Origin of the sequence: Mixta mediterraneensis (assembly GCF_014946725.1) — a bacterium.
Taxonomy (GTDB): Bacteria; Pseudomonadota; Gammaproteobacteria; order Enterobacterales; family Enterobacteriaceae; genus Pantoea; species Pantoea mediterraneensis.
Window position 1 is genome coordinate 55,839 of the sequence record NZ_JACFXY010000004.1, and the last position, 57,671, is coordinate 113,509.

Genomic DNA, 57,671 nt, shown 5'->3' on the forward strand with positions numbered 1-57,671 from the left:
TTTTGCCGTTACGGCACGTCTATGAACAAGGAGTTACGTTGATGTCATTTTCCGCCGCTGAATCTCAGGTTCAGTCGACCTTTCCTTTGGCCTGTACATCGCTGGCCGTATTTCTCACTTATCTCACCGCAGGATTAGCGCTTCCGGTCATCCCGCTCTACGTGCATCAGGAGTTAGGGATGAATAACGTGATGGTCGGCGTCGCGGTCGGCATCCAGTTTTTTGCCACGCTATTAACGCGTAGTTTTGCCGGGCGTCGCGCCGATCAGCACGGCGCAAAGCGCACCACGCAACATGGCATGATGGCCATTGCCCTGGTGGGCCTGGCGTATCTGATTGCTGCATTGCTGCCGGTGCCGGTATGGGCAAAGTTTGGTTTGCTGGCGCTGGGGCGTTTGCTGCTGGGCTTCGGCGAAAGTTTACTGCTGACCGGCAACCTGACGTGGGGCATGGGGCTGGTGGGTCCGAAGCGCTCCGGTCTGGTAATGTCATGGAACGGTATGGCGATTTATGGATCGCTGGCAGCAGGTGCGCCGCTCGGCTTGCTGCTGCATCAGCATGGCGGTTTTGCCTTGCTGGGTGCGGTCGCGATTTTGTTACCGCTGATTGCGCTGGCACTGAATAGCGGGATCAAAGCGGTGCCGGTAGTGGGCGGTGAACGGCCGTCACTGTTTAGCGTCGTACGTACCATTTTTCAGCCAGGCCTGGCGCTGGCGCTGCAAGGCACAGGGTTTGCGGTGATTGGAACGTTTACCTCGCTCTACTTCGCCGCGCAGCACTGGGGCAACGCCGGTTTTACGTTGTCTGCTTTTGGTCTGGCATTTGTGCTGGTGCGGGTGTTCTTTGGCGGATTGCCGGATCGCCTGGGTGGCGTAAAAGTGGCGATGTTTTCGCTGCTGATTGAAGCCTGCGGTTTGCTGCTGCTGGCACTGGCCACGCAAAGCTGGATGGGGCTGGTTGGCGCGGCCTTAACTGGCTGCGGCTGCTCACTGATCTTCCCGGCGCTTGGTGTGGAAGTGATCAAACGCGTATCGCCGCAGGTGCGCGGCACCGCGCTAGGCGGTTTCTCTGCCTTCCAGGACGTGGCTTATGGAGCCAGCGGACCTGTTACCGGCCTGCTGGCGACCGCATTGGGTTATGGTTCTGTCTATCTGGCGGGGGCCTGCTGTGCGGCGCTCGGCATTCTGGTTACCTGGCGTTTCGCGCGTCAGCCGCAAACGGCTTAAAACATAACAGGAGCATCATAATGTCATCGGTATTGCGCTTTCCCCCTGCTTCACCACAGCAAAGTCTGACATATTTACAGGCCAAACTGGCTTACTACACCGATGCCTGGGATCTTGCTGAAGATTTGGCGCAACATATTACCGACATCGTGGTCATTGATGCGCGCTCGACGGAGGCTTATCGGGGCGGACATATTTGCGGTGCCATCTGTTTCCCGCATCGCACCATGAATGAGACATCAACTGCGCATTGGGATCGCAGTAAAGTATACGTGACCTATTGCGATGGCATTGGTTGCAACGGCTCGACCAAAGCGGCGTATAAGCTGGCGGCATTAGGCTTTCAGGTAAAAGAACTGATCGGTGGATTAGATTTCTGGAAGCGCGATGGACATCCGATGGCATGGGGCGATGCGCCGGGCGAATGGCCGGACGCGGCGGCTGCCGCGTCGTGCGGTTGTTAATTTAGAGAAACAGCCACAACAGAAAAATCACGACCAACAACGCCACGAATGCACCGAGCAGCGGGCGTTGCGCTAGCGGTTTCAGCACAGGTGGCAACGACGCCGGGAAGGGCGCCCAGATGGGTTGCGGCTTGATTTCGCTGGCGGCTAAAGGTTGCTCCTGCATCTTTTCAGCACGACGCGAAAACAGGAAGTTCAGTAAATCCTGGGTTTGCGTCGCCGTCAGCACGGTCTGCGGCGTCGCCTGAAACCGCTGTTGACTGTACTCTTCCAGCATCCGCTGTTCAGCCTGTGCCAGTGGCTGCTTCAGCGATGCTTCCAGTAGCTGTAAAGTTGGCGCGCTGTGCTGGCTTAGCGTTTGGCGTGCCTGTAAATATTGCGTCAGCAGCGGAAAATGGCGGGATGGAATAGGATCACCGCTGGTGAGCTGCACCAGCTTCAGCGCTGCCGCCCAGAGTTTGCCACTGGATTCGCCCGTCGCGGCGGCCAGCCGGATGATTTGCTGATTCAGGGTATGGTGTTCGGCGGGCAGTAAAGAGCGATCGCTGGCGCGGGTCTGCTGCGGTTGCGGAATCGCCATTTGGCCGTTTTGCAACATGGTCAGCACTTGATGAAGTTGATCCTGACTCAGCGAGCTCAACACGGTTTGACCAAATCGCTGGCGGATGAAATCGCTTACCGCCTGACGATTATTGCCCTGCGGTAGCAGATCGGTTAGCTGCGTCATCAACTGGCGCGTAGCGTGGCCGGTTTGTGCCTGGGTTAAACGCGTCGTGAGATATTGTTCAGCCGCCGGAAAATGGCGTGACTGTAAGTCTGCATCGCTTCTCACATTAACTTCACGGCGAATACCTGCCCACAACTCTGGCGCTTTCAAATTGCTGAGAGACAAAATGCGCACAATCAGGCGTTCCAGCGTAGTACGTTGCGCAGGGGAGAGCGGCTGTTCGCCGGGAGCGGAACCCGGACGAGGCGCGCCCGTTTGCGGATTTACAGATGAACGATCGCCGACCGGCACGCCAGGGCCGCTAACAGGTTGCATGACGGATTCCTTGGAGAAAACAGAACAGCGTGGGATGCGCCGGAATGAGAATGCGCCATGATAGCAAAAGCCCCCGGGAAATCCCACGGGGGCGCGGTTGTTTCAGCGTGATTTACTCAGCAGCCAGTTTCATGCGTTTACGACGCCAGCGTTTCCACACAAATGGAACAACCAATACCGCTATCGCTAACAGCAGCAACACTTTGCAGATCATACTTTCCCACAGAATGGGCAGGTTGCCGTTACTGATCGATAATGCGCGACGCAGATTCTGCTCCAGCATTTCACCTAATACAAAGCCTAAAATCAGCGGGGACATGGGAAAATCCATCTTACGCAGGATATAGCCGAAGACACCCAGCCCAACCATCAGCAGCAGATCAAACGTGGTGCTGTGTACGGCATACACGCCAACGGCAGAAATGGCGGCAATGGTTGGCACCAGGAACCAGAGCGGGATAGTCAGCATGCGGGCAAACACGTTGATCATGGGGATATTCATGACCAACAACATTACGTTACCAATCAGCAGTGCGGCGATCAGGCCCCAGACAATATCGGGCTGCTCGGTAAACATTGCCGGCCCTGGCGTAATATTATACAGCGTCAACGCGCCGACCATCACCGCAGTTGTGCCAGAACCGGGAATGCCAAGCGTTAACATCGGAATAAACGATCCACAGGCTGAGGCGTTATTTGCCGCTTCTGGCGCGGCTACGCCACGAATGTCACCTTTACCAAACTGATCGCTACCGCTGATTTTTTTCTCCGTCATGTAAGCAATGGCGCTGGCGATGGTGGCTCCCGCCTCCGGTAAAACGCCGACAAAGAAACCGATAAATGACGAACGAAGCGTAGCGCCGGTCGCCATCGTCGCTTCCTTCATGTTGAACATCATGCGGCCACTGGCGCGTACCGCTTTCTGCCCCGTTCTGGTCGACTCCAGCATTAACAGAATTTCGCTCACTGAGAATAAGCCAATCACCACAACGACGAACTGAATGCCGTCGGAAAGGTGCACGCTGTTAAAGGTAAAGCGATAAACGCCAGTGTTAGCGTCAACGCCGACGGTGGCCATGCTTAAGCCAATTAAAGCCGCAAGGAAGGACTTCAGCGGATTCTGGCTCATCATGCTGCCGAGACAGGCGATGGCAAAGACCATCAGCGCGAAGTATTCAGCCGGACCAAATGCCAGCGACCAGCTTGCCAGCAGCGGGGCGAACAAAATGATGCCGACGATGGCGATGGTTGAACCGATAAACGAACTGACGGCAGAAATTGACAGCGCGACGCCTGCTTTTCCCTGTTGCGCCATCGGATAACCATCCAGCGCGGTCATGATCGCACCGGCATCACCCGGTACATTCAGCAAAATTGACGAGATGCGACCGCCATATTCACAGCCGATGTACACGGTTGCCAGCAAAATCAGCGCAGACTCCGCCGGTAAGTGCAGGGCAAACGCCAGCGGCATTAAAATCGCCACGCCGTTGATGGGCCCAAGGCCCGGTAGCAGTCCTACAATCGTACCGATAAAGCAGCCGAACAGGGCGATCATCAGGTTTTCGGGCGTCATGGCGACGGCGAAACCCTGCATCAAAAAAGACCAGGTATCCATGCTTCTCTCCTTAACTCAGCCAGCTACCGACAGGCAGGGTAACTTCCAGCAGATGATCAAAGGCGTAAAACAGCGCCAGCCCCATCACCACGCCGGCAATTGCGGCGGCCCACCAGCGTGCACCAAACAGCATGCCGATACCGAACGTCAGCAAGGTGGTGCACAGCGCAAAGCCGAGCGTTTCAAATAGCCAGCCATACAGCAACATCATCAGTATCAGCGCAATCAAACGCTTTAATGTGCCGCTGGCGGGCCACTGAATATTGTCAGGTTTGCGAAACAGCATTAGCAGAGCGCAGATTGCCATCAGGCCCAGAATCCCCATGGGAAACGGGCGTGGTCCCACGGGTTCGTAGCTGTATTCGCTGTGGAGCTGCCAGGCAATCACCATGCCGCCAAAGCACAGCGCCAGCCAGATAACCGCAAAAATACGATCGCTCATCATGTGCTCCGGTTATTTTGCCAGACCGAAAGACTTCGCTTTTTCGCGATAACCCGTTACCTGCTTTTTCACGTAGCTGTCGAGTTCTGCGCCAAACAGGTTGAATTCAAACAGGCCACGCATATCGCGCTGTTTCTGGAATTCCGGCGTGGTGACCATTTTTTTAAAGGCATCTTCCCACCATTTGTATTCGGCATCGGTCACTTTCGGGCCGAGGTAGAAACCGCGAATGATGGGCCAGACAACGTCAAAACCTTGTTCTTTCGCTGTCGGCACGTTTGCCAGCTGGCCCGACAGGCGCTTGTCTGACATCACCGCCAGCACGCGCAGTTTGCCGGCCTGCAGATGCGGCACCATTTCGCTCATGTCGCCCGACACCACCTGAATATGATTCCCCAGCAGCGCCGTCACCGGTTCGCCACCGCCTTCAAATGCCACATAACGCATTTTGCGTGGATCAATGCCCGCTTCCCGCGCCAGTAACGCTGTTTTCATCCAGTCCTGACTGCCAATGGAGGCACCTGCACCCACCACAACTTTGGTGGGATCTTTTTTCATGGCTTCCATCAGCTCACCCAGGTTTTTCCATGGCGCATCGGCGCGCACTGCGATCATGCCGTAGTCAGTACCGACCGCCGCCAGCCACTTCACATCATCTTCTGAGTAGCCACCAAACTTTCCTTGCGACAGGTTGAGTAGCGATCCACCGGAGAAAGCGACAACCGTGCCCGCTTCGGCGGGGCGTTGCGCAATGATGGCGTTATAAGCGACCGCACCGACGCCGCCAGGCATGTAAGTCACGCGCATTGGCGAATCAATCTGTTTAGTTTCCTGCAATGAAACTTGCAGCAGCTTGCAGGTCAGGTCAAAGCCGCCGCCGGGTTTAGCCGGTGCGATGCATTCGGTACGTTCGGGCGCATCGGCGGCAAACGTAGTTGGAACCAACAGAGCCAGCAGGGTTGAGGCCAGCGTGGTGCGGATTATTTTTTTCATCTTTCGCTCCCTTCTTTCTTCCAGAGTGTGATTACTACCGAATATTCGGCGTTGCTGGATTGTTAAAACAGTTACCTTTCATTTACCTTTCACTGCCCGGAAATAATGACAGGATGTGATATGCGTCTCTTACTGGTGGAAGATACGGTTGAGCTGGCGTGCTGGTTACAAAAAGCGCTAACGCAAAAAGGATTTGCGGTGGATTGGGTTGCAGAGGGCGTGGCGGCAGACCTTATGCTGCAAAGCGAAGAGTATGCGCTGGTGGTGCTGGACGTCTCGCTGCCGCGCATGGATGGTTTTGAGGTGCTGTCGCGGCTGCGGCGGCGCGGTCAAAACGTGCCGGTATTGCTGTTGACTGCACGCAGCGCGCTTGATGATCGGGTACGCGGTCTCAATCAGGGGGCCGATGATTACCTCACCAAACCCTTCGAACTTGATGAACTGGAAGCGCGCCTGCGGGCATTATGGCGACGGAGTCAGGGTCAGCCGCCACAAAGTCAGGTACTGGGCCAGTTGATGCTCGACAACGAAGGGTATTTTTTGCTGGCAGAAAAGCCACTGGCGCTGACGCCGCGCGAATCCAGCATTCTTACTACGCTGATGCAGCGACGCGGGCGGCCGGTTTCACGTCAGCATCTGTATGAACAAACCTTCACCCTGAATGATGAAGTCAGCCCGGAAAGTATCGAGCTTTACGTACACCGGGTGCGCAAAAAACTGGCTGGCAGTGACGTGGCAATCGTAACGCTGCGCGGGCTGGGTTACAGCCTAGAAATGCTGTCGTGCGAATAATTCCCTCTCTACGCGGCGAATTACTGGTCTGGCTGGGTTTGCCGCTTGCGCTGCTGTGGGGATTGTCAGTTTATACCCATTATCAGAGTGCGGTGCATGCGGCGAATCAGGCTTACGATCGCTCCTTGCTGGCGTCAGCCCGCACCGTTGCCGAACGTTTAGTGGTGCGCCATCGCCACCTTGAAGTCGATGTGCCCTGGGTTGTGCTCGACAGTTTCGAGCGCAACATGAATGACCAACTGTTTTATCAGGTCATTTCACCTGAAGGGAAAACGCTCTCTGGTTATGACGATCTGCCGACTATCCCGCCCACCAGCCAGCTTTCCGAGATTTATCCCGCGTTAGTGTATTTCTATGACGCGCGTTATCACCAACAGCGTATCCGCATTGCCGCGCTCTGGCAGCCGGTCAATGAGGCAGGTGTTAACGGCATGGCGCTGGTGCTGGTGGCAGAAACACTGAATTCACGTCAGGCCTTCGCCGAAGGTTTGCTGCGCACGGCTTTGCTCAGCCAGAATTGTTTAGTGCTTGTCACCCTTTTGCTGGCCGGTTTAATGCTGCGACGCGTACTGCGCCCGCTGCGACGTTTGTCGCGTATTGTGTTGCACCGTGATGGCAGTGAATTAACGCCATTGCCGTCGCTACCCTGGTCTGAATTGCAGCCGTTGATTATCGCTTTTAACCGCTACCTGGAACGGCTGCGCAGTTTGCTGGCACGACAGGATCGCTTTAGCGCCGACGCCGCGCATCAGTTGCGCACGCCGCTGGCGATCCTTAAAACGCAGGTTGGCGTGGCGTTAAACAGCGAGCGTCCCGAACAGTGGCGGGAAAGTTTACAGGGTATGCGGCATACCCTGGATGACACCATTTTGCTCACCGATCGTTTATTGCAACTGGCACGAATGAAAGCGCGACATGGCGAAGAAAAACCGTTAACAAACGTAGATTTGGCTGACATCCTGCGCGATGCCTGTTTCAGCAGTTACACTGCAGCCAGAAACAAGCGCATCGATTTAGGCTATGAAGGCCAGCAAAATGATGAGGTGAAAGGAAATAGCTTGCTGCTCGGCGAGCTATGCGCCAACCTGCTGGACAACGCCATTAAATATACGCCGATAGGCGGCATTGTTACCGCCAGATTGTACGCCGGAAAACTGGAGATTGAAGATAGCGGGCCGGGCATCGACAGTGCGGAGCAGGAGAAAGCGTTACAACCTTTTTCGCGGTTTGATCATGGAAGCCTACAGCCTGGCGCGGGCATCGGTCTGGCGTTAGTAAAGGATATTTGTGCCTGGCACGGCGCGTTGATCAGTTTGGATCGCAGCCCGCTATTGGGCGGACTGCGCGTGACGATTCAATTTAAACCCGATCAACGCTAGCCGGTTTCTGGCCTGCCAGGGGTGTTTTCAGTCGCTGTGCGAGGATCACGCCAAACAGCGTCAGCCCGCCACCAATCCAGTGATAGCTGTGTAGTTGCTCATGCAGGAACAGCACGGCAATCACCGCGGTAAATACCGGCGTCAGGTTCATAAAAATGCTGGTGGTGCTGGCACCTAAGCGCTGCACGCAGTGGATCCACAGGAAAGGCGCAATAATCGAGGCAAACAGGCCGGCGAAGGCGACCAGCGGAACGTTATGCAGATTAAGCGACACGTCTGGCGCACGTAGAAAGCCGGGCAACAGCAGCAGCACGCCAAATAAAATCTGGACATATAAACTTTGCCAAATCGGCAGCGGAATCGCCCAGCGCCTGGTGAGCACGCCATACAGGGCATAGGAAACCGAGGCCGCTAACATCATTAGCTCGCCTTTACCCAGCCCGTGACTCAGTAATAGCGGCAGATTGCCCTCGCTGACCAGCCACACCAAACCCGCAAACGAAATCAGACTACCAAACAGGATGCCAACGGTTGGCGCAATGCGCAGGAGCACCACGCTCAACAACACGGTAAGCAGAGGGATTAACGCACCGATAATGCCCATGAACAGCGCGCTAACGCTGTGCGCCGCGTAATAGGCCAGACTTTGATACAGCACCATGCCCAGCAGGCCAAGAATCAGCAATCGACCCAGGTGCGGCGTGATCTGTTGTCGCTGTCGTCTGATGCCGGGCAGAATAAAGGGGGTTAATACCAGCAGCGCCAGCAGCCAGCGATAAAAGGAGATCGCCGCCGGATCGATGGCACCTGCCGATAACTTGCTAACAATCGAATTGACTGACCAGATGAATACCGTAATCAGCGGGAATAAAAAATTCATTTTGTTTCTCCAGACGCGAAGTGAGCGCAGTGTACGCTTGTCTGCTTTTATTCAGATAGTTAATATCGGACAAAAATCATTAATGACCGGACATAATGACCCTACAAATTACCTACCAACCGCCTGTTGATGCCGGGCATTTACGCTACTTTTTTCGCTTCGAGCAGGCCAATGCCAAAACCGAATATCTGCCGCATGCGCACGACTGGGGTCAGGTCATTTTTGTTAAAAGCCACGTACTGGAGATGCAGGTGGAAGGTGAACGTTTATTAACGCCAGCTGGTATTCCCATCTGGATCCCGCCGGGGCATCGGCACAGCAGCTACAATCATCGCCAGGCGCAGTTTCGCACCTTTAATCTGGCCGCGACGCTGTGCGCAGGTTTGCCTGCCAGAGCCTGTCTGCTAATTGTCGATCCGATTGTGCAGGCGATCATGGACGAATTTGCCCACAACGAAATTGAACAGCCGACCAGCGATGCGCAGTGGCGACTGTGTGACGTGTTGTGCGATCGCTTACGCCTGGCGCCAGTAGAGGAAAGTTATTTACCCCTGTCGAATGATAAATTTCTTGCGCCGATTCTGCAGGCGCTGGAGGCCGATCCAGGCGATAACACGACGCTTTCGGTGTGGGCTTCCCGTGTTTTTACGACGGAACGCACTCTGGCACGGCGCTGCCAGCAGCAGCTTAATATGTCGTTCAGCGAGTGGCGACAGCGGCTGCGTTTTTTACGCGCCATTGCGCTACTGGAGCAGGGCCGTAGCGTGCAAGCCATTGCGCATGAACTGGGTTACAGCTCCGCTTCTGCGCTGATTGTAATGTTTCAGCAGCAGGCAGGCACTACGCCAGATCGCTACCGCATGCGGTTAGGCTAACGCGCGGCTTTGTGCCAAAATAGCGCCCTTAAACGCAACAGACAGGAAAGCCGTGGTGAAGATTCTCGTCGATGAAAATATGCCTTATGCCCGTGAACTGTTCAGCCGCACCGGAAACGTGCTGGCGGTGCCGGGACGTCCCTTACCAGAAGCTGGGTTGGCAGATGCTGACGGCCTGATGGTGCGCTCAGTTACCAACGTCAATGAAGCATTGCTGGCGGGTAAGCCAGTGAAATTTGTCGGTACTGCAACAGCGGGTACCGATCATATTGACGAGGCGTGGCTGCAACAGGCGGGGATTGCGTTCTCTGCGGCTCCCGGTTGTAACGCCATTGCGGTGGTGGAATATGTTTTTTCTTCGCTGCTGTTATTAGCAGAGCGTGACGGCTTCCAGCTGCGCGACCGCACGGTGGGTATTATCGGCGTGGGCAATGTCGGCGGGCGTTTGCAAAAACGGCTTGACGCCTGGGGCGTGAAAACGCTGTTGTGCGATCCGCCGCGCGCTGAACGCGGCGATGAAGGTGATTTCCTGTCGCTGGATGACGTCGTTAACCAGGCTGATATTCTGACTTTCCATACCCCGCTATTTAAAGACGGGCCGTATAAAAGCTGGCATCTGGCTGACTTAGCGCTGCTGATGGCGCTCCGGCCCAATACCATTTTAATCAACGCCTGTCGCGGCCCGGTGGTGGATAATGCTGCGTTACTGGAGGTGTTGAAAATGCGTTCGGATCTCAGCGTTGTGTTGGATGTATGGGAGCCGGAACCGGAGCTGTCGCTTGATCTGCTTGATAAAGTCGATATTGCCACCGCGCATATCGCCGGTTATACGCTGGAAGGCAAAGCGCGTGGTACTACGCAAGTCTTTGAAGCCTGGAGCGCGTTTATTGGTCAGCCGCAGCAGGTGCCGCTCAGTGAGCTGCTGCCAATACCCGAATTCAGCCATATTACGCTGCATGGCGCGCTTGATCAGCCAACGCTGAAACGGCTGGTGCATCTGGTGTATGATGTGCGCCGCGACGATGCCCCGTTACGTAAAGTGGCCGCACAACCCGGTGAATTTGATCGCCTGCGTAAGCAATACGAAGAGCGCCGCGAATGGTCCTCATTGCAGGTGATTTGCGACGAAAGTGAAACCGTCGAAATGCTGATGAAACTGGGTTTTGATGCCCGTCTGCAGCAGGCTGTTGATCTGGCGTAGCAGGTGCAGTTTATTGGGTAAAAATCCGAATCCCTGGGCGGTGAAATTCACCGCCTTCTGTTTTTATGTCATTGTCTGGAGTAAACCACCATGTCTGACGGCTGGAATATTGCGCTATTAGGCGCAACAGGCGCAGTAGGGAACGCTGTACTGGAACTGCTGGCGGAACGCCAGTTCCCGGTTGGTGAATTGTATTTGCTGGCGAGTGAAAACGGCGCGGGTGAAACCAAACGTTATGAAGGACGTGCCGTTCAGGTACAGAATGCGGCGGAATTTGACTGGTCGCAGGCGCAGCTGGCCTTTTTCGTTGCTGGCCGTAACGCATCAACGCGTTATGCAGAAGAAGCGGCCAACGCCGGATGCCTGGTGATTGACAGCAGCGACCTGTTTGCCCTGTCACCGGATGTTCCGCTGGTAGTACCGGATGTGAATGCTCACGTATTGGCCGACTACCGCAATCGTAACATTATTAGCGTTGCCGACAGCCTGGTAAGCCAATTGCTTACCGCGTTGAAGCCGCTGACTGATGCCGGAGGCCTGGGGCGTTTACAGGTGACGAACCTGCTTTCGGTTTCTAATCACGGTAAAGCGGCGGTAGATGCGTTAGCGGGCGAAAGTGCGCGTTTGCTGAATGGCGTGCCAGCGGATGAACATTATTATGGCCGTCAGCTGGCGTTTAACCTGTTGCCTCAGCAGGTTGATGCCGAGGGCAGCGTAGAAAGTGAGCGCCGACTGATTGATCAGGTGCGTAAAGTGCTGCAAGACGAAGGTTTACCCGTTGCAGTGACCAGCATTCAGGCGCCGGTATTTTACGGCAACGCGCAAATCGTCTACGTTGAGAACCTGCGTCCTCTGTCTGCGGAAGAAGCGCGCGCAGAACTGGCATTGACCGCTGACATTATTCTGAGCGAAGAAGATCAGGTGCCAACGCCGGTAACAGAGGCATCGGGCAACGTTGAACTGAGCATTGGCGGGGTACGTAACGATTACGGCATTCCTGAACTGCTGCAATTCTGGTCGGTGGCCGATAACGTTCGCTTTGGCGGTGCGTTGATGGCCGTGAAAACCGCAGAGAAGCTGGTGCAGGAGTATATGTACTAATGTCCGATGGTCAGACGCAAAAACTGGCGCTCGGCATAGAGTATGACGGCAGCCGTTATTACGGCTGGCAGCGACAGCAGGAAGTACGCAGCGTGCAGGAGAAGTTAGAACGTGCGCTGTCAAAAGTGGCTAATCATCCGGTGGTCGTGTTTTGCGCTGGGCGCACCGACGCTGGCGTGCATGGCACCGGCCAGGTGGTACATTTTGAAACCACTTCGCGCCGTGCCGAGGGGGCCTGGACATTAGGTGTTAATGCCAGTTTGCCTGATGACATCGCGGTGCGCTGGGTAAAAGCGGTGCCGGACGAATTTCACGCACGCTTTAGTGCGACCGCCCGGCGCTATCGTTACCTGATTTATAATCAGCGCCTGCGCCCGGCTATTTTAGGCAGCGGCGTTACGCATTTTTATCATCCGCTGGATGCAGAAAAGATGCAGCGCGCCGGTCAGTGTTTGCTGGGTGAGAACGATTTTACCTCGTTCCGTGCGGTACAGTGCCAGTCGCGCACGCCGTGGCGCAACGTGATTCACCTTAACGTGACGCGCCAGGGGCCTTACGTCATTGTGGACATCAAAGCTAATGCCTTTGTGCATCACATGGTGCGTAACATCGTTGGCAGCCTGATGGAAATTGGCTGTGGCAATCAGCCAGAATCGTGGATGGCCACTTTACTGGCTGCGAAAGACCGCACGCTGGCGGCGGCGACAGCCAAAGCAGCCGGGCTTTATCTGGTGGCGGTGGATTATCCATCCCACTTTGCGTTACCACAACCGGCGCTGGGACCTTTGTTCCTCGCGGATTAATCAAAAAATTCAGGACAGGAAGGGAACGTTATGGAGTTTATCCATTTTGTGGTCGATTTTATTCTGCACATTGATGTGCATTTGGCCGAACTGGTGGCGCAATACGGCATCTGGATTTACGCTATTCTGTTCCTGATTTTATTTTGCGAAACGGGTCTGGTTGTCACGCCGTTTTTGCCAGGCGATTCACTGCTGTTTGTCGCGGGTGCGCTGGCGGCGCTGCCAGGCAACGATCTCAACGTTCATTTGCTGGTGGCGTTATTGGTCGTTGCCGCTGTGCTTGGCGATGCAGCTAACTACACCATTGGCCGTTTGTTTGGTGAACGTTTGTTTAGTAACCCGAACTCCAAAATTTTTCGTCGTCGCTATCTTGATAAAACTCACGCGTTTTATGCACGACATGGCGGAAAAACCATTATCCTGGCGCGCTTTGTGCCGATAGTCCGTACTTTCGCACCGTTTGTCGCCGGGATGGGCCACATGTCTTATCGCCATTTTGCGCTGTTCAACGTTACTGGCGCACTGGCGTGGGTTTTGCTGTTCTCCTATGCAGGCTACCTGTTTGGCGACTTGCCGGTGGTACAGGAAAATCTCAAGCTGCTAATTGTCGGGATTATCGTCGTATCCATTTTGCCCGGCGTAATTGAAATCTGGCGTCACCGCCATCAGGCGAAGCAGCACTAATAGCCGTAAGCGGCAGCGTCGCTCAGGGGTAAGACCAGATTTTTATCCACAGTCTGAACGGGTTGTGGTTTAATGAGCGACATTTCCCGTCTGCTGAAGTTACTTCAGCAGCATTAAGACGACTGGACCAGGTCAGTTTCAACAGAAAGGTCATCAATGAGCTGGATTGAACGCATTCTTAACAAAAGCAATATTACGCCTGCTAGCCGCGCCAGTATCCCGGAAGGGGTCTGGACTAAATGCGACAGCTGTGGTCAGGTACTTTATCGTGCCGAGCTGGAGCGTAACCTTGAGGTCTGCCCAAAGTGCGACCATCACATGCGCATGCATGCCCGCGAGCGTCTCGCAAGCCTACTTGATCAGGGTACACTGGTAGAGTTGGGAAGCGAGCTGGAACCAAAAGATTTACTGAAGTTCCGGGACTCGAAGAAGTACAAAGATCGTCTGGTCGCGGCCCAAAAAGCCACCGACGAGAAAGACGCATTGATCGTTATGAAAGGTCAGTTACACAGTATGCCAGTCGTGGCCGCAGCCCTTGAGTTTGCCTTCATGGGCGGTTCGATGGGATCTGTGGTTGGCGCGCGCTTTGTGCGTGCGGTTGAGCAGGCGCTGGAAGATAACTGTCCACTGATCTGCTTCTCTGCCAGCGGTGGTGCGCGTATGCAGGAGGCGCTGATGTCGCTGATGCAGATGGCTAAAACCAGCGCAGCGCTGGCAAAAATGCAGGAGCGCGGCTTGCCGTACATTTCCGTGCTGACCGACCCAACTATGGGCGGCGTTTCTGCCAGTTTTGCCATGTTAGGCGATCTCAACGTGGCAGAACCGAAAGCGCTGATTGGCTTCGCTGGTCCGCGTGTGATTGAGCAAACCGTACGCGAAAAATTGCCACCGGGCTTCCAGCGCAGCGAGTTTCTGATCGAGAAGGGCGCGATTGATATGATTATTCGCCGCCCGGAAATGCGTTATAAACTGGCAAGCCTGCTGGCAAAAATGATGAACCTGCCGGCACCGCTGCATGATGGTGAACAGTCTACATCGACGATTGAACCGGAAAGCAACGAGGCCTGACAGGAGATAGAATGGCGCGCTGGTCGCGCCTTTCACCAATGCACCGTATACCTTTAGCGCTGAATCAGCCGGGTATAAATTTGCAAAACGGGACATATGGATAATCTTCACCTTCCTCAAGCCACGTCGCCTTTGGCCACGTGGCTTTACTATCTTGAGCACCTTCATACTCAGGCTATTGAACTGGGGCTGGATCGTATTCGCCAGGTGGCGCAGCGTCTGGACCTGTTGAAACCTGCTCCTTTCGTTTTTACTGTTGCTGGCACGAATGGTAAAGGCACCACATGCCGTACGCTCGAAACGCTGCTTATAGCTGCCGGTTATCGTGTGGGCGTTTACAGCTCACCGCATCTGGTGCGTTACACCGAGCGCGTGCGCGTACAGGGCCAGGAATTGAGTGAAGCGCTCCACACCGCCAGTTTTGCTGAAATCGAAGCGGGACGCGGCGCGATCTCCCTCACTTACTTTGAATATGGCACGTTGTCAGCGCTGAAACTGTTCCAGCAGGCCCAGCTTGACGTTGTGATCCTGGAAGTTGGTCTCGGGGGACGTCTGGATGCCACCAATATTGTTGATGCGGATGTCGCAGTCGTGACCAGCATCGCACTGGATCATACCGACTGGCTGGGATCGGACCGCGAAAGTATCGGACGCGAAAAAGCTGGCGTGTTTCGTGCTGGTAAACCGGCGGTGGTGGGTGAACCTGATATGCTGCTCAGTATTGCTGCTGTAGCAGACGAAAAGGGCGCAAAACTGATGCAGCGCGATCGTGACTGGTCATATTGTCAGCAGGCGGAAAGCTGGTCTTTGCGCGATAGCCGGGGCGAGCTAAACGATCTGCCCTTGCCGCAGGTGCCCTTGCCGAACGCCGCCAGCGCGCTGGTAGCGCTGCGCGCTTCCGGTTTGAATGTCAGCGAAGCACATATTCGTGCTTACCTGCCGCTGGCTGTTTTGCCGGGGCGTTTTCAGACGGTAAGTGAATCGCCGCGAGTCATTCTGGATGTGGCGCACAATCCGCATGCCGCAACGTATCTGGCGTCGCGCCTGGCTGACGTGCCGCGAAAAGGTGCGGTGCATGCAGTGGTCGGCATGCTGCATGATAAAGATATTGCCGGCACTCTGGCAGTTTTAGCGCCACAGGTTGATCGCTGGTATTGCGCTCCGCTTGAGGGGCCGCGTGGCGCCACGGCAGAACAGCTTATAATGCATTTGCCGCCGCAGTCACAGGCTTTTAACGATGTGGAAAGCGCATGGCAGGCCGCTCGCCAGCAGGCTCAGCCGCAGGACATCGTACTGGTGTGTGGATCGTTTCATACCGTTGCGCAGGTCATGGAATCGATGGAAACGGAGAAAGGGTGTGGCAAGTAAGTTTCAAAACCGTTTAGTCGGTACTGTTATTTTGGTCGCGGTTGGCGTCATTGTGCTGCCGGGGCTATTGGATGGTAAAAAGAAGCACTATAAAGAGGAATTTGCCGCGATCCCGCTGGTACCAAAACCTGACGATCAACAGGACAGCGAAATGGTGCCGCCGGTTACCCAGTCGCTGCCTGCACAACCTCCGTCAGGAGCTAACGCTGCTGGTAACGACAGCAAAACCAATAGTGACGCTGAACACGGTAGCACCAGGCCAGGCGATAACAGTCAGCCGAGCGTGGTGACACCTCCGCCGGTTCATCAGCCCGCGCCATCACAGCCGGTTAGCCAGCCTAAGCCAAAGCCAGTGGAGCAACCACCGAAGCCAAAGCCGGTGGAACAGCCAAAACCGAAACCTGCTGAGCAACCGAAACCGGTTGAACAAAATACGCCAGCCGGACAGGCATATGTTGTGCAACTCGGCGCATTGAAGAACGCCAGCAAAGTTAATGAGATCGTCGCAAAACTGCGTTTGTCGGGCTACCGTGCCTTTACCGTGCCATCAGCGCCGGTGCAAGGGCAGATTACGCGTATTTATGTCGGTCCTGATGCGTCAAAAGCGAAGATGCAGGGTGCGATTTCAGAGCTAAAAGGTCTCTCCGGTTTAAGCGGCGTGGTAAAACCTTACAGCATACGCTGAGCGGTGTAACTGAGGCCATCCGTAACAAAAACGGGCGGCGTCTTTTCAATACCGCACTGAGGGTTAAAAGCAGAGAAACAGGGAAAAATAAATTATTTTCAAACGGTTAATCGCTTTAAAAAGTAGCAGGCGAGGGAGTGTTTTTTCATCGCCTTTTTTATTGAAACAGATTGGGAAAACCCCTACGCAAACGTTTTCTTTTTCTGTTAGAATGCGCCCCGAACTGGATGCAGGGGCGCGCTGGCGCTGGGAAAGTTCATGATCTGGATTGATTACGTCATTATTGCGGTAGTTGGTTTTTCGGCTCTGGTCAGCCTGGTTCGCGGGTTTATCCGGGAAGCCTTATCTCTCGTTACCTGGGGATGCGCGTTTTTTGTCGCCAGTCATTACTATCCCTTCCTTGCAGTCTGGTTTACAGGTTTTGACGACGAACTGGTTCGTAACGGTATCGCCATCGCGGTGCTGTTTGTGGCTACCCTGATTGTGGGAGCGATTGTGAACTATGTGATCGGCACGCTGGTGGAGAAAACTGGCTTGTCGGGAACCGACCGGGTGTTGGGAGTCTGTTTCGGGGCGTTGCGTGGTGTGCTAATCGTGGCCGCTATTCTCTTCTTCCTTGATACATTCACGGGATTTTCGAAAAGTCCCGACTGGCAACAGTCTCAACTCATTCCCCAGTTCAGTTATATAATCAGGTGGTTCTTTGATTACCTGAAAAGCACGTCGAGTTTTTTACCCCGGTGACACCACCGGGAGTGCGGCTTAATGAGGAAATGACAACATGTGCGGTATTGTCGGTATCACCGGTTTCATGCCGGTAAACCAGTCGATCTATGACGCGTTAACAGTGCTCCAGCACCGTGGGCAGGATGCCGCAGGCATCTGTACCATTGATGCGCTGAATTGCTTTCGCCTGCGTAAAGCCAACGGCCTTGTCAGCGAGGTTTTCGAAGCACGCCACATGCAGCGTTTGCAGGGTAATATGGGCATCGGCCACGCACGTTACCCAACGGCGGGCAGCTCCAGTGCCTCTGAGGCGCAGCCATTCTATGTAAACTCGCCGTACGGCATTACTCTGGCGCACAACGGTAATCTGACCAACGCCCATGAACTGCGGAAAAAGCTGTTCGATAAAGGCCGCCGTCACGTCAATACCACTTCAGATTCTGAGATCCTGCTGAATATTTTTGCTCAGGAGCTGGACCGTTTTCAGCATTACCCGCTGGAAGCTGAGAATATTTTTGCTGCCGTTGCGGCTGTGCACCAGCAGGTGCGGGGCGCGTATGCTGTGGTTTCGATGATTATCGGCCATGGAATGGTCGCTTTCCGCGATCCAAACGGTATTCGTCCGCTGGTGCTGGGCAAGCGGGTTATTGCCGATGGCCGCACCGAATATATGGTGGCCTCAGAAAGCGTCGCTCTGGACACGCTGGGTTTTGAATTTATCCGTGATGTTGCGCCAGGTGAAGCGGTGTACATTACCGAGCAAGGACAGCTTTCTACCCGTCAATGCGCTGAGAATCCCAAAAGTAACCCCTGTCTGTTCGAGTATGTTTACTTTGCCCGCCCGGATTCTTTCCTCGACAAAATTTCCGTCTACAGCGCGCGTGTTCGTATGGGTACCAAGCTGGGCGAAAAGATTGCGCGTGAATGGGAAGAGCTGGATATTGACGTAGTTATTCCTATCCCAGAGACGTCAACCGATATTGCCCTGGAAATCGCCCGTATTTTGGATAAGCCGTATCGCCAGGGGTTCGTAAAAAACCGTTACGTTGGCCGTACTTTTATCATGCCAGGCCAGCAGTTACGCCGCAGCGCGGTTCGCCGCAAGCTGAATGCTAACCGCGCTGAATTCCGTGACAAGAACGTACTGCTGGTTGATGACTCTATCGTGCGTGGCACCACTTCCGAGCAGATCATCGAGATGGCGCGTGAAGCTGGCGCAAAACGCGTTTACCTGGCATCAGCCGCACCGGAAATCCGTTTTCCAAACGTGTATGGCATTGATATGCCGAGCGCAACCGAGCTGATCGCCCATGGCCGTGAAGTCGATGAAATTTGTCAGCTGATTAAAGCGGATGCACTGATTTTTCAGGATCTGAACGATTTGATTGAAGCCGTGCGGGAAGAAAACCCGGATATTACGCAATTTGAGTGTTCGGTCTTTAATGGTATCTACGTTACGAAAGATGTTGATCAGCAATATCTGGAGTACCTCCAGTCGCTGCGTAATGATGATGCCAAAGCCCTGGCGCGTCAAAATGAAGTAGAAAATCTGGAGCTGCATAACGAAGGCTAACGGCTCACGTTAAGCAGAAAGAGGAGGCGGGAGAAATCTCGCCTTTTTTATTTATCCATCAAGTCCGTTATGATGGCGCATACCAAAACGGCAAGGCTGAACTATGAAAAGACTCATCATTGGCATTTCAGGTGCCAGCGGCGTGATTTATGGCGTTCGCATGTTGCAGGTTTTGCAGCCGGTGGACGGGGTGGAAACGCATCTGGTGATGAGTAATGCGGCCCGGCAAACCCTGGGGCTGGAAACCGATTACACTCTGCGTGAGGTGCAGGCACTGGCTGATGTGGTACATGATGTGCGCGATATTGCAGCCAGCATCTCTTCCGGATCGTTTAAAACGTTGGGCATGGTTATTCTGCCGTGCTCAATGAAAACGTTATCAGGCATTGTCCATAGTTATAGCGATTCATTGCTGACGCGAGCTGCTGATGTCGTACTGAAAGAGCAGCGTAAGCTGGTATTGTGCGTGCGTGAAACCCCGCTGCACATGGGACATTTGCGTATGATGACCACCGCCGCTGAGCTAGGCGCGATTATCATGCCACCGGTTCCGGCGTTTTATCATCGCCCCAGTCTCATTGGACAATTGGTTGATCAAACAGTTAATCGCGTTATTGATCAATTTGATATTGAGCTTCCTGAAGATCTGTTTACGCGCTGGCAAGATGCAGATCGCTAATTAACCGCACTATTTTGGTGCGATAGCGCGTCTGAGATCACTGTTCGTGCATTTGATGCACCAAAAGTTAACAACATCGCTTTTTCTCTATTACATCGCTGATATATTCCTCTCACAAACTTGCCGGGTTCGCCTGTGCAGCGTCACGCTAAACATGCGGATAACTTGCAGAACTGGCATGAAACATGCAAATTATTTTGCGCAAACACATCACGTAGTACATAACAAAAAGCACTTCACTTGAGGGTAAACTATGAAAAAGCGTGTTCTGGCTCTTTCTCTGATGCTGGGTCTGTCCAGCGCTGCCAGCGTATTCGCCGCGGTACCAGGTGCCATTCGTATTGGAACCGATCCAACTTACCCGCCGTTTGAATCGAAAAATGCGCAAGGACAGTTAGTGGGCTTCGACATCGATCTCGCTAACGAAATCTGTAAACGTATTCACACCAGGTGCACCTATGTTGAAAGCGATTTTGATGCGCTGATCCCTTCGCTAAAAGCGAAGAAAATTGATGCCATCATCTCTTCACTTTCCATCACAGCAAAACGCCAGGAAGAAATTGCTTTCTCGGAAAAACTCTACGCTGCGAATGCGCGTTTAGTCGCTCCGAAAGGCTCGAAAATTCAGCCAACCATTGAATCGCTGAAAGGCAAAAACATCGGGCTGCTGCAGGGCACCACCCAGGAAACTTATGCGAATGAATACTGGCGTTCAAAAGGCATAACCGTAACGCCGTATGCAAACCAGGATCTGGTTTATCAGGATCTGAATGCGGGACGTATTGATGCCGCGTTCCAGGATGAAGTACAGGCGAGCGAAGGTTTCCTGAAGCAGGCGGTTGGTAAAAACTACGCTTTTGCTGGACCGGCTGTTAAAGATGACAAAATTTTTGGCATCGGCACCGGTATGGGCCTGCGTAAAGATGATGCTGAGCTGAAAAAGGCCATCGACAATGCTTTTAATGAGATGCGCAAGGACGGCACGTACGATAAAATTGCTAAGAAGTATTTTGATTTCAATGTATACGGTGACTGAGTAAAACCTGTCGTCTTTACCCATCGTTCTTTACGCCACAGGGGCGTTGGCGGCGCTCTGCATTGTTGATCGCTTATCCGTTAAGGGATTGAGATGTGAGCCCGCCGCTTTTCTGGTGGCGCGAATGATCAGGGTAAAGCTGCCCGCGATACATCTGCGGACAGCGTTCGTTTTCACCCCCACGACAGGATCATTTTCATGCTGTATGGCTATTCTGACGTAATTCTTAGTGGCACGCTGGTCACGCTGGAGCTGGCGCTGAGTTCCGTGGTGTTCGCGGTAATTCTTGGCTTGCTTGGCGCAGGCGCTAAATTGTCGCGCAATCGACCCTTATCGATAATCGCTGAAGGCTACACCACACTGATTCGTGGCGTACCTGATCTCGTTCTTATGCTGTTGATCTTCTACGGTTTACAGATCGCCCTTAACCAACTTACCGATGCGCTTGGCCTGGATCAGTTTAATATCGATCCGATGGTGGCCGGTATCATCACTCTTGGTTTTATCTATGGCGCTTACTTTACCGAAATTTTTCGTGGTGCTTTTTTGGCCGTGCCAAAAGGGCAGATTGAAGCGGCCACCGCATTCGGTTTTACCGGTTCGCAGGTGTTTCGCCGCATTTTGTTCCCGGCGATGATGCGCTACGCGCTACCTGGCATTGGCAATAACTGGCAGGTAATTTTGAAAGCGACGGCCCTGGTATCGTTGCTCGGTCTGGAGGATGTGGTAAAAGCCACGCAGCTGGCGGGCAAAAGCACCTGGCAGCCTTTCTATTTTGCGATTGTCGCGGGAGTCATTTATTTAGTTTTTACCACCTTGTCGAACGGTGTGTTGTGGTGGCTGAATCGCCGCTACACGGTAGGGGTTAAAAGGGCGGAGTTATGATTGATATTATTCAGGAATACTGGAAAGCGCTGCTCTGGACCGATGGGTATCGCTTTACCGGGGTGGCCATTACGCTGTGGCTGCTGATCCTTTCCGTCGTGATCGGCGGTTGCCTGGCAATACTGCTTGCCATTGCGCGCGTCTCTCCTAACCGCTGGATAAGTACGCCGGTTTGGTTATTCACGTATGTTTTTCGGGGTACACCGCTTTATGTGCAGCTACTGGTATTTTATTCCGGTATGTACACGCTGGAGATTGTGAAAGGAACAGAATTGCTGAACGCGTTTTTCCGCAGCGGACTGAACTGTACGCTGCTGGCCTTCACCCTGAATACCTGTGCTTATACCACCGAAATCTTCGCCGGAGCGATTCGTTCGGTGCCGCACGGAGAAATAGAAGCCGCGCGGGCTTACGGCTTCTCTACCTTTAAACTTTATCGCTGCATTATTTTGCCTTCGGCGCTGCGCACGGCATTACCGGCATACAGTAACGAAGTAATCCTGATGCTGCACTCTACGGCGCTGGCATTTACTGCTACGGTCCCGGACCTGTTAAAGATCGCGCGTGACATTAATTCGGCGACCTACCAGCCGTTTACCGCGTTTGGCATTGCCGCTGTGCTCTATTTAATTATCTCTTATGTGTTGATCAGTCTGTTCCGTCTGGCAGAGCGACGCTGGCTGGCGCACGTGAAACCCTCTTCATCGCATTGAGTAAGACTATGGCTGAAAATAAATTAAGCGTCACCGAATTGCACAAACGTTACGGTGAACATGAAGTGCTGAAAGGGGTCTCGTTGCAAGCTGATGCTGGCGATGTGATCAGCATTATTGGCTCGTCCGGTTCAGGGAAAAGTACTTTCTTACGCTGTATTAATTTCCTCGAAAAACCGAGTGAAGGCGTCATTGTGGTTAACAATGAGCTGATTGCGCTGGTACGCGATACCGATGGCCAGCTGAAAGTCGCAAACAAGGAGCAACTGCGTTCGTTACGTACCCGCCTGACTATGGTGTTTCAGCACTTCAATTTGTGGAGTCACATGACGGTGCTGGAAAACGTCATGGAAGCGCCGATCCAGGTGCTTGGGTTGAGCAAAGTAGAAGCGCGTGAACGTGCCATCAAATATCTCGACAAAGTGGGAATTGATGAGCGTGCACGCGCCAAATATCCGGTGCATCTTTCTGGCGGACAGCAACAGCGTGTATCGATTGCGCGTGCGCTGGCAATGGAGCCGGAAGTTTTGTTATTTGACGAACCCACTTCCGCACTCGATCCAGAATTAGTCGGTGAAGTGCTGCGCATCATGCAAAAGCTGGCGGAAGAGGGAAAAACCATGGTGGTGGTGACGCACGAGATGGAGTTTGCACGCCACGTTTCCAGCCATGTTATCTTCCTGCATCAGGGCAAGATTGAAGAGCAGGGGCCGCCCGCTGAGCTGTTTGGCAATCCGAAAAGCCCGCGCCTGCAACAGTTCCTGAAAGGCTCACTGAAGTAAAGCGTTCCCGCGTCATAGGGCGCGGGACTATTGCTCTTTTAGCAACCGCATCGCGGTGGCTTCATCGGTGACTAACCCCGATACCCAACCTCCGCGCAGCGCGCCATGAATGGCTGAATATTTTCGTTCGCCACCCGCAAAACCAATGATATTACGCAAGGTCTGACTTTCCAGCGTCACACTGGTCAGCAGCTCATCAGTTTCGCCGTAAACCCGCTCGCCTTGCTGATTAAAAAAGTGTCCAAGCATTTCACCGACCACGCCGCGTGCATTCAGCGCCTTAACCTGTTGATCGGTAATAAACCCTTCGGCATTTAACGGGCAGCCGGCGCGAACTTCGCCAATGCCCACAAAGGCGACATCAGCATCTAAGGCACGCTGCGTGACGCGCTGATAAACCTGATGCTGGCACCACATCGCTTTATCTTCAGGGCTGTCGGCATACAGTGGGGCAGGAATGAAGAAATATTTACCCTGCATTTTTTCCGACATCTTTAGCGGGACATCGTAGCGTGTACCCGAATCATCACGCGCAATGGCCCCTATCATCGACACGCAATGATGTTGTGGGCGTTCAACCCACGGTAACGCATCAATCATCGAACGCAGCGTTTTACCTGAACCGATACCAAACACCTGCGGCGCGGTTTCGTTGATAAACTGTGACATTACCTCTGCACCTTCCACCGCCAGCATTTGCTGTATAGCTTCATCGTTCAGATTGGCAGACGGCACTACGCGGCACAGTTGCAGGTCAAATTTTATCTGTACTTCACGTGCTAAGCGCAGACAGTGCGTCACTGGATGATCGATTTTTACACTGACCATGCCCATTGCCTGAGCACTTGAAATCAGTCGCTGTGCCACCTGACGTGATAATCCCAGCGCTTTAGCAATTTCTTGCTGTGTTACGCCTGCCACGTAATACATCCAGGCCGCACGTGCCGCCAACTCTTGTTTTCTCTCTTCCTTATTCATTGCGGCATCCCCTATTGAGTAAAACGCCATTCTATCCCCGAAAACGATCAAATCACTAATTGGGCAAAAGTCTTTAAGATGGGCAATTGCTTTAATTATGACTCGCCTCGCAGATTATCCCCCTGCGTCACGTCTAACATAGCGCTAATCGGGCAAATGCCCCACTAACAGACAAATGTTTAATAGCGAGGCTCATGATGACCAAATCAGTGTGGATGCATATCGGCGCAGGTTCATTTCATCGCGCCCATCAGGCGTGGTATCTACACAAGCTGCTTGAGCAGGGCGACGACCGCTGGAGTATTGCGTTGGGGAACGTGCGCAACGATGCCACGCCATTACTCAATCATTTAGCCGCGCAAAATGGTGAATACACGCTGGAAACGGTGACGCCAGAGGGTGAGCGGGCCTATGAGATCATCACCTCGATTCGCAAAGTTTTGCCGTGGGACGACAACATTAGCGCCTTAGTGCAGCAGGGTGCGGATGAACAGACCCGCGTTATCGCCTTCACCGTGACCGAAGCGGGTTATTATCTGACGCCGGAATATGAGCTGGATTTACAGCAGAGCGACATCAAAGCCGATCTCAACGGGGAATTGCGGTCTATCTATGGCGCCTTAACGCGCATCCTTAAACAGCGTGTCGCCAACGGTGGCGCACCGGTAACGCTGCTTAATTGCGATAACCTGCGTCATAACGGCGAGCGTTTCCGTCACGGCTTTTTGGCTTTTCTCGCCGCGAAAGGGGAAAGCGCATTAGCTGACTGGGTGCGTGAAAATACTACATCGCCAAACACCATGGTTGACCGCATCACGCCGCGCCCAACGCCGGATGTTGCTGAGCGGGTAAAAGCGGCGACTGGCAAAGATGATGCTGTGCCGGTGATGGCCGAATCGTTTATTCAGTGGGTGATTGAGGATGATTTTATTGCCGGTCGGCCAGCGTTAGAAAAGGTTGGCGTTGAGTTAGTCGCCTCAGTGCTGCCGTGGGAAGAAGCAAAAATTCGCATCCTTAACGCGACGCACAGCGGCATTGCCTGGGCGGGCACGTTAATCGGCCTTAACTATATTGACGAAAGCACGCGCCAGAAAACTATTCACCAGCTGGCGTGGGAATATGTTTCAAAGGATGTGATTCCTTCTCTGTCGCCGAGCCCGCTCGACCTCGCTGAATACCGCGACGTTGTGCTGGCCCGCTTTAGCAATCCGTGGATCAAAGATACCAATCAGCGCGTAGCCGCCGATGGCATGTCGAAAATTCCAGGCATGGTGACGCCAACCTTGCGCGAATGCTATCAGCGCGGTGAAACCCCTGCTGCCAGCGCCGTATTACCCGCCTTATTTTTCCTGTTTTTACAGCGCTGGGTGCAGGGCGAATTACCTTACGAATATCAGGATGGCGTAATACGACCCGATGCAATCCGCCAGCTATTTACGGATACCGATCCGTTAAGCGCCTTTTTACGTGATGAAACGCTGTTTGGCGATCTCACACGTTCAACCGAATTTCATGCTCTGATGGCGCGCACGGTAGTAGGGCTGGAAAAGTGGCTGGTACAGCCTGAACAGTCGCTGGTCGCGGTATAAGGAGAAGCGTGATGTACCTCGGTATTGATATTGGTACTTCCGAGCTTAAAGCGCTCATCATCAACGAGCAGGGCGAGATCGTGGCGTCTGACCATGCCATCTTGCAGGTGCAGCGTCCCCATCCGCACTGGGCAGAGCAGGACCCCAACACGTGGTGGCTGGCCTGCAATCAGGTGGTGGCAAATTTACGTCAGCAGGCACCGGATGCCTGGTCTGCCATTAAGGCGATTGGCTTATCCGGGCAGATGCATGGCGCGGTATTGCTGAATGAGCAAGGCGAAGTGCTGCGTCCCTGCATTCTGTGGAATGACACGCGCAGCGCAGCGGAATGTGACTGGCTGCAAACACACCATCCCGAAATGATGCGCATCAGCGCCAATATGATCATGCCAGGCTTTACCGCGCCGAAATTGCGCTGGGTTGCACAGCATGAGCCTGAAATTTTTCAGCGTATTGCCAAAGTGCTGTTACCAAAAGATTACCTGCGCTGGCGGCTGAGTGGTCGCTACGTCAGCGAACCGTCAGATGCTGCGGGAACGCTCTGGCTGGATGTGGCGCAGCGTGACTGGTCAGAAACGTTATTAGCTGCCACGGGGTTAAGCCGTGCGCAGATGCCGGAGTTGGTGGAAGGGAGCACCATCAGCGCGACCATTCTGCCGCAACTTGCCAGCGAATGGGGGCTTTCCTCTGCGGTGATTATTGCGGGCGGCGGCGGTGATAACGCCACTTCAGCGGTCGGTGTCGGAGCGGTAGCTCCTGGCGATGCATTTATTTCACTCGGCACTTCCGGCGTGATTTTTGTGGTAAACGATCGCTTACAGGCCGATCCACAATCCGGCGTACACGCTTTTTGCCACGCTTTGCCGGGCCGCTGGCATCAAATGAGCGTCATGCTCAGCGCCGCCAGCTGTTTACGCTGGTTGTGCAACCTGTTGTCTGTCACCGAAAGTCAGCTAATGGATGAGATGGCGCAGCTTTCAGATGAGCAAAAGCAGCAGGCGCCCATTTTTCTGCCTTATCTGTCTGGCGAGCGCACGCCGCATAACGATCCGCATGCTTCCGGTTCGTTCTTCTGTTTACGCCATGAAACCCAACGCGCCGTGCTCGGTTATGCGGTGATAGAAGGCGTGGCGTTTGGTCTGGCGGACGGACTGGCGGTGCTGGGCGATGCGCGTCAGCAGATCCGTCAATGCAGCCTGACCGGCGGCGGCGCACGTAGCACGCTGTGGGCGCAATTAATCGCCGATGTGCTGGCGCTGCCAATTGTTACGCACCCTGCCAGTGCATCTGGCGCGTTAGGCGCTGCACGCCTCGCCTGGCTGGCTGATGGCGGCCAGGAAGCGGAAGTGTGCCTTAAACCGCCGGTGCAGGCGCATTATCAACCCGATCTGTCGCGGAGTAAGGTGTTGCAACAACGTCTGACGCTTTTCCGTGCGCTTTACGCCCAACAACAGCAGGCCCGTAAGCTGCTGCCCTGATTAACGCTGTGACCTAACAGAAAGGATCATCGTGATGCAATCGAAAGAATACTGGTTTGGCTTGCCCAGACATCTGCTCTGGGGTTTTATCGCTATCGCCATTTTTATGGCAGGTGATGGTTTCGAGATGGCTTTTCTGTCACGCCATATTACCGATATGGGCTTTTCACCCGCGCAGTCGGCGGTCGTGTTTACCTTTTATGGCTTAGCGGCAGCGCTGGCGGCCTGGGCATCTGGGGTAGTAGCGGAACTGATCACGCCACAACGCGCAATGCTCATTGGTTTTGTGCTGTGGATTGTCATGCATGCGCTGTTTATGAGTCTGGGCCTTGGCATGCGCAATTATCCGCTGATGGTGCTGTTTTATGGGATTCGCGGGCTGGCTTATCCGTTATTTATTTACTCGTTCATGATGATGTTAGTGCAGGTGCTTCCGCGTGAGCGTCTGGCGGCGGCGACGGGCTGGTTTTGGGCGATGTATTCAGTAGGCATTGGCGTAGTTGGCAGCTATTTACCGAGCCTGATTATCCCGTCAATTGGCGAGACTGGCACCTTATGGCTGGCAATTGGTTGGGTGGCATGTGGCGGTATTCTGGCTATTTTCAGCCTGCGTAACGTGCCGGTTGATCGTTCGAGAGTGAACTTGCCTCTGCGCGAAAAGATGACCGAGATGTCGCGTGCTGTGACCATTCTGTTTACTAATCAGCACGTTTTCTATGCCTGTCTGATTCGCATTATTAACACGTTATCGCTGTTTGGTTTTGCCATCATTATGCCGCTGCTGTTTGTGGACCGCCTGGGCTTTACCATTTCGGAATGGTTGCAAATCTGGGCAGTGTTCTTTTTCGTCACCATTTTCACCAATATTTTTTGGGGCATTATGGGTGAGCATATTGGTTGGATCCGTCAGGTGCGCTGGTTTGGATGCCTGGGCATGGCGCTTTCCAGCCTGGCGTTTTATTACCTGCCCGTCTATGCCGGACATAATTTCTGGGTAGCGTTAATCCCGGCGGTGATGTTAGGTATTTTCGTTGCGGCCTTTGTGCCAATGACGGCTGTTTTTCCGACTCTGGAACCGCATCACAAAGGCGCGGCGGTATCGATTTACAACCTGTCGGCGGGAATGAGCAACTTTGTCGCACCTGCTATCGCTTCGGTGTTGTTACCGTTCTTCGATATTGTCGGCGTGGTATGGGCATATACCTTGCTGTATGTCTTTGCCGGCGTGCTGACTTTTATTATTAAAGTGCCGCAGCCGAATCAGGGGGAGCTGCGCGAAACGGCAAAATCGCCAGTGACATCGCAATAACGAGACTGGGGAGCGAGCGGCTCCCCGTTTCTTACCGTCACCTGCCTTCGTAAACCGATTTCACTGATTATTTTGGTTGCCTCATTAAGCGGTGAGCCAGAAAGTCGCCTGATATGCAGCCATCCGCATGTAGCGCTCTACGCATTTACGACATCTTGTAGTGCCTCCTGCAGATCAAACCAGCGGAAACCAAATCCCGACGCTTCCAGCCTTTTCGGCAACACATGCTGTCCACCCAGCACTAACGCTGATGATTCGCCCATCATCAGTTTAATCGCGCTGGCGGGCGTGCGCATAAAGGCCGGACGCTGCATCACATGGCCGAGCGTAGCGGCAAATTGTTCATTGCGCACCGCATAAGGCGCCACCATATTGAACGGGCCGCGCAAATCCTTATTATCCAGCAGCCAAAGAATGCCATTGACCATGTCATCAATGTGGATCCACGGCATATACTGCTTGCCGCTGCCAATTGGCCCACCAATTCCCAGCTTAAACGGCAGCTTCATTTTACTGAGCGCGCCACCGTCTTTAGCCAATACCACACCGGTGCGGAGCAGACAGACACGGGTGCGATCGCTCTGCGCACTAAGCGCCAGCTGTTCCCAGCGCGCGCACAGGGTGTGTTGAAACTCATCATGACCCGGATCGTCCTCCGTCAATACCAGCTCCCCGGTATTACCATAAAAGCCGGTGGCTGAGCCAGAAATCAAAACGTTCGGGGGAGTAGCGGTGGCGTTAATCAGCGACGCGATGCGTTCAGTTAGCTGCCAACGGCTTTCGCACAGTTGCTGTTTGTGTACTTCGGTCCAGCGCTTGTCTGCGATGGGCTCACCCGCCAGGTTGATCACGGCATCAATACCGTTCAGGTTCTGTTGTTGCGCCAGCCCGGACCAAAAGGCGATACCGTCTCCCAGTTTTTCACGCGCATTCACAACATCACGCGTAACCACGCTGATTTGATGTCCAGTCTGCTGCAGACGAGGAATCAGATGGCGGCCAATTAATCCTGTGCCACCGGTAATCAAAATGTGCATGTTGTGACTCCTTATGACCCGTTAGCCTTCGAGCTGCCGCCGCCCAGGCTGTTTTTTACCTGGTAAACGCCTGAAAGATTATCGGCTTGCCGCAACCCGACATTCAGGGTGTGTGTTTTTCTGCTTTATTCAGCATAGAAGAGTAGCGTCAGAGCGGTGTGTGGCGTTTCGAGGTTTAGCGTGCAACGGGCAAACATCGGACCAGCAGAGCGTTGCCTTTGTAAATAAAAATCGGTAAACATGATGCAACCCTGATAGCCAATTGAGGTAGCAGATGAATTATCCGTCCATTACCCTGTGGTCTGATTCATCATTTTTTAGTCCTTACGCCATGTCGGTTTACGTTGCGCTAACGGAAAAAGGCATTCCTTTCAGTCTGAAACGCATCGATTTATCTCAGAATCAGCAATTCGCAGCGGATTACCGCGAGCTGTCATTAACCTGTCGCGTGCCCGCATTGCAGGTAGATGATCTGGTATTGTGTGAATCTTCTGCCATCAGTGAATATCTTGAAGAGCGTTTTCCTGCGCCTGAATTTGAGCGCCTGTATCCTCGTAATCTGGAGAAACGCGCCAGGGCACGTGAAATCCAGGCCTGGCTGCGTAGCGATTTTATGCCGATTCGTCAGGAGCGCCCGACCGAAGTATTGTTTGCAGCTGAACGTTTTGCTCCGCTGACAACGAAAGCGCAACAGGCAGCAGAAAAATTGATTGATGCCTGCCAGCGTTTGTTGCCAGAAGGACAGCAAAATCTGTTTGGAGAGTGGTCAATTGCGGATACCGATTTGGCTGTGATGTTAAATCGACTGGTATTGCATGGCGATACTCTGCCAGTAAAGCTTCAGCATTACGCTGAATTTCAATGGCAACGCGCCTCGGTACAGCTGTGGTTGGCTGAAAGCGGTAAAAATCGATAAAGATCGAGACTTGCTCCCGCTCACGGAAGTGATTACCTTACGCCACACGATGTCATTACGCGGCAAAACAGCGCATGCACCCAGGCATGCTAAACAGGAAAGGGTTACGGATGGTGGATCAAAAAGGCGACGACATTGAGTGGGTCGACATCGTTAACGAAGAAAACGAGGTCGTAGCACAGGCCACGCGGGCACAAATGCGTGCGCAATGCCTGCGTCATCGTGCCACCTACATCGTGGTACACGATGGCATGGGTAAAATTCTGGTTCAGCGTCGCACCGAGATTAAGGATTTCATGCCAGGCATGCTGGATGCGACAGCAGGCGGCGTGGTGCAGAGCGGCGAAGATCTGCTGGAATCAGCACGTCGTGAAGCGGAAGAGGAGCTGGGGATTGCCGCTGTGCCATTCGCGGAACATGGCAAATTCTATTTTGAAGATGAACATTGCCGCGTTTGGGGAAGTTTGTTCAGCTGTGTATCCCACGGCCCGTTTGCCATGCAGGAAGCCGAAGTTGACGAGATTTTCTGGATGACGGCAGATGAAATCACCGCGCGCTGTGATGAGTTTACCGACGATTCATTAAAGGCTTTGTCGCTGTGGATGAGTCGCAACGGCGAAAAATAGCACTGAACCGTTGGCAATAAGGCACGGCCTCGAAGTGCGAAGCGGCCGACAGAAAAATCACTGCTCTCACCGAAACGGACATCTGACCGGAAAGAGGGCAGTGACACCGGCCTGTCCTGTCCCCCGGAGCCTGAAAGGTGACGGGATAAAACAAGGGTATGCGTTACCGCATACCCTTGTGATTACCGATGAAATTAACCTTCAGCCTGCTGAGACTGGATCGCGGTTAACGCAATGGTGTAGACGATGTCATCTACCAATGCGCCGCGTGACAAATCGTTGACCGGCTTGCGCATACCTTGCAACATGGGTCCGATGGAGATCAGATCGGCTGAACGTTGAACCGCTTTATAAGTGGTGTTGCCCGTATTGAGATCCGGGAAAATAAATACCGTAGCGCGACCCGCCACCGCAGAGTTTGGCGCTTTAGATTTCGCCACATCTTCCATAATTGCCGCGTCATACTGCAAGGGACCATCAATCACCAAATCAGGGCGTTTTTCCTGCGCGATACGCGTGGCTTCATGCACTTTTTCAACATCGCTACCGACACCCGAGGTACCGGTTGAGTAAGAGATCATGGCTACGCGCGGATCGATACCAAATGCCTGGGCAGAATCAGCGGACTGAATCGCAATCTCTGCCAGCTGTTCAGCGGTTGGATCCGGGTTAATGGCGCAGTCACCATAAACCAGAACTTGCTCCGGCAGCAGCATAAAAAACACAGAGGAGACCAGTGAACTGTTCGGTGCGGTTTTGATCAGCTGCAACGGTGGACGAATGGTATTGGCGGTAGTATGAACCGCACCGGAGACCAGCCCGTCGACTTCGCCGCTTTCCAGCATCATCGTGCCAAGCACCACGTTATCTTCCAGCTGTTCCTGGGCAACCACTTCGGTCATGCCTTTGTTCTTACGCAGCTCAACCAGGCGCGGAACATAGTTTTCACGCACAACGGTCGGATCGATAATTTCAATACCTTTGCCCAGCTCTACGCCTTGCGCCGCCGCAACGCGTTGAATCTCGTCTGGATTACCCAACAGCACACAGGTAGCAATGCCGCGCTCGGCGCAAACTGACGCTGCTTTAACGGTGCGCGGCTCGTCACCCTCTGGCAAGACGATACGTTTACCGGCATTGCGCGCCAGCTCGGTCAGCTGATAACGGAACGCGGGTGGCGACAGACGGCGGCTACGTTCGGAGGTGGCGGTCAGTGATTCAACCCAGTCAGCATTGATAAAGCTGGCTACATACTCCTGCACTTTTTCAATACGCTGGGTATCGTCGGCAGGCACTTCCAGATTGAAACTTTGCAGACTAAGCGAGGTTTGCCAGGTATTGGTTTTTACCATGAAGATGGGCAGGCCCGTCTGGAAAGCACGCTCGCAAAGCTTAGCGATGCGCGGATCGATTTCATAGTTACCGGTCAACAGAATGGCACCAATTTCCACGCCATTCATCGCAGCCAGGCAAGCGGCAACCAGCACATCCGGGCGATCGGCTGATGTTACCAGCAGCGAACCGGGGCGGAAATGTTCCAGCATATGTGGCAGGCTACGTGCGCAAAATGTCACTGACTTAACCCGGCGCGTCTGAATATCCCCTTCGTTGATAATACGTGCATTCAGATGGCGACACATATCGATTGCACGTGTCGCTATCAGTTCGAAGCTCCACGGTATACAACCTAGCACCGGCAGCGGACTGTCGGAAAACAGCTGGTTAGGATCGATATTCGCAATACTGGCTTTTGAGGAATCATCAAAAATTTCGGAGAGATCGGGGCGGGTGCGGCCTTGTTCATCAACCGGTGCATTAAGTTTATTAATGATAACGCCGGTAATGTTTTTATTCTTTCTGCCACCGAAGCTGCTTTGGGTTAATTCAATACGCTCTTTTAGCTGCTCGGTAGAATCATTACCCAGCGCCATCACAAAGACAATTTCCGCATTCAGCGTTTTGGCAATTTCATAGTTAAGCGCGGTCGCAAACTGATGTTTACGCGTCGGTACTAAGCCTTCAACTAATACCACTTCAGCATCCTGCGAGCTGGCGTGATAGCGCGCAATAATTTCTTCCATTAATACGTCTTGCTGATTAGCGCCGAGCAGGGATTCGACGCGTGTCATCTGCAAGGGTTCTGCGGCAGGAATGGACGAGTTTTTGCGGATGATGGTGGTGGTTTGATCGGGCGTATCACCGCCGGTGCGTGGCTGTGCAATGGGTTTGAATACGCTGAGGCGAAGGCCTTTGCGCTCCATCGCACGAATAACGCCGAGGCTGACGCTGGTCAGGCCGACGCTGGTGCCGGTCGGAATGAGCATAATTGTACGTGACACGTTTGAACCTCTCTGGTGTTGCGGGGTGTCAAAAACCACGCCGTCAGCCTGCGCTGACGGAGAAAAAGGATTAAGCGGTCAGACGCGCGGCGTCCTGGGCGATAACTAACTCTTCGTTGGTTGGGATCACCAGCGCTGGGCGAGTACCTTCTTTATTAATGTAACCTGACTGACCGAAACGCGCCGCCAGATTGCGTTCGTGATCGATGTCAAAGCCCAATAGTCCCAGCTTTTTCAGCGTCAGTTCGCGTACCATCGCCGCATTCTCACCGATACCACCGGTGAACACGACGGCATCCAGGCGGCCTTCCATCAGCGCGGTATAGCTGCCGATGTATTTGGCCAGACGATGACAGAACACGTCCATTGCGCGTTTGGCATCTTCTTTGGTTTCATAATTATCTTCAACGTAGCGGCAATCGCTGGTGATTTCTGTCAGGCCAAGCAGTCCCGACTCTTTGGTCAGCAGCTTATTGATGGCGTCAACGCTCATTCCCAGCGTGTCGTGCAGGAAGAAGATAATCGCGGGATCAATATCGCCACTGCGTGTACCCATCACCAGACCCTCAAGCGGCGTCAGGCCCATTGAAGTATCAACGCATACGCCATTACGGATGGCAGACACAGAACCGCCGTTGCCTAAATGGCAGGTAATAATATTTAGCTCTTCAAGGGGCTTGTTGAGCATTTTGGCCGCTTCGTGAGTGACATAGAAGTGGCTGGTGCCATGGGCGCCGTAGCGACGTACGCCATGTTCTTTGTAAAGTCTGTACGGTAGCGCATACAGATATGACTCTTCAGGCATAGTCTGATGGAAAGCCGTGTCAAATACCGCGACATTCTTATCAGACAGATGCGGAAAGTTTTTCATTGCCTCGTCAATACCGATAAGGTGCGCGGGATTGTGCAGCGGGGCAAAGGAAGAGGCATCTTTAATGCTCTGAATAACGTCTTCAGTGATAATCACCGACTGAGTCAGTTTTTCACCACCATGAACAATACGGTGGCCGATTGCAGCGATTTGTACCGAAAGCTCTGGTTTTTGTGCCAGAATAGTTTTAACAATGAAGTTGAGTGCTTCGCTATGCGCAGCGCCAGCGCCTAAAGGCGCTTCCTGTTTCTGACCATCCAGCTTCCATTTAATACGTGCTTCAGGTAAGTGGAAACATTCTGCAAGCCCGGAGAGGAATTCGTCACCGCTGGCAGGATTCAGGATGGCAAACTTTAGGGATGAGCTGCCGCAGTTCAGAACCAGTACTAACTTACTCGACATGGAAGTACCTATTGGTTAAAGGTGGCTAAAAAAACGCAATCAGACTAACAGGGTAGCCCATGAAAGCTGGTAAATTAATGACAAGCATCATGTGCCAGTCAAAACGATGATTTTATGCAAAGGTTTTTAGTAATTTTACGCAAAAATTTGAATTTCTCTGGCTAAAACATGCCCTGGCTCATTGCCGAAGGCACGCATCGCTGCTTTAACAGGGTTAAAACGACGCCAGAATAGCTGGGGTCACCTTTAAAGACAAAAGTTTTTGAAGAATGTCACGTAAAGTTGTGTAGTTATAACTATCTTTTAAGTTTTGCAGTATTAGTTGAGGGTCAGCCATGGCGAATGAATCTGGCAATACCGGCTGGTTCCGCATGTTCCAGTGCGGACAGCACTATATGAAGACCTGGCCAAGTGACAAACGCCTTGCGCCCATTTTTCCTGAAAATCGCGTCTCGACGGCTACCCGTTTCGCGATTCGTTTTATGCCGCCGCTGGCGGTGTTTACGCTGAGCTGGCAAATTGCGTTGGGCGGCCATCTCGGCCCGGCTGTTGCTACCGCATTATTTGCCTGTAGCCTGCCAATGCAAGGCTTGTGGTGGTTAGGTAAGCGCTCCATAACGCCGTTACCCCCCACGCTGCTGAACTGGTTCCATGAAGTTCGCGCCAGGCTGGAAGAAGCGGGACAGGCCATTGCGCCCGTTGAAGGCAAACCCACTTATCAGGCGCTGGCCGATGTGTTAAAGCGTGCCTTTAAACAACTTGATCGCACTTTCCTTGACGATCTTTAATCCATTAAGATCGCTGCACAGATAAAAATTTGCGCGGATCCTGCGGTCAAATCAAAGAAAAGCGATGCGGAGATACCCGCGTCGCTAACCTTGTGTAATCATTTCTCTGTCATATAAAACTTAAGCGGTTTAGCTGGCCCAGGAGTAAATGATGGAAATGACCCACGCACAACGATTCATTCTTACCAATCAATACAAGATAATGGCAATGCTGGAGCCGGAAAATGCCGAACGTTTCCGCCGCTACCAAACTATCATCGAACGCGGTTATGGTTTGCAGATGCGTGAGTTGGATAAAGACTTTGGTGAGCTTAGCGAGGTTACCTGCCGCACGCTGATTGACATTATGGAAATGCACCACGCACTGCAAGTTTCCTGGTCAAATCTTAAAGAAAAAGGCCAGCTTGAGGCGCGCCGTCTGGCCTTTCTCGGCTTTGATGCGGCCACCGAAGCACCTTATTTTAGCTATATTCGCTTTATGGTGAACAGTGAAGGGCGCTACACCCAGTTTGATTCAGGCACGCACGGCTTCAATGCGCAAACCCCAATGTGGGAAAAATACCAACGCATGCTGGCATTGTGGCAGACTTGTCCGCGTCAATACCATTTAAGCGCGAATGAAATTGCGCAAGTGATTAACGCCTGATGAGGAGTGACGTGTGACGTACAGCGGTTTTTATTTGATTTAGATGGCACATTAGTGGATTCGTTGCCCGCAGTAGAACGGGCGTGGAGTTACTGGGGAACACGGCATAACATTGCACCCGATGAAATTCTGAGCTTTATTCATGGTAAGCAGGCGATCACTTCGCTGCGTCATTTTATGGCGGGGCAATCTGAAGAGGCCATTCAGGCAGAGTTTTTAGCGTTGGAAAAAACGGAAGCGGAAGACACCGAGGGTGTGCGGGCGTTGCCGGGAGCGAAAGCCTTACTGTCTCAGCTGGATGAACTGCAGATCCCCTGGGCAATTGTAACGTCCGGTTCTGTACCGGTCGCACATGCACGCCATAAAGCCGCTGGGTTACCGCAACCTTCTGTATTCATCACTGCTGAGCAAGTATTGAAGGGGAAGCCAGAGCCTGATCCTTATCTTTTAGGGGCGAAAAAGTTAGGTTTAGCCCCTGGCGCTTGCGTCGTGGTAGAAGATGCGCCGGCGGGAATTCTGTCGGGTCTGAACGCGGGCTGTGCTGTCATTGCGACGAATGCGCCAGTAGATACGCCGCGTCTCAATGAAGTGACTATTCAGCTTACTTCGTTAGCGTCGTTGCACATCACTAAACTGGCTGACGGGCAATTTACGTTGAATGTCCGGAACTAAAGGGCGGCGAAAGCCGCTTTTTACAGCGGCGTATCCTGAGAAATTTCATCCAGTGACAGATTAAAGCTGGGAATAAACACCGTCACAAAATAATCCATTTCCGGCGAGCGTCGCTGTGCCAGGGTTTTTTCCAGCCGTGCTTTTGCCAGCAAAAATTCATTATTCCCTGCGGATAACTCCTCAAGACATTTCACATATGCACAGAGCGCATCGGCTTGCTTCACGACCGATTGCTCTTCTTCGCTATGCAGATGCTCATCAATCAACGGGCGATAGACGTCCTGCAATTCGGCAGGCAACATTTCTATTAGCTTCTGCTGAGCGATTTTCTCAATTTTTTTATATTCATGCGCGATTTGCGCGTTGTAATACTTTACCGGTGTGGGTAAATCCCCGGTCAAGACTTCACTTGCATCATGATAAAGCGCCAGCATCGCGATGTGATCGGCGTTGAGATCGCCATCAAATTTTTTATTTTTGATGACGGCTAAAGCGTGTGCAACCATCGCCACTTGCAGGCTATGCTCGGAGACATTTTCAGTGCGCACGTTGCGCATCAGCGGCCAGCGGTTAATAAGTTTGAGCCGGGAAAGGTGGGCAAAAAAATGGCTTTGAGTCATAGTGGTCCCTGTTTGCAGGCAGGGGAGAGGCGAACCCTCCCCGAAATACCAACAGTATACGCGGGCGTGATTACTGACGGTAGCCTTGCAGGAAACGGCCAAATTTATTGATCGCATCTCCAGGTCATCAACGCGTGGCAGCGTGACAATGCGCAGATGATCCGGCCAGGGCCAGTTGAAAGCCGTGCCCTGTACCAGCAACACTTTTTCCTGCAGCAGGAAGTCCAGCACCATTTTCTGATCGTCGAAAATGTTAAATTTTTTGGCGTCTATACGTGGAAACATATAAAGCGCGCCTTGCGGCTTCACGCAGCTCACGCCGGGAATATCATTAATTAGTTCCCAGGCTCGCTGACGTTGCTCGTATAAGCGTCCACCCGGAACAATAAATTCACTGATACTTTGATACCCACCCAGTGCGGTCTGAATGGCATGCTGTGCAGGAACATTGGCACACAAACGCATAGAGGCGAGCATTCCCAGCCCTTCGATGTACCCTTTGGCGTGCTTCTCCGGCCCGTTTAACCCCATCCACCCCTGACGGAAACCCGCCACGCGATAGGTTTTAGACAAGCCGTTAAAGGTTACGGTAAGAAGATCGGACGCGAGCGCAGCGATGGAATGGTGTTGCGCTTCGTCGTAAAGGATTTTGTCGTAAATCTCATCGGCAAAAATAATCAGATTATGCTGACGCGCGATCTCGACCACTTCCAGCAGTAATTCTTTACTATAAACCGCGCCGGTTGGGTTATTCGGGTTAATAATCACGATACCGCGCGTGCGCGGCGTGATTTTGCTGCGGATGTCATTCAGGTCGGGAAACCAGTCTGCCGATTCATCACACAGGTAATGCACCGCCTTGCCGCTTGATAGCGAAACGGCTGCCGTCCACAAAGGATAATCAGGCGCAGGAACCAGCATTTCATCACCGCTATTAAGCAATGCCTGCATCGCCTGAACAATCAGTTCAGAAACGCCGTTGCCGATATAGATATCTTCAACCGTTACGTCACGCATATCACGCGCCTGGTAATACTGCATGATTGCTTTACGCGCTGAATAGAGCCCCCTGGAATCACAGTAGCCTTGTGCGCCAGGTAAGTTGCGAATGACATCGACAAGAATTTCATCGGGCGCCTCAAAGCCAAATGGCGCTGGATTGCCAATATTCAACTTAAGGACTTTATTGCCTTCTTCTTCGAGACGTTTAGCCTCTTTTAACACCGGACCGCGAATGTCATAGCAAACATTTTCCAGCTTTCCGGATTTATCAATTTGAAAAGTCATCGTTATCGCCTTTATGGGCAGAATCCTTTTACCTGCCACAGAAATCAAACCAGCACAATGTACTCTTCTGATGAACACAAAAGAAGGGCGCTTATTGGTTTTGGCGTGTTAAGCATTTTTTTAGACCCGGCATGGTGGAAAAAATATACATTTAGCTTTAAATCAGCTAAACAAACCGAATAAATAATAGTTTGTAATATTTTTGACTGGATCAGTAGGGAAAGGCTGGAAAGCCGACAATCCAGACAGTTAACTGCAAGGGCATTGCGCTGTTTTACACATTAGAGAGTGAGATAAAATAAGCGCCAGACGAAATAGTTAAACGATATTGCATTGATGGCCGATTTTTACACACAGGGGAGCTGCAATGCTTAAGTATTAATAAATATACCTGATGATCATTGTCGTTAGCGCAAAATCCAGCCGGATCACTCTACCCTTCTGAAAGCCCCGTAGAGCCTGCATGAAGTGCATTTCAGGCACATTTTACCGCTTCGCTTATACATTTTATAAACCGGAGTGTTAAAAATGAGCCGGAGGTGTGGCAGGATGTGCTCAAAATGGCCTGTGGTCAAAATTTACAGTGCTTTTCACAAAATCATTTCCATTTTGAAGCTAAAAATGATTAAGTATAATTTATTATTTGACGCCTTTATTCACCAAGCGTCATGAGAATGCGAAGCCCTTTTTTGTCCCGCAGTGTGTGTTTTGGCGGGAGTTTAGACAACTACGCAGCTTACTGCATTTGCGCACCCAGCGCCTTCGACTCAGAAGTTGTATCTGTCTATACGACGTCGTTTTACCCCATCAAGCGGGATAAATTTCGTCTGTATCCGTTCCAAAAAATTTTATGCCAGCCTTCACACAGGGCTGCATTAAGCACTATTACCGCTTATCTCTTTGATAAGCCATGTAATAACACCAGGGAAGTAATTCGTAAAAATCTTATAAGTGAAGAAAAAACATGACTAATGCAAATCGTCCGATACTTAATCTCGACCTCGATCTGCTGAGAACTTTCGTTGCCGTTGCAGATTTGAATACTTTTGCGGCCGCGGCTGCAGCAGTCTGCCGAACCCAGTCAGCAGTCAGTCAGCAAATGCAACGTCTGGAGCAATTGGTAGGTAAAGAGCTTTTTGCCAGACATGGACGTAATAAACTGCTAACCGAACACGGCATTCAGCTTCTGGGTTACGCCAGAAAAATCCTCCGCTTCAATGATGAAGCCTGTACTTCATTGATGTATAGCAATATTCAGGGCGTCCTGACGATTGGTGCATCTGATGATACTTCAGACACCATTCTGCCGTTTTTACTAAACCGCGTGACATCGGTTTATCCAAAACTCGCGATTGATGTCCGCGTGAAGCGTAATCCATTCATGATGGAAATGCTGAACCAGGGCGAAGTGGATCTGGTCATCACGACTTCCAGCCCAGGGAATTTTACTTACCAGGTTCTGCGTACTTCGCCGACTTTATGGTATTGCGCCGCTGATTATATTTTCCAGCGTGGTGAAGCTATTCCACTGGTCCTGCTGGATGAGCCAAGCCCGTATCGTGATATGGCCATTGACCATCTCAACGAAGCGGGTATCCCATGGCGCATTTCTTACGTTGCTTCAACATTAGCCGCAGTACGTGCAGCGGTTAAAGCGGGACTGGGTGTAACGGCGCGTCCGGTTGAAATGATGAGCCCGGAACTGCGTGTAATGGGCGCAGCTGAAGGCCTGCCTGTGCTACCAGATACGCAATATCTGCTGTGCCGTAACCCGGACAGCGATAATGAATTGGCATTAGCCATTTTTAACGCGATGCAATCTACTAACGATCCTTACAATCTCAGCGCGAATCCAGACGGTACATTTCTGCTGGATGACGAAGAGTAACCCTGTAGGCCGTTAATACCTTCGCTGCTTTTTGCATCACCGTAAAAAAGCCCAAAATAAGCCTCTTGTTCTTCAGATGGAATAAGAGGCTTATTTTATGAGCTTTAACCTGCTTCATACGTACTGCCATCCCCCGTCAAAAAACTGCCAGTAATTTCAAAATGAAATTATTTTCGGTTTTATCATCGAATGAAATCCTTCAGCCGAAAAATTGAAAAACTTATTTCGAAAGTGTTTTTGGATTGGTGATTTTTAGCGCGAAAAGGACAGAACTGTGTTCTGGATCAAAAAAATACCCCTGTGAAGGGGAAGGAAAACCCTGTGAATCCTGTCAAAATATGTTTGTTAAATGCACGATTCATGCGTGTGGATACCGCTACACTAAAATTAACCTTACAGACTGAAGCGATTTAGCTGACGTGAGAGGCATCATATGTTAATAATATGATGCAGGTGTAAAATAAAGTTTGGATACTTTTGTCAAAGTTGACAAAAGGTTATAGAAAGGAGTAAAAAACCCCATAAAATTGCTGCTTATTTAAATAATAACAGCAAAGTTTATAAGGTTTTTTCATCCTTCCCTTGAATCTATGTGGTGAGTCTGCTGCCAGAACTCGTGCAGGATGCCAATGCCACTTTTGATGAGTAAGCAAAGAGTATGTCTACAACCACCGAAATCATCGCTCATCATTGGGCGTTTATCGTATTTATTGTCATCGCATTCGGCCTTTGTGCCTTTATGTTGACCGGAGGATGGCTGTTAGGCGGCAGAGCACGCGCCCGCTATAAAGACACGCCGTTTGAGTCTGGTATTGAATCCGTTGGTGATACCCATCTCCGCCTTTCGGCAAAATTTTATCTGGTTGCGATGTTTTTCGTGATTTTCGACGTCGAAGCCCTCTTTTTATACGCATGGGCGACTTCAATCCGTGAAAGCGGTTGGGTTGGCTTTGTGGAAGCCGCAATTTTCATTTTGGTGCTCCTGGCGGGCTTGGTCTATCTGGTGCGCATTGGTGCGTTGGATTGGGCTCCTGCACGTCGCCGCATCGTGGTTAAGACCAACACGATCAGCCACACCAATCCTCACAAGCAGTAAAAGAGAGGCAATAAGATGGACTATACGCTCACCCGCATAGACCCAAACGGCGGTGATAACGACCGTTATCCTCTGCAAAAGCAGGAAATCGTCAGCGATCCGCTGGAGCAGCACGTTCATCGCAGCGTTTATATGGGCAAGCTCGAAAATGCCCTGCACGATATGGTGAACTGGGGACGTAAAAATTCCCTTTGGCCGTACAACTTTGGGCTTTCCTGTTGTTACGTTGAGATGACCACGTCTTTTACTGCGGTGCATGACGTGGCGCGTTTTGGCGCAGAAGTTATGCGTGCCTCTCCACGTCAGGCCGATTTCATGGTGATCGCCGGTACGCCGTTTACCAAAATGGCCCCGGTTATTCAGCGTCTGTATGACCAAATGCTGGAACCGAAATGGGTGATTTCTATGGGAGCCTGCGCGAACTCGGGCGGCATGTACGACATCTACTCCGTGGTTCAGGGCGTTGATAAATTCCTGCCGGTAGATGTGTACATTCCAGGTTGCCCGCCACGTCCAGAAGCTTATATGCAGGCGCTGTTGCTGCTGCAAGAATCGATCGGTAAAGAGCGCCGCCCACTTTCCTGGGTTGTTGGTGATCAGGGCGTGTATCGCGCCAATATGCAGTCTGAGCGCGAGAGAAAGCGCGGCGAGCGTATTGCGGTTACCAATCTGCGCACACCAGACGAAGTTTAAGCTAACCGTATATGGATGGATTTAGCGCCCGCAGCATAACATCAGAATTTAATGCACGGCCCCATCCTGACGCCTTCATTTGAGCGCCTGATTACAGGCCGGAATGGTGAGTAACGTATGACAGATTTGACCACGCAAGATCTCGCTCAGCCAGCATGGCAAACCCGGGACCATCTGGATGATCCGGTGATCGGCGAGCTGCGTAATCGTTTTGGACCAGATGCTTTTACCGTTCAGGCTACCCGTACCGGCATTCCGGTTGTTTGGGTAAAGCGTGAACAGCTACTGGAAGTCACTGAATTCTTGCGTAAATTAGCCAGGCCTTACGTCATGTTATATGACTTACATGGTATGGATGAGCGTTTACGTACCCACCGCGCAGGGTTACCTGCCGCGGATTTTTCCGTTTTTTATCATCTGCTGTCGATTGAACGTAATCGCGACATCATGCTCAAGGTCGCTTTATCTGAAAACGACATGCACGTGCCGACCATCACAAAACTTTTCGCCAATGCAAACTGGTATGAGCGCGAAACGTGGGAGATGTTTGGTATCACGTTTGATGGGCACCCACACCTGACGCGCATCATGATGCCGCCGACATGGGAAGGCCACCCGCTGCGTAAAGATTACCCTGCGCGTGCAACCGAATTTGATCCCTTCACGTTGACGAAACAGAAGGAAGATCTGGAGATGGAGGCGCTGACCTTCAAGCCAGAAGAGTGGGGCATGAAGCGCGGCACCGCCAGCGAAGACTTCATGTTCCTCAACCTTGGCCCTAACCACCCTTCAGCGCATGGTGCTTTCCGCATCATTTTGCAGCTGGATGGTGAAGAGATCGTCGACTGCGTACCCGATGTGGGCTATCACCATCGCGGTGCAGAGAAGATGGGCGAGCGCCAGTCATGGCACAGCTACATTCCCTATACCGATCGTATTGAATACCTCGGCGGCTGCGTTAATGAAATGCCTTACGTGCTGGCGGTTGAAAAGCTGGCTGGCATTGTGGTGCCGGATCGCGTCGACGTTATTCGCGTGATGCTGTCTGAACTGTTCCGCATTAGCAGTCACCTGCTGTATATCTCCACCTTTATTCAGGACGTTGGCGCCATGACGCCAGTGTTCTTTGCCTTTACCGATCGGCAAAAAATTTATGATGTTGTGGAAGCGATCACCGGCTTCCGTATGCATCCGGCATGGTTCCGTATTGGCGGTGTCGCGCACGATCTGCCGAAAGGCTGGGAGCGTTTGCTGCGTGACTTCCTCGACTGGATGCCGAAGCGTCTGAAGGAATATGACAAAGCCGCGTTACGTAACTCCGTGTTAATGGGCCGCTCGCAGGGCGTTGCTGCTTACAATATGGAAGAAGCGCTGGCGTGGGGAACGACTGGCGCGGGCCTGCGTGCCACCGGTCTCGATTTTGACGTGCGCAAATGGCGCCCCTATTCAGGCTACGAAAATTTCGACTTTGAAATCCCGGTAGGTGCAGGCATCAGCGATGCTTACACCCGGGTACAGCTAAAAATGGAAGAGATGTGGCAATCGCTGCGCATTCTGGAGCAATGTCTGAAAAACATGCCGGAAGGTCCGTTCAAAGCGGATCATCCGCTGACCACGCCGCCACCGAAAGAGCGTACGCTGCAACACATTGAAACCTTGATCACGCACTTTCTGCAGGTTTCCTGGGGGCCGGTAATGCCAGCCAATGAATCCTTCCAGATGATCGAGGCGACCAAAGGAATCAACAGTTACTACCTGACCAGCGATGGCAGCACCATGAGCTACCGCACCCGTGTGCGTACGCCGAGCTTCCCGCATCTGCAGCAGATCCCATCGGTGATCCGCGGCAGCCTGGTATCCGATCTGATCGTATATCTCGGTAGTATCGATTTTGTTATGTCAGACGTGGACCGCTAATTATGCACGATCAATACATTGCAGTTAAAACGATCGACCCAAACGAGGTCTTCGTGCTAAGCGCGGAAGAGCATCACGCCATTGAGCACGAAAAACATCATTACGAAGATGCGCGCGCAGCGTCTATTGAAGCGCTGAAGATCGTGCAGAAGCAGCGCGGATGGGTGCCGGACGGCGCTATTCACGCCATTGCAAAAGTTTTGGGTATTCCTGCCAGTGATGTAGAAGGCGTGGCGACATTTTATAGCCAGATTTTCCGCCAGCCGGTTGGTCGCCATGTGATTCGCTATTGCGACAGCGTGGTATGCCACATTACCGGTTACCAGGGGATTCAGGCCGCGCTGGAGCAGAACCTGAATATCAAACCGGGACAAACTACCGCAGATGGTCGCTTCACGCTGCTGCCAACCTGCTGTCTGGGCAATTGCGATAAAGGGCCGACCATGATGGTGGATGAAGATACCCACGTCCACCTGACGCCGGAATCTATCGCCTCGTTACTGGAGCAGTATCAATGACAATGAAACAGATCATTCGTACTGCTGAAACTCATCCCCTGACCTGGCGCATGCGCGACGATAAGCAGCCGGTGTGGTTTGATGAATATCGCAGCAAAAACGGTTACGCCGGTGCTGAAAAAGCGCTAAACGGTATGGCGCCTGATGAAATCGTGGCGCTGGTCAAAGATTCAGGGCTGAAAGGGCGTGGCGGCGCAGGCTTCTCCACGGGCCTGAAATGGAGCCTGATGCCAAAAGATGAATCCATGAACATCCGTTACCTGCTGTGTAACGCCGATGAAATGGAGCCAGGCACCTACAAAGACCGCCTATTGATGGAGCAAATGCCACACCAGTTAGTGGAAGGGATGTTAATCAGTGCATTCGCGCTGAAAGCCTATCGCGGCTATATCTTTCTGCGTGGCGAATATATTGAAGCCGCAGTGCATCTACGCCGCGCGATTGCTGAAGCCACTGAAGCCGGTTTCCTGGGCAAAAATATTCTCGGTACTGGCTTTGATTTTGAGCTGATTGTGCATACCGGTGCAGGGCGTTATATCTGCGGGGAAGAAACGGCACTGATTAACTCTCTGGAGGGACGTCGGGCCAACCCACGTTCTAAGCCGCCTTTTCCGGCAAGCGCCGGTGCCTGGGGTAAACCTACCTGCGTCAACAACGTGGAAACGTTATCAAACGTGCCCGCTATCCTCGCTAACGGCGTGGAGTGGTATAAAGGTCTTTCAAAAAGCGATGATGCCGGCACCAAAATGATGGGCTTTTCGGGACGGGTCAAAAACCCTGGCGTCTGGGAGCTTCCTTTTGGCATTACTGCACGAGAAATTCTCGAAGATTATGCGGGGGGTATGCGGGATGGTCTGCGCTTCAAAGCCTGGCAGCCGGGCGGCGCGGGAACAGACTTCCTGACCGATGAGCACCTCGATCTGCCGATGGAATTTGCCAGTATTGGTAAAGCAGGCAGCCGTTTGGGTACCGCGCTGGCGATGGCGGTTGATCATGAGATCAATATGGTGTCGCTGGTACGCAACCTGGAAGAGTTCTTCGCACGCGAATCGTGCGGCTGGTGTACGCCGTGCCGCGATGGTTTGCCGTGGAGCGTGAAGATTTTGCGTGCGCTGGAGCAAAAGCAGGGCCAGCCAGGGGATATTGAAACCTTGCAGCAGCTTTGCCGCCAGCTTGGCCCAGGTAAAACCTTTTGCGCACATGCGCCAGGTGCCGTCGAGCCGCTGCAAAGCGCGATCAAATATTTCCGTGAAGAGTTTGAAGCCGGCATAGCGCCGCAGGTATTTGGCAATGCCCGTTCGATAGGCGGTATTCAGCCAAACCTGCTGAAAGCGCGCTGGTAATTCACCGCAGCATACGGAAACGGGCCTTGCGCCGCTGTCCCTGACGTGGTCAGGGTCAGGAATATGATTAACGCTCGTGTCCAACGAGCCTTACGGAAGCATGTTCACTATGGCTACAATCCATGTAGACGGTAAAGAATATGATGTGAACGGAGCGGACAACCTGTTGCAGGCGTGTCTTTCTCTGGGCCTTGATATTCCTTATTTTTGCTGGCATCCAGCGCTGGGAAGCGTTGGGGCCTGCCGCCAGTGTGCGGTGAAGCAATTCCAGAATGCCGAAGATACCCGCGGCCGTCTTGTCATGTCCTGCATGACACCGGCTTCTGACGGCACGTTTATTTCTATTGATGATGGCGAAGCCAAAGAGTTTCGTGAAAGTGTGGTTGAGTGGTTGATGACCAACCATCCGCATGATTGTCCGGTCTGTGAAGAGGGCGGTAACTGCCACCTTCAGGACATGACCGTCATGACCGGCCACAGCTTCCGTCGTTATCGCTTCACTAAACGTACCCACCGTAATCAGGATCTCGGCCCGTTCATTTCTCATGAAATGAACCGCTGTATCGCCTGTTATCGCTGCGTGCGTTATTACAAAGATTACGCAGACGGCACCGATCTCGGTGTGTATGGCGCCCATGACAACGTTTATTTTGGTCGCCCAGAAGACGGCACGCTGGAAAGCGAGTTCTCCGGCAATCTGGTCGAAATCTGCCCAACGGGTGTCTTTACCGATAAAACGCATTCAGAACGCTACAACCGTAAATGGGACATGCAGTTTGCGCCAAGCATTTGCCAGCAATGCAGCGTTGGCTGTAACACCAGTCCAGGCGAGCGTTATGGTGAACTGCGTCGTATTGAAAACCGCTATAACGGCACCGTAAACCATTACTTCCTCTGTGACCGGGGTCGCTTTGGTTATGGTTATGTCAATCTTAAAGATCGTCCACGTCATCCGGCGCTGCTGCGCGGCAATGACTGGGTCATGCTCAATGCAGAGCAAGCGGTAAACGCAGGCGCCGATGTATTGCGTCAGGCGAAGAAAGTCATTGGTATCGGTTCGCCGCGTGCCAGCATTGAAAGCAACTTCGCGCTGCGTGAACTGGTTGGGGCAGAGAATTTCTCTACGGGTATGCCAGCAGGTGAGCAGGCTCGCCTTGAACTGATGCTGAAAGTGCTGCAAGAAGGTGGAATCTACACGCCTTCACTACGTGAAATGGAAAGCTATGATGCGGTGCTGGTGCTGGGGGAAGATTTAACCCAGGTTGGCGCACGTGTCGCGCTGTCCGTTCGTCAGGCGGTAAAAGGTAAAGCACGTGAAATGGCTGCCGCGCAAAAAGTAGCCGACTGGCAAATCGCCGCCATTATGAATATCGGTCAACATGCTAAACATCCGCTGTTTGTCACTAACGTCGATGAAACCCGCCTTGATGATATTGCTGCCTGGAGCTACCGCGCACCGGTTGAAGATCAGGCTCGTCTGGGCTTCGCGATTGCCAATGCGCTTGATGAAACCGCACCAGCCGTTAGCGATTTCGATAGCAGCCTGAACGGCAAGCTGGATGTCGTGGTACAGGCATTAGCCGGTGCCAAAAAGCCGTTAATTATCTCCGGTACTCACTCCGGCAGCAGCGCGATGATCGAAGCAGCCGCTAACGTTGCCAAAGCGCTGAAAACGCGTGGCGCGGATGTGGGCATTACCCTGCTGGCGGGACAGGCTAATAGCATGGGGCTTGGCCTGATGGGGGGACAGCCGCTGGATAACGCGCTGGAACAACTGCGTAACGGTGAAGCCGATGCATTGGTGGTGCTGGAAAACGATTTGTATCGCCACGCGCCGAAAGCCCTGGTTGATGAAGCCTTAGCTAACGCAAACAACGTTATTGTGGTCGATCATCAGCGTACCGCGACGTTAGAAAAAGCAGGCTTAATATTCTCCACCGCCAGTTTTGCAGAAAGTGACGGCACCTCAATAAACCATGAAGGACGCGCTCAGCGTTTCTTCCAGGTTTATGATCCTTCTTACTACGATAACAGCATTGTGATGCTGGAAAGCTGGCGCTGGCTGCATTCGCTGCATAGCACGCTGGAAAGCCGTCAGGTTGACTGGACACAGCTGGATCACGTAATTGATGCCGTTGTGGCGAAACTGCCCCAGCTGAAAGGCGTCAAAGACGCGGCGCCGGATGCCAGCTTCCGCATTCGTGGTCAGAAACTGTCACGTTCACCGCACCGTTCCAGCGGACGTACTGCTGCTCGCGCGAATATCAGCGTACACGAGCCGCGCCAGCCGCAGGATAAAGACACCATGTTTACCTTCTCAATGGAAGGAAACAACCAGCCAGGTGCCGCACGTTCGCAGATTCCTTTTGCCTGGGCGCCAGGCTGGAACTCTCCGCAGGCCTGGAACAAATTCCAGGCTGAAGTGGGGGGCAAATTGCGTAACGGCGATCCAGGTGTACGTCTGTTTGAAGCCAGCGATACGCAACTGCCGTGGTTCAGTAATGTGCCGTCCTCATTCGTGAGCGGCGATCACTGGCGTGTTGCGCCTTACTATCAGCTGTTTGGTAGCGAAGAGATGACCCAACGTTCGCCTACCTTCCAACAGCGTATGCCGCAGCCGATGCTGGTGATCAACCCAGACGATGCCGCCAGACTGGGCGTCAACAATGGCGCTGCCGTTGAGTTCACCTGCTTCGGTGAAACGTTGCGTTTGCCAGTGCGTTTTTCAACAGCATTGCAGGCAGGCCAGGTTGGTTTGCCGCTGGGTATGCCGGGCGTTCCGCCATTCCTGGCAAACGGCCAGATTGACAAACTGCAGGAGGCGACGCAATGAGCTGGTTAACACCGGACGTTATTGACATTCTGCTGGCCATCGTCAAAGCCATCGTCATTTTACTGGTGGTGGTGGCCTGTGGTGCGTTTATGAGTTTTGCCGAGCGTCGTTTGCTCGGCCTGTTCCAGAACCGTTACGGGCCTAACCGTGTGGGCTGGGGCGGCTCGCTGCAGTTAGCGGCTGATATGATCAAAATGTTCTTTAAAGAGGACTGGGTCCCGCCGTTTACCGATCGCTTTATCTTTACCCTGGCGCCGGTTATTGCCTTTGTGTCGTTGTTACTGGCGTTTGCGATTGTGCCGGTATCGCCAACCTGGATGGTCACGGACCTGAACATCGGTCTGCTGTTTTTCCTGATGATGGCTGGACTTGCCGTTTACGCGGTGCTGTTTGCCGGTTGGTCGAGCAATAACAAATATTCGCTGCTGGGGGCGATGCGTGCTTCTGCGCAGACGCTGAGCTACGAAGTGTTTCTTGGCCTGTCGCTGATGGGTGTGGTAGCGCAAGCGGGTTCATTCAATATGAATGACATCGTGAATAGCCAGGCGCATCTGTGGAATATCATTCCACAGTTCTTCGGCTTCCTGACTTTCTGCATTGCGGGCGTTGCGGTATGTCACCGTCATCCATTTGACCAACCCGAAGCAGAGCAAGAGCTGGCCGATGGGTATCACATCGAATACGCCGGGATGAAGTTCGGTCTGTTCTTTGTGGGTGAATATGTGGCGATTACCACCGTATCCGCGCTGATTGTCACGCTGTTTTTTGGTGGCTGGCAAGGACCGTTCCTGCCGCCGTTCATCTGGTTCGCCATCAAAACGGCGTTCTTTATGATGATGTTCATCCTGATTCGTGCTGCGCTTCCGCGTCCACGCTATGACCAGGTGCTGTCGTTCGGCTGGAAAGTGTGTCTGCCGTTGACGCTGTTGAACCTGCTGGCGACCGCCGCAGTGATCCTCTATACAGCGCAGTAAGGGGTTAACAAATGACTTTAAAAGATCTTGTCGTTGGCTTCGGCACGACAGTTCGCAGTATCTGGATGATAGGCATGCATGCCTTCGCCAAACGCGAAACGCAAATGTACCCGGAAGAGCCGGTTTATCTGCCGCCACGTTACCGCGGTCGTATCGTATTGACGCGCGATCCCGACGGTGAAGAGCGTTGTGTTGCTTGTAATCTGTGTGCAGTAGCGTGTCCGGTGGGCTGTATTTCGTTGCAGAAAGCTGAAACGAAAGATGGCCGCTGGTATCCAGAATTTTTCCGTATCAACTTCTCACGCTGCATCTTTTGTGGTCTGTGCGAAGAAGCCTGCCCGACAACAGCCATTCAGCTGACGCCAGATTTCGAGCTTGGCGAGTTTAAACGTCAGGTTCTGGTATACGAGAAAGGCGATCTGCTGATTTCGGGGCCGGGTAAATATCCCGAGTACAACTTCTACCGCATGGCGGGTATGGCAATTGACGGCAAAGACAAAGGCGAGGCGGAAAACGAAGCCAAACCTATCGACGTCAAAGGCCTATTACCTTAAGGAGCAGGGCATGGAATTTGCGTTTTATCTTTGCGGGCTGGTGGCGGTGCTAACGACGTTGCGCGTTATCACCCACACTAATCCGGTACATGCGTTGCTGTACCTGATCGTTTCGCTGCTGTCGATTGCCGGTGTGTTTTTCTCTATGGGCGCTTACTTCGCCGGCGCGTTGGAAATCATCGTTTACGCCGGGGCCATTATGGTGCTGTTTGTGTTTGTGGTGATGATGCTGAACCTGGGTAAAGCCACAGAGAAGCAGGAGCGTGAATGGCTGAAACCTTCACTATGGATCGGTCCAGGCATCGTGTCGCTGCTGCTGCTGATCGTGATGGTTTACGCCATTCTGACTGCAAATGATCAAGGCATTGACGGCAAAGTTATTGACGCGAAAGCGGTTGGTATCCTGTTATTCGGCCCCTATGTTCTGGCGGTTGAGCTGGCGTCTATGCTGCTGCTGGCCGGTTTGGTGGTGGCGTTCCATATCGGGCGCGAAAAACGTGCAGGTGAAATGCTGAGTCATCGCCAGGTTGACGCTCAGCAAGTGAATAAGGAGCAAGCATGATCCCTCTACAACATGGACTGATTCTGGCCGCTGTGCTGTTTGTCCTGGGACTGACTTCACTGGTGCTACGCCGCAATCTGCTGTTTATGCTGATTGGTCTTGAAATCATGATCAACGCAGCGGCGCTGGCATTAGTCACGGCGGGAAGCTACTGGGGTCAGGCCGATGGCCAGGTGATGTATATCCTGGCGATCAGCCTTGCTGCAGCCGAAGCCAGTATTGGCCTGGCGCTGCTGCTCCAGCTTTATCGTCGTCGTCAGACGATGAACATTGATACTGTGAGCGAGATGCGCGGATGAATCTTCTCTATTTAACTGTACTGTTTCCGCTGATTGGCTTTCTGCTGTTAGCGTTTTCTCGCGGCCGCTGGTCAGAGAACCTGTCGGCAACGGTTGGCATGGGATCGGTTGGACTGGCGGCACTGGTAACGGTGTATGCAGGTTTCGACTTCTTCGCTAACGGCCAGCAGGTTTTCAACCAGGCGCTCTGGACCTGGATGCAGGTCGGTCACTTTAATATTCAGGTGAATCTGACACTGGATGGTTTGTCGCTGACCATGTTATCGGTAGTGACCGGTGTGGGCTTCTTTATCCATATGTTCGCATCCTGGTATATGCGCGGTGAAGAGGGCTATTCGCGCTTCTTCGCTTATACCAACCTGTTTATCGCCAGCATGGTCGTTCTGGTGCTGGCCGATAACCTGATGCTGATGTATCTGGGTTGGGAAGGCGTGGGGCTGTGTTCTTACCTGCTGATTGGTTTTTACTACACCAATCCAGACAACGGCAAAGCGGCGATGAAAGCCTTCATCATTACGCGTGTCGGTGATGTGTTCCTCGCGTTTGCGCTGTTCATTCTTTATAACGAACTGGGCACGCTGAACTTCCGTGAGATGGTAGAACTGGCGCCGGCACATTTCGCTGCTGATAACCCTATGCTGCAATGGGCGACCCTGATGTTATTAGGCGGGGCAGTGGGTAAATCAGCCCAGCTACCTTTGCAGACCTGGCTGGCCGATGCGATGGCGGGCCCGACACCGGTTTCAGCACTGATCCACGCCGCAACCATGGTAACAGCGGGTGTTTACCTTATCGCCCGTTCTCATGGCTTGTTCCTGCTGACGCCGGAAGTGCTGCATCTGGTTGGCATTATTGGTGCCATTACCCTGGTGCTGGCCGGTTTTGCCGCACTGGTACAAACCGACATCAAACGTGTGCTTGCTTACTCCACCATGAGCCAGATCGGCTATATGTTTCTGGCATTGGGCGTGCAGGCGTGGGATGCAGCAATTTTCCACCTGATGACGCACGCGTTCTTCAAAGCGTTGCTGTTCCTCTCTTCAGGTTCCGTCATCCTGGCCTGCCACCATGAGCAAAACATCTTTAAGATGGGCGGACTGCGTAAAAGCATCCCATTGGTGTATACCTGCTTCCTGGTGGGCGGTGCCGCACTCGCTGCGCTGCCGCTGATTACCGCAGGCTTCTACAGTAAAGACGAAATCCTGTTTGGTGCATTAGCCAACGGCCATATCAATCTGATGGTTGCCGGTTTGGTCGGTGCGTTCCTGACCTCGATTTATACCTTCCGCATGATCTTCATCGTGTTCCATGGCGAAGAGAAAATCCATGCCCATGCCGGTAAAGGCATTACCCATCACCTGCCGCTGATTGTGCTGCTGGTACTGTCCACCTTTGTTGGCGCGTTAATTACTCCTCCACTGGCGGGCGTATTACCGGGTAATGAGTTTGGTGAAGGCGGCAAAGTGGCGCTGGAGATGACCTCGGGCGCAGTCGCGATTATCGGCATTCTGATTGCTGCCGCGCTGTGGCTGGGCAAACGTCAGCTGGTCACCCGCATCGCCAACAGCGCGCCGGGCCGCTTCTTTGGTACATGGTGGTTTGCGGCCTGGGGCTTTGACTGGCTCTACGATAAAGTGTTCGTTAAACCGTACCTGGGTATTGCGTGGTTGCTGCAACGCGATCCGCTTAATGGATTAATGAACCTGCCTGCGCTGCTTTCACGCATTGCCAATAAGGGTCTGGTGGTGAGTGAAAATGGGTATCTGCGCTGGTATGTCGCATCTATGAGCGTTGGTGCGGTTGTCGTGCTGGCATTGATGTTGGTGATTTAAAGGTTATTGCGTGGGGTGAGATAAACGCTCATTCCCGATCGAGATTGTAAAAAATTACCTGGGATATAAGGGCGTCATCGGCGCAGTCAGTTTTGTCACCGTTAGCGTAAAACAACACGAACGTATTGAAATACAGGAAGGTTGTAACGCTTTCGGGGGCAGAAAGGGCAAGCAAGATAGCCCACTCAGGATAACAAAAGGGAACTAAACGCCGTGTTACTACCTTGGCTAATCATAATCCCCTTCGTCGGCGGCTTGATCTGCTGGCTGACCGAGCGCCTCGGCGCGAAGGTGCCGCGCTGGATCGCCCTGCTTACCATGGGACTGACGTTGGCGCTTTCGCTGCAATTGTGGTTGCAGGGAGGCTATTCACTGACGCAGGCAGCGGGTATACCGCAGTGGCAATCGAGCTTCTCCGTGCCGTGGATCCCGCGCTTCGGGATTAACTTCCATCTGGCCATTGACGGGTTGTCACTTCTGATGGTGGTGTTGACCGGCTTGCTCGGCCTGATGGCAGTGCTCTGTTCGTGGAATGAAATCAACAAATATCAGGGATTCTTTCATCTCAACCTGATGTGGATTTTAGGCGGCGTTATCGGTGTGTTCCTCTCCATCGATATGTTTCTGTTCTTCTTTTTCTGGGAAATGATGCTGGTGCCGATGTACTTTCTCATCGCGCTCTGGGGGCATAAAGCGTCAGACGGTAAAACCCGAATTACGGCGGCAACCAAATTCTTCATCTATACCCAGGCATCGGGTCTGGTGATGTTGATTGCCATTCTGGGGTTAGTGTTTGTGCATTACAATGCGACTGGCGTCTGGACGTTTAACTACGAACAGCTGTTGAAAACGCCCATGTCGCACACCGTTGAGTATTTGCTGATGCTGGGCTTCTTCATCGCCTTTGCGGTGAAAATGCCGGTTGTGCCATTGCATGGCTGGTTACCCGATGCACATAGCCAGGCGCCAACGGCCGGTTCTGTTGACCTTGCCGGTATTCTGTTGAAAACCGCTGCATACGGCCTGCTGCGCTTTAGCCTGCCGCTGTTCCCGAATGCGTCGGCTGAGTTCGCGCCGATCGCGATGTGGCTCGGTATCATCGGTATCTTCTACGGTGCGTGGATGGCATTTTCCCAGACCGATATTAAACGACTCATTGCTTACACCTCGATCTCGCATATGGGTTTTGTGTTAATTGCGATTTACACCGGTAGCCAACTGGCGTTCCAGGGCGCGGTCGTACAGATGATTGCACACGGTTTGTCAGCGGCTGCACTGTTTATCTTGTGTGGGCAGCTATATGAGCGTTTGCATACGCGCGACATGCGTCAGATGGGCGGGCTGTGGTCACGCATCAAGTGGATTCCGGGTTTGTCCCTGTTTTTCGCGGTCGCTAACCTCGGTATGCCGGGTACAGGTAACTTCGCCGGTGAGTTTATGATTCTTACCGGTAGTTTCCAGGTAGTACCGATGATTATCGTGATTGCAACTTTTGGTCTGGTGTTTGCTTCTGTTTATTCATTGATCATGATGCAGCGCGCTTACTACGGCGAAGCGAAGTCAAAAGAGCCGCTGCCGGGCATGTCGCCACGCGAGTTCATGACGATCGGTGTGTTGGTGGTTCTGCTGGTGCTGTTGGGCATTTATCCGCAGCCGATTCTGGACACTTCGCATGCTGCAATGAGCAATATTCAGCAGTGGTTTACCGCTTCAATTTCAACTACAAGGCCGTAATTCGCCATGACAATAACTCCTCAACAATTGATCGCGTTGCTGCCGCTGTTGATCGTCGGATTGACGGTGGTGGTTGTGATGCTGTCCATTGCCTGGCGACGCAACCATTTCGTTAACGCCACGCTGACGGTGATTGGCCTCAATCTCGCACTGTTCTCGCTGTATTTTGTCGGTCAGGTCGGTCCAACAGACGTCACGCCGCTGTTGCGCATTGACGGCTACTCCATGTTTTATACCGCGCTGGTGATGCTGGCGAGTCTGGCAACCTGTACCTTTGCTTATCCATGGCTGGCCGATTTCCCGGACAACAAAGATGAGTTCTACCTGCTGGTACTGATTGCTGCGCTAGGCGGCGTAGTACTGGCAAGCGCGAATCATCTTGCTGCACTGTTTATCGGCATTGAACTGCTGTCGCTGCCGCTGTTTGGTTTGATCGGTTACGCTTTCCGCCAGAAACGTTCGCTGGAAGCGGCGCTGAAATACACCATACTGTCAGCCGCAGCGTCATCATTTCTGCTGTTTGGTATTGCACTGGTCTATGCCGATTCCGGTAGTTTGAGCTTCGTTGAGCTGGGCAAAAGTTTGAATGACAGCATGATCCAGGAGCCGCTATTGCTGGTGGGCCTGGGGATGATGATCATCGGTCTTGGCTTTAAGCTGTCGCTGGTGCCGTTCCATCTCTGGACGCCGGATGTTTATCAGGGCGCGCCCGCACCGGTTTCCACTTTCCTGGCGACCGCGAGCAAAATTGCTATCTTTGGCGTGATTATGCGTCTGTTTATGTACGCGCCGGTTACCGACAGCGAAGCTGTTCGCACGGTGCTGGGTGTCATCGCCTTTGTGTCAATTCTGTTTGGTAACCTGATGGCGATCTCGCAGAGCAACATTAAGCGTCTGTTAGGTTACTCGTCTATCGCCCACCTTGGGTATCTGCTGGTGGCGTTGATCGCCGTGAAATCGCATCAGCTGTCGCTGGAAACGGCAGGAGTTTATCTGGCCGGGTATCTGTTCAGCAGCCTGGGCGCGTTTGGCGTGGTTAGCCTGATGTCCAGCCCATATCGTGGCCCGGATGCGGATTCACTTTATTCCTACCGTGGCCTGTTCTGGCATCGCCCAGTTTTGTCAGCGGTGATGACGGTGATGATGTTATCGCTGGCGGGAATCCCAATGACGCTGGGCTTTATCGGTAAATTCTATGTGATCGCTTCCGGTGTCAGCGCCCATCTGTGGTGGTTAACCGGTGCAGTGGTCGCGGGGAGTGCGATTGGCTTGTATTACTATCTGCGTGTAACGGTGAGTCTGTATCTTAGCCCACCAGAATTGCACACCCGCGACACGCCAGCTAACTGGGCATTTACTGCCGGTGGGGTGGTGGTACTGATTTCTGCGATTCTGGTATTGCTGTTGGGTGTGTATCCACAACCGTTGATTAATCTGGTGCAGATGGCTCAGCCGTTGATGTAATGGATGCAATCCAGACGTTATAATGGATGTGACCCAGACGCAAAGTCAGGCCCCTGGGCCTGACTTTTTTGCCTGTAATCTGACAACTGCTGCGCGGGTTGCTAACTTTAAGCAGTGTTCATCCTGAGCTGCGAGGTTACGTGATCAAGTTGATCTTTTTGCTGACCGGTGCGCAGGTACTGCGTAGACGCTGGTCCTGGCTGGCTTTAGGCGGCGTAGCGCTGCTGTTGCTCTGTGCATTAATCCTCTACGATATTGGCAGTGACGGTCTGCTTTCGGTGCCGCTGGATATGCTCGCCATCCTGTTCATCATTGAAGGGCTGGTGCAGATGTTTTTAGCCCTGACCAAAGAAATGTTGATTGACTGGCTCACTATGCTGAAAGGCATGGGCTTTTTGTTCATCGCGTTTCTGATTTTCGACAGCCCGCAAGATAATAATGATGTTTCAGCCGTATTGTTCGGCGTCGCATTTTTTGCAGATGGCGTGCTTCGTATTGCGGCGGCGCTGGTGTTGCGCGGCGCGCGCTGGCGCAAACGCTGCATCACCGGCATTGTCGAACTGATTCTCAGCATTCTGATTATCAGTAACTGGCCATTTCATCATCACATCGCCGTCCCACTCTGTTTTGCCTTGCTGCTGTTCAGTATCGGCATCCATCTGCTGCTGATGGCGCGTCAGGCGCGATTATTAACGGAAGACAGCTCGGTTACCGTGCTGCCGCTGTTTAAGGCTGGCGGACTGCGGCGCTGGCACAGCAGCCACTATTCACATCCACCGTTTCCCGCTGAGATGCCAACTCAGCCGTTGACGGTGTATGTCTGGACGCCGATAGGATCCGGTGTGGTGCGCGAAGGCTATCGGTTAATTGATCGTTACATCGCTGCCGTCGATCACAACGGTGTGATCTCGACCGGCCATGCCGCAATGGAAGCGGGCGGTGATCTGTATATCAGCCACTATCCGCGCGATGAGATCGATCGTGACAGCAGTAACTTCCGCGCCGTGCTACGTGCCAGTGAGCAAAATGATGTTGCTGGCCGGTTTTTGCCGTCGCTGGCCGTTGAAGTGGTGGAGTGGTGTCGCCCGGATAAGCAGGTTCACTTCCCGCGTTACAATCAAGAGGCGCTGAAAAATTACTGGCAGCGCTATAGCGCCGACAGCGCTTACAACCTGACGGCGCGCAACTGCTCATCCACCGTGATTCAGGCGTTAGACGTGGCGATTGAGGGCATTTTAGCGCAGCAGCTGTATGCGGGTTTTCGCCTGTTTATCGATCCTAATTTCTGGCTACTTGGCGTGATTCGTGGCCGGGCAGAGGCAGTGACCTGGACGCCAGGGCTGGTACTGGATTATGTCCGCCTGTTGAAGCGCGTCATTGAGCCGCAGCCC

Annotated in this window: 52 protein-coding genes and 1 pseudogene (1 of these 53 only partly in view); 42 read left to right on the forward strand and 11 right to left on the reverse strand. The window is 52.8% G+C overall.

The window, feature by feature from the left end; genetic code table 11:
* Positions 1-41: 41 nt before the first annotated feature.
* The gene (locus H2P46_RS08990; RefSeq protein ID WP_193404763.1) at positions 42-1,226 is read left to right on the forward strand and encodes an MFS transporter; all 1,185 of its coding nucleotides are present in this window, start codon (positions 42-44) and stop codon (positions 1,224-1,226) included.
* A gap of 20 nt (positions 1,227-1,246) precedes the next feature.
* Positions 1,247-1,690, forward strand: coding sequence for a rhodanese-like domain-containing protein (locus H2P46_RS08995; RefSeq protein ID WP_193404764.1), 444 nt, complete (start codon positions 1,247-1,249; stop codon positions 1,688-1,690).
* Between the two features lies 1 nt (position 1,691).
* Here the strand turns inward: H2P46_RS08995 and flk are convergent, their stop codons facing one another.
* The 4 genes from flk to H2P46_RS09015 form a co-directional block, all read right to left on the reverse strand.
* Positions 1,692-2,732 carry a flagella biosynthesis regulator Flk gene (gene flk / locus H2P46_RS09000; RefSeq protein WP_193404765.1) on the reverse strand — a complete coding sequence of 347 codons (1,041 nt, stop codon included), beginning with the start codon at positions 2,730-2,732 and terminating at the stop codon, positions 1,692-1,694.
* A gap of 112 nt (positions 2,733-2,844) precedes the next feature.
* Positions 2,845-4,350 carry a tripartite tricarboxylate transporter permease gene (locus tag H2P46_RS09005; protein ID WP_193404766.1) on the reverse strand — a complete coding sequence of 502 codons (1,506 nt, stop codon included), beginning with the start codon at positions 4,348-4,350 and terminating at the stop codon, positions 2,845-2,847.
* Between the two features lie 10 nt (positions 4,351-4,360).
* Positions 4,361-4,792, reverse strand: coding sequence for a tripartite tricarboxylate transporter TctB family protein (locus H2P46_RS09010; protein ID WP_193404998.1), 432 nt, complete (start codon positions 4,790-4,792; stop codon positions 4,361-4,363).
* 12 nt (positions 4,793-4,804) lie between these two features.
* On the reverse strand, positions 4,805-5,785 hold the full coding sequence (locus H2P46_RS09015) for a Bug family tripartite tricarboxylate transporter substrate binding protein (RefSeq protein WP_193404767.1): 981 nt from the start codon (positions 5,783-5,785) through the stop codon (positions 4,805-4,807).
* 120 nt (positions 5,786-5,905) lie between these two features.
* Between H2P46_RS09015 and tctD the strand changes: the two genes are divergently transcribed.
* Together tctD and H2P46_RS09025 are read left to right on the forward strand one after the other, a co-directional pair.
* Positions 5,906-6,577 carry a transcriptional regulator TctD gene (gene tctD / locus H2P46_RS09020; protein WP_193404768.1) on the forward strand — a complete coding sequence of 224 codons (672 nt, stop codon included), beginning with the start codon at positions 5,906-5,908 and terminating at the stop codon, positions 6,575-6,577.
* Positions 6,568-7,956 carry a sensor histidine kinase N-terminal domain-containing protein gene (locus H2P46_RS09025; protein WP_193404769.1) on the forward strand — a complete coding sequence of 463 codons (1,389 nt, stop codon included), beginning with the start codon at positions 6,568-6,570 and terminating at the stop codon, positions 7,954-7,956. Before tctD ends, H2P46_RS09025 begins: the two co-directional genes overlap by 10 nt.
* Here the strand turns inward: H2P46_RS09025 and H2P46_RS09030 are convergent.
* Positions 7,937-8,836, reverse strand: coding sequence for a DMT family transporter (locus H2P46_RS09030; protein ID WP_193404770.1), 900 nt, complete (start codon positions 8,834-8,836; stop codon positions 7,937-7,939). The two genes, H2P46_RS09025 and H2P46_RS09030, sit on opposite strands and share 20 nt — an antisense overlap.
* 95 nt (positions 8,837-8,931) lie before the next feature.
* Between H2P46_RS09030 and H2P46_RS09035 the strand changes: the two genes are divergently transcribed.
* From H2P46_RS09035 to hisP, 15 genes are all read left to right on the forward strand, one after another.
* Positions 8,932-9,711 (forward strand): AraC family transcriptional regulator, encoded by a 780-nt coding sequence (locus H2P46_RS09035; RefSeq protein ID WP_193404771.1) that lies wholly within the window; start codon positions 8,932-8,934, stop codon positions 9,709-9,711.
* A gap of 55 nt (positions 9,712-9,766) precedes the next feature.
* Positions 9,767-10,912 (forward strand): 4-phosphoerythronate dehydrogenase PdxB, encoded by a 1,146-nt coding sequence (pdxB, locus tag H2P46_RS09040; RefSeq protein WP_193404772.1) that lies wholly within the window; start codon positions 9,767-9,769, stop codon positions 10,910-10,912.
* A 90-nt stretch (positions 10,913-11,002) separates the two neighbouring features.
* Positions 11,003-12,013: an aspartate-semialdehyde dehydrogenase gene (locus tag H2P46_RS09045; protein ID WP_193404773.1), complete on the forward strand. Its 1,011-nt coding sequence runs from the start codon at positions 11,003-11,005 to the stop codon at positions 12,011-12,013.
* Positions 12,013-12,816: a tRNA pseudouridine(38-40) synthase TruA gene (truA, locus tag H2P46_RS09050; RefSeq protein ID WP_193404774.1), complete on the forward strand. Its 804-nt coding sequence runs from the start codon at positions 12,013-12,015 to the stop codon at positions 12,814-12,816. Before H2P46_RS09045 ends, truA begins: the two co-directional genes overlap by 1 nt.
* Before the next feature lie 30 nt (positions 12,817-12,846).
* A complete protein-coding gene (locus H2P46_RS09055) occupies positions 12,847-13,500 on the forward strand; it encodes a DedA family protein (protein ID WP_193404775.1) in 654 nt (217 codons plus the stop codon).
* 156 nt (positions 13,501-13,656) lie between these two features.
* On the forward strand, positions 13,657-14,568 hold the full coding sequence (gene accD, locus H2P46_RS09060; protein ID WP_193404776.1) for an acetyl-CoA carboxylase, carboxyltransferase subunit beta: 912 nt from the start codon (positions 13,657-13,659) through the stop codon (positions 14,566-14,568).
* Between the two features lie 96 nt (positions 14,569-14,664).
* Positions 14,665-15,936 carry a bifunctional tetrahydrofolate synthase/dihydrofolate synthase gene (gene folC, locus H2P46_RS09065; RefSeq protein WP_193404777.1) on the forward strand — a complete coding sequence of 424 codons (1,272 nt, stop codon included), beginning with the start codon at positions 14,665-14,667 and terminating at the stop codon, positions 15,934-15,936.
* Positions 15,926-16,621, forward strand: coding sequence for a cell division protein DedD (gene dedD / locus H2P46_RS09070; protein ID WP_193404778.1), 696 nt, complete (start codon positions 15,926-15,928; stop codon positions 16,619-16,621). Before folC ends, dedD begins: the two co-directional genes overlap by 11 nt.
* A 258-nt stretch (positions 16,622-16,879) precedes the next feature.
* Positions 16,880-17,365: a colicin V production protein gene (gene cvpA, locus H2P46_RS09075; protein WP_193404779.1), complete on the forward strand. Its 486-nt coding sequence runs from the start codon at positions 16,880-16,882 to the stop codon at positions 17,363-17,365.
* Positions 17,366-17,402: 37 nt separating this feature from the next.
* On the forward strand, positions 17,403-18,920 hold the full coding sequence (gene purF / locus H2P46_RS09080) for an amidophosphoribosyltransferase (RefSeq protein ID WP_193404780.1): 1,518 nt from the start codon (positions 17,403-17,405) through the stop codon (positions 18,918-18,920).
* 103 nt (positions 18,921-19,023) lie between these two features.
* Positions 19,024-19,599 carry a UbiX family flavin prenyltransferase gene (locus tag H2P46_RS09085; RefSeq protein WP_193404781.1) on the forward strand — a complete coding sequence of 192 codons (576 nt, stop codon included), beginning with the start codon at positions 19,024-19,026 and terminating at the stop codon, positions 19,597-19,599.
* A gap of 253 nt (positions 19,600-19,852) precedes the next feature.
* The gene (argT, locus tag H2P46_RS09090) at positions 19,853-20,635 is read left to right on the forward strand and encodes a lysine/arginine/ornithine ABC transporter substrate-binding protein ArgT (RefSeq protein ID WP_193404782.1); all 783 of its coding nucleotides are present in this window, start codon (positions 19,853-19,855) and stop codon (positions 20,633-20,635) included.
* 198 nt (positions 20,636-20,833) lie between these two features.
* Positions 20,834-21,520, forward strand: coding sequence for a histidine ABC transporter permease HisQ (locus H2P46_RS09095; RefSeq protein WP_193404783.1), 687 nt, complete (start codon positions 20,834-20,836; stop codon positions 21,518-21,520).
* Entirely contained in the window at positions 21,517-22,233 is a 717-nt protein-coding gene (locus H2P46_RS09100; RefSeq protein WP_193404784.1) for an ABC transporter permease, read from the forward strand. Before H2P46_RS09095 ends, H2P46_RS09100 begins: the two co-directional genes overlap by 4 nt.
* Positions 22,234-22,241: 8 nt before the next feature.
* Positions 22,242-23,015 (forward strand): histidine ABC transporter ATP-binding protein HisP, encoded by a 774-nt coding sequence (gene hisP / locus H2P46_RS09105; protein WP_193404785.1) that lies wholly within the window; start codon positions 22,242-22,244, stop codon positions 23,013-23,015.
* A 27-nt stretch (positions 23,016-23,042) separates the two neighbouring features.
* On the opposite strand, the gene H2P46_RS09110 is transcribed toward hisP, so the two are convergent.
* Positions 23,043-23,993, reverse strand: coding sequence for a sugar-binding transcriptional regulator (locus H2P46_RS09110; protein WP_193404786.1), 951 nt, complete (start codon positions 23,991-23,993; stop codon positions 23,043-23,045).
* Between the two features lie 197 nt (positions 23,994-24,190).
* Between H2P46_RS09110 and dalD the strand changes: the two genes are divergently transcribed.
* Genes dalD through H2P46_RS09125 form a run of 3 tightly spaced genes read left to right on the forward strand, consistent with a single transcriptional unit; the run spans position 24,191 to position 28,369 of the window.
* Positions 24,191-25,582 carry a D-arabinitol 4-dehydrogenase gene (dalD, locus tag H2P46_RS09115; RefSeq protein ID WP_193404999.1) on the forward strand — a complete coding sequence of 464 codons (1,392 nt, stop codon included), beginning with the start codon at positions 24,191-24,193 and terminating at the stop codon, positions 25,580-25,582.
* A gap of 11 nt (positions 25,583-25,593) precedes the next feature.
* Complete coding sequence (xylB, locus tag H2P46_RS09120; RefSeq protein WP_193404787.1) at positions 25,594-27,060, forward strand: xylulokinase; 1,467 nt, start codon at positions 25,594-25,596, stop codon at positions 27,058-27,060.
* A gap of 34 nt (positions 27,061-27,094) precedes the next feature.
* Positions 27,095-28,369, forward strand: a complete 1,275-nt coding sequence (locus H2P46_RS09125) for an MFS transporter (protein ID WP_193404788.1) — start codon at positions 27,095-27,097, stop codon at positions 28,367-28,369.
* 137 nt (positions 28,370-28,506) lie between these two features.
* On the opposite strand, the gene H2P46_RS09130 is transcribed toward H2P46_RS09125, so the two are convergent.
* Entirely contained in the window at positions 28,507-29,406 is a 900-nt protein-coding gene (locus tag H2P46_RS09130) for a TIGR01777 family oxidoreductase (RefSeq protein WP_193404789.1), read from the reverse strand.
* Positions 29,407-29,680: 274 nt separating this feature from the next.
* Between H2P46_RS09130 and yfcF the strand changes: the two genes are divergently transcribed.
* Together yfcF and yfcD are read left to right on the forward strand one after the other, a co-directional pair.
* Positions 29,681-30,322 (forward strand): glutathione transferase, encoded by a 642-nt coding sequence (gene yfcF / locus H2P46_RS09135; protein ID WP_193404790.1) that lies wholly within the window; start codon positions 29,681-29,683, stop codon positions 30,320-30,322.
* 110 nt (positions 30,323-30,432) lie between these two features.
* Positions 30,433-30,948, forward strand: coding sequence for an NUDIX hydrolase YfcD (gene yfcD, locus H2P46_RS09140; RefSeq protein WP_193404791.1), 516 nt, complete (start codon positions 30,433-30,435; stop codon positions 30,946-30,948).
* A 194-nt stretch (positions 30,949-31,142) separates the two neighbouring features.
* Here yfcD and pta read toward each other — a convergent pair whose 3' ends face one another.
* Both pta and ackA read right to left on the reverse strand, forming a co-directional pair.
* Positions 31,143-33,287 (reverse strand): phosphate acetyltransferase, encoded by a 2,145-nt coding sequence (gene pta, locus H2P46_RS09145; protein WP_193404792.1) that lies wholly within the window; start codon positions 33,285-33,287, stop codon positions 31,143-31,145.
* A gap of 70 nt (positions 33,288-33,357) precedes the next feature.
* Entirely contained in the window at positions 33,358-34,560 is a 1,203-nt protein-coding gene (ackA, locus tag H2P46_RS09150) for an acetate kinase (RefSeq protein ID WP_193404793.1), read from the reverse strand.
* Between the two features lie 335 nt (positions 34,561-34,895).
* Between ackA and yfbV the strand changes: the two genes are divergently transcribed.
* The 3 genes from yfbV to H2P46_RS09165 all read left to right on the forward strand — a co-directional run bounded on the left by yfbV (position 34,896) and on the right by H2P46_RS09165 (position 36,666).
* On the forward strand, positions 34,896-35,348 hold the full coding sequence (gene yfbV, locus H2P46_RS09155; RefSeq protein WP_193404794.1) for a terminus macrodomain insulation protein YfbV: 453 nt from the start codon (positions 34,896-34,898) through the stop codon (positions 35,346-35,348).
* A 151-nt stretch (positions 35,349-35,499) separates the two neighbouring features.
* Complete coding sequence (locus H2P46_RS09160) at positions 35,500-35,994, forward strand: YfbU family protein (RefSeq protein ID WP_193405000.1); 495 nt, start codon at positions 35,500-35,502, stop codon at positions 35,992-35,994.
* 54 nt (positions 35,995-36,048) lie between these two features.
* A complete protein-coding gene (locus tag H2P46_RS09165) occupies positions 36,049-36,666 on the forward strand; it encodes a sugar phosphatase (RefSeq protein ID WP_338103639.1) in 618 nt (205 codons plus the stop codon).
* Between the two features lie 20 nt (positions 36,667-36,686).
* Here H2P46_RS09165 and yfbR read toward each other — a convergent pair whose 3' ends face one another.
* The gene (yfbR, locus tag H2P46_RS09170) at positions 36,687-37,286 is read right to left on the reverse strand and encodes a 5'-deoxynucleotidase (protein ID WP_193404796.1); all 600 of its coding nucleotides are present in this window, start codon (positions 37,284-37,286) and stop codon (positions 36,687-36,689) included.
* A gap of 70 nt (positions 37,287-37,356) precedes the next feature.
* Positions 37,357-38,573 (reverse strand): annotated as a pseudogene (locus tag H2P46_RS09175) (pyridoxal phosphate-dependent aminotransferase).
* Between the two features lie 964 nt (positions 38,574-39,537).
* On the opposite strand from H2P46_RS09175, the gene lrhA reads away from it, so the two are divergent.
* From lrhA to H2P46_RS09250, 15 genes are all read left to right on the forward strand, one after another.
* Complete coding sequence (gene lrhA / locus H2P46_RS09180) at positions 39,538-40,461, forward strand: transcriptional regulator LrhA (protein ID WP_193404797.1); 924 nt, start codon at positions 39,538-39,540, stop codon at positions 40,459-40,461.
* A gap of 658 nt (positions 40,462-41,119) precedes the next feature.
* The gene (locus H2P46_RS09185; RefSeq protein ID WP_193404798.1) at positions 41,120-41,557 is read left to right on the forward strand and encodes an NADH-quinone oxidoreductase subunit A; all 438 of its coding nucleotides are present in this window, start codon (positions 41,120-41,122) and stop codon (positions 41,555-41,557) included.
* Positions 41,558-41,572: 15 nt separating this feature from the next.
* The gene (locus tag H2P46_RS09190) at positions 41,573-42,250 is read left to right on the forward strand and encodes a NuoB/complex I 20 kDa subunit family protein (protein ID WP_193404799.1); all 678 of its coding nucleotides are present in this window, start codon (positions 41,573-41,575) and stop codon (positions 42,248-42,250) included.
* Positions 42,251-42,367: 117 nt separating this feature from the next.
* Entirely contained in the window at positions 42,368-44,167 is a 1,800-nt protein-coding gene (gene nuoC / locus H2P46_RS09195) for an NADH-quinone oxidoreductase subunit C/D (protein ID WP_193404800.1), read from the forward strand.
* Between the two features lie 2 nt (positions 44,168-44,169).
* Entirely contained in the window at positions 44,170-44,685 is a 516-nt protein-coding gene (gene nuoE, locus H2P46_RS09200) for an NADH-quinone oxidoreductase subunit NuoE (RefSeq protein ID WP_202987391.1), read from the forward strand.
* A 2-nt stretch (positions 44,686-44,687) separates the two neighbouring features.
* On the forward strand, positions 44,688-46,028 hold the full coding sequence (gene nuoF, locus H2P46_RS09205; RefSeq protein ID WP_193405002.1) for an NADH-quinone oxidoreductase subunit NuoF: 1,341 nt from the start codon (positions 44,688-44,690) through the stop codon (positions 46,026-46,028).
* A gap of 109 nt (positions 46,029-46,137) precedes the next feature.
* Complete coding sequence (gene nuoG / locus H2P46_RS09210; RefSeq protein ID WP_193404801.1) at positions 46,138-48,861, forward strand: NADH-quinone oxidoreductase subunit NuoG; 2,724 nt, start codon at positions 46,138-46,140, stop codon at positions 48,859-48,861.
* On the forward strand, positions 48,858-49,835 hold the full coding sequence (gene nuoH, locus H2P46_RS09215) for an NADH-quinone oxidoreductase subunit NuoH (RefSeq protein WP_193404802.1): 978 nt from the start codon (positions 48,858-48,860) through the stop codon (positions 49,833-49,835). The genes nuoG and nuoH overlap by 4 nt, the downstream gene beginning before the upstream one ends.
* A gap of 11 nt (positions 49,836-49,846) precedes the next feature.
* Positions 49,847-50,389: an NADH-quinone oxidoreductase subunit NuoI gene (gene nuoI / locus H2P46_RS09220; protein WP_193404803.1), complete on the forward strand. Its 543-nt coding sequence runs from the start codon at positions 49,847-49,849 to the stop codon at positions 50,387-50,389.
* A gap of 10 nt (positions 50,390-50,399) precedes the next feature.
* Positions 50,400-50,951 (forward strand): NADH-quinone oxidoreductase subunit J, encoded by a 552-nt coding sequence (nuoJ, locus tag H2P46_RS09225; RefSeq protein ID WP_193404804.1) that lies wholly within the window; start codon positions 50,400-50,402, stop codon positions 50,949-50,951.
* The gene (gene nuoK / locus H2P46_RS09230; RefSeq protein WP_193404805.1) at positions 50,948-51,250 is read left to right on the forward strand and encodes an NADH-quinone oxidoreductase subunit NuoK; all 303 of its coding nucleotides are present in this window, start codon (positions 50,948-50,950) and stop codon (positions 51,248-51,250) included. The genes nuoJ and nuoK overlap by 4 nt, the downstream gene beginning before the upstream one ends.
* A complete protein-coding gene (nuoL, locus tag H2P46_RS09235; protein ID WP_193404806.1) occupies positions 51,247-53,082 on the forward strand; it encodes an NADH-quinone oxidoreductase subunit L in 1,836 nt (611 codons plus the stop codon). The genes nuoK and nuoL overlap by 4 nt, the downstream gene beginning before the upstream one ends.
* Positions 53,083-53,295: 213 nt before the next feature.
* Positions 53,296-54,816, forward strand: coding sequence for an NADH-quinone oxidoreductase subunit M (gene nuoM / locus H2P46_RS09240; protein WP_193404807.1), 1,521 nt, complete (start codon positions 53,296-53,298; stop codon positions 54,814-54,816).
* Between the two features lie 6 nt (positions 54,817-54,822).
* Positions 54,823-56,280 (forward strand): NADH-quinone oxidoreductase subunit NuoN, encoded by a 1,458-nt coding sequence (nuoN, locus tag H2P46_RS09245; protein WP_193404808.1) that lies wholly within the window; start codon positions 54,823-54,825, stop codon positions 56,278-56,280.
* A gap of 98 nt (positions 56,281-56,378) precedes the next feature.
* A protein-coding gene (locus H2P46_RS09250) for an HdeD family acid-resistance protein (protein WP_238938973.1) crosses the window boundary here: on the forward strand, positions 56,379-57,671 show its 5' portion. It continues 96 nt past the right edge of the window; only the first 1,293 of its 1,389 coding nucleotides appear in the window; its start codon is at positions 56,379-56,381; its stop codon lies off the right edge, out of view.

What these genes read in the sequence shown, in the direction of transcription:
- H2P46_RS08990 (WP_193404763.1), top strand. Translation starts at nt 42, where the DNA reads ATGTCATTTTCCGCCGCTGAATCTCAGGTTCAGTCGACCTTTCCTTTG.
- H2P46_RS08995 (WP_193404764.1), top strand. Translation starts at nt 1,247, where the DNA reads ATGTCATCGGTATTGCGCTTTCCCCCTGCTTCACCACAGCAAAGTCTG.
- flk (WP_193404765.1), bottom strand. Translation starts at nt 2,732, where the DNA reads ATGCAACCTGTTAGCGGCCCTGGCGTGCCGGTCGGCGATCGTTCATCT.
- H2P46_RS09005 (WP_193404766.1), bottom strand. Translation starts at nt 4,350, where the DNA reads ATGGATACCTGGTCTTTTTTGATGCAGGGTTTCGCCGTCGCCATGACG.
- H2P46_RS09010 (WP_193404998.1), bottom strand. Translation starts at nt 4,792, where the DNA reads ATGAGCGATCGTATTTTTGCGGTTATCTGGCTGGCGCTGTGCTTTGGC.
- H2P46_RS09015 (WP_193404767.1), bottom strand. Translation starts at nt 5,785, where the DNA reads ATGAAAAAAATAATCCGCACCACGCTGGCCTCAACCCTGCTGGCTCTG.
- tctD (WP_193404768.1), top strand. Translation starts at nt 5,906, where the DNA reads ATGCGTCTCTTACTGGTGGAAGATACGGTTGAGCTGGCGTGCTGGTTA.
- H2P46_RS09030 (WP_193404770.1), bottom strand. Translation starts at nt 8,836, where the DNA reads ATGAATTTTTTATTCCCGCTGATTACGGTATTCATCTGGTCAGTCAAT.
- H2P46_RS09035 (WP_193404771.1), top strand. Translation starts at nt 8,932, where the DNA reads ATGACCCTACAAATTACCTACCAACCGCCTGTTGATGCCGGGCATTTA.
- H2P46_RS09045 (WP_193404773.1), top strand. Translation starts at nt 11,003, where the DNA reads ATGTCTGACGGCTGGAATATTGCGCTATTAGGCGCAACAGGCGCAGTA.
- truA (WP_193404774.1), top strand. Translation starts at nt 12,013, where the DNA reads ATGTCCGATGGTCAGACGCAAAAACTGGCGCTCGGCATAGAGTATGAC.
- H2P46_RS09055 (WP_193404775.1), top strand. Translation starts at nt 12,847, where the DNA reads ATGGAGTTTATCCATTTTGTGGTCGATTTTATTCTGCACATTGATGTG.
- accD (WP_193404776.1), top strand. Translation starts at nt 13,657, where the DNA reads ATGAGCTGGATTGAACGCATTCTTAACAAAAGCAATATTACGCCTGCT.
- folC (WP_193404777.1), top strand. Translation starts at nt 14,665, where the DNA reads ATGGATAATCTTCACCTTCCTCAAGCCACGTCGCCTTTGGCCACGTGG.
- cvpA (WP_193404779.1), top strand. Translation starts at nt 16,880, where the DNA reads ATGATCTGGATTGATTACGTCATTATTGCGGTAGTTGGTTTTTCGGCT.
- purF (WP_193404780.1), top strand. Translation starts at nt 17,403, where the DNA reads ATGTGCGGTATTGTCGGTATCACCGGTTTCATGCCGGTAAACCAGTCG.
- H2P46_RS09085 (WP_193404781.1), top strand. Translation starts at nt 19,024, where the DNA reads ATGAAAAGACTCATCATTGGCATTTCAGGTGCCAGCGGCGTGATTTAT.
- argT (WP_193404782.1), top strand. Translation starts at nt 19,853, where the DNA reads ATGAAAAAGCGTGTTCTGGCTCTTTCTCTGATGCTGGGTCTGTCCAGC.
- H2P46_RS09095 (WP_193404783.1), top strand. Translation starts at nt 20,834, where the DNA reads ATGCTGTATGGCTATTCTGACGTAATTCTTAGTGGCACGCTGGTCACG.
- H2P46_RS09100 (WP_193404784.1), top strand. Translation starts at nt 21,517, where the DNA reads ATGATTGATATTATTCAGGAATACTGGAAAGCGCTGCTCTGGACCGAT.
- hisP (WP_193404785.1), top strand. Translation starts at nt 22,242, where the DNA reads ATGGCTGAAAATAAATTAAGCGTCACCGAATTGCACAAACGTTACGGT.
- H2P46_RS09110 (WP_193404786.1), bottom strand. Translation starts at nt 23,993, where the DNA reads ATGAATAAGGAAGAGAGAAAACAAGAGTTGGCGGCACGTGCGGCCTGG.
- dalD (WP_193404999.1), top strand. Translation starts at nt 24,191, where the DNA reads ATGACCAAATCAGTGTGGATGCATATCGGCGCAGGTTCATTTCATCGC.
- xylB (WP_193404787.1), top strand. Translation starts at nt 25,594, where the DNA reads ATGTACCTCGGTATTGATATTGGTACTTCCGAGCTTAAAGCGCTCATC.
- H2P46_RS09125 (WP_193404788.1), top strand. Translation starts at nt 27,095, where the DNA reads ATGCAATCGAAAGAATACTGGTTTGGCTTGCCCAGACATCTGCTCTGG.
- H2P46_RS09130 (WP_193404789.1), bottom strand. Translation starts at nt 29,406, where the DNA reads ATGCACATTTTGATTACCGGTGGCACAGGATTAATTGGCCGCCATCTG.
- yfcF (WP_193404790.1), top strand. Translation starts at nt 29,681, where the DNA reads ATGAATTATCCGTCCATTACCCTGTGGTCTGATTCATCATTTTTTAGT.
- yfcD (WP_193404791.1), top strand. Translation starts at nt 30,433, where the DNA reads ATGGTGGATCAAAAAGGCGACGACATTGAGTGGGTCGACATCGTTAAC.
- ackA (WP_193404793.1), bottom strand. Translation starts at nt 34,560, where the DNA reads ATGTCGAGTAAGTTAGTACTGGTTCTGAACTGCGGCAGCTCATCCCTA.
- yfbV (WP_193404794.1), top strand. Translation starts at nt 34,896, where the DNA reads ATGGCGAATGAATCTGGCAATACCGGCTGGTTCCGCATGTTCCAGTGC.
- H2P46_RS09160 (WP_193405000.1), top strand. Translation starts at nt 35,500, where the DNA reads ATGGAAATGACCCACGCACAACGATTCATTCTTACCAATCAATACAAG.
- yfbR (WP_193404796.1), bottom strand. Translation starts at nt 37,286, where the DNA reads ATGACTCAAAGCCATTTTTTTGCCCACCTTTCCCGGCTCAAACTTATT.
- lrhA (WP_193404797.1), top strand. Translation starts at nt 39,538, where the DNA reads ATGACTAATGCAAATCGTCCGATACTTAATCTCGACCTCGATCTGCTG.
- H2P46_RS09185 (WP_193404798.1), top strand. Translation starts at nt 41,120, where the DNA reads ATGTCTACAACCACCGAAATCATCGCTCATCATTGGGCGTTTATCGTA.
- H2P46_RS09190 (WP_193404799.1), top strand. Translation starts at nt 41,573, where the DNA reads ATGGACTATACGCTCACCCGCATAGACCCAAACGGCGGTGATAACGAC.
- nuoC (WP_193404800.1), top strand. Translation starts at nt 42,368, where the DNA reads ATGACAGATTTGACCACGCAAGATCTCGCTCAGCCAGCATGGCAAACC.
- nuoE (WP_202987391.1), top strand. Translation starts at nt 44,170, where the DNA reads ATGCACGATCAATACATTGCAGTTAAAACGATCGACCCAAACGAGGTC.
- nuoF (WP_193405002.1), top strand. Translation starts at nt 44,688, where the DNA reads ATGAAACAGATCATTCGTACTGCTGAAACTCATCCCCTGACCTGGCGC.
- nuoG (WP_193404801.1), top strand. Translation starts at nt 46,138, where the DNA reads ATGGCTACAATCCATGTAGACGGTAAAGAATATGATGTGAACGGAGCG.
- nuoH (WP_193404802.1), top strand. Translation starts at nt 48,858, where the DNA reads ATGAGCTGGTTAACACCGGACGTTATTGACATTCTGCTGGCCATCGTC.
- nuoI (WP_193404803.1), top strand. Translation starts at nt 49,847, where the DNA reads ATGACTTTAAAAGATCTTGTCGTTGGCTTCGGCACGACAGTTCGCAGT.
- nuoJ (WP_193404804.1), top strand. Translation starts at nt 50,400, where the DNA reads ATGGAATTTGCGTTTTATCTTTGCGGGCTGGTGGCGGTGCTAACGACG.
- nuoK (WP_193404805.1), top strand. Translation starts at nt 50,948, where the DNA reads ATGATCCCTCTACAACATGGACTGATTCTGGCCGCTGTGCTGTTTGTC.
- nuoL (WP_193404806.1), top strand. Translation starts at nt 51,247, where the DNA reads ATGAATCTTCTCTATTTAACTGTACTGTTTCCGCTGATTGGCTTTCTG.
- nuoN (WP_193404808.1), top strand. Translation starts at nt 54,823, where the DNA reads ATGACAATAACTCCTCAACAATTGATCGCGTTGCTGCCGCTGTTGATC.